Genomic DNA, 49,666 nt, shown 5'->3' with positions numbered 1-49,666 from the left:
CATCGCCGCCTACATCCGCTGGCGCAACACACGAGCCCACCCCAAGACCGGCTTCGCCACCGACTCACCCATCCGCACCTGGACCCATTACCCAACCAAGGTTGCGTGACGCAGCACTAGCTCACACAGCGGCAACGCCGAGTCCGTGTGCCAGATCCGTGAGGGCTCGGCCGAGCGGCAGGTCCACCAGCGCGGTGGCGTGGGCGTCGCCCCGGGTCTCGCCGCGGTTGATGATGTGGACCGGCTTGCCCGCGCGGGCGGCGCGGCGGACAAAGCGCAGCCCCGACATGACCGCCAATGACGACCCGAGCACGAGCAGCGCCCGAGCGTCGTCTATGAACCCGTAGCACTGGTCCACCCGCGGCTTCGGCACGTTCTCGCCGAAGAACACGACATCGGGCTTCAGCACCCCGTGGCCGCAGTCCGCGCAGCCCACGACGTGAAAGGCGCGCACCGCGTCCTCGGGCAGGTCGACATCACCGTCGGGGTTGACCCCGGTCGCCACGCCGTCGAAGCCGGGGTTGGCCGCGCGCAGCCTGCGGTCGAGGTCCTCGCGCGGGCTGACGCGGCGGCAGCCCAGGCAGAGCACCCGGTCCAGGCCGCCGTGCAGCTCCACCGCGTCCAGCGTGCCCGCGGCCCGGTGCAGGCCGTCGACGTTCTGCGTGATGACCGCGGAGAGGTGGCCGTGGGCCCGCAGCGCCGCCACCGCGCGGTGGCCCGCGTTCGGCCGCGCCCGGGCGATCGCGCGCCAGCCGACGTGGCTGCGGGCCCAGTACCGGCGACGGGCCTCGACGCAGCCGGTGAACTCCTCGTAGGTCATCGGCGGGTTCTTGCGCAGCGTGCCGGACGCGCCCCGATAGTCCGGAATGCCCGACTCGGTGGACAGCCCGGCGCCGCTGAGCACCACCACACCCCGCCCGGCGAGGGTCGCGGCCACCTCGTCCAGGCTGGTCGTCCTGGGCAGCGCCGCACCAGTGGCCGTCCAGCTCAGAACCGGGCGCGTACGCATGCCACCGATATTACGTGCAAACCGGGATCTGGGCCCGCGACCTGCCCGGAAAGTCCACTGTGGACATCATGCAGTGTCCACAGTGTCATTCCGCGATCCGTTCTTGGCCGCAGCGCGTAGTTGCGTGATTACCGTGCGACCCTCCTGTCCGATGATCCTCCCGCGTCCGGCGGCGATCCCGCGACGGAGGTCCCCGAAGGGATCAAGCCCGGGGGCTCGGGGACCGGGCGTGGGCGACCGGTAGCATCCGCCCGCACCTCGATCGAGGTCCTGGGGTTCTACCGAGTTTGGACTTGATATGAGCATCGATTCGTCCGCGCCGTCGGACGCTCCCAAGAAGTCGGGGATCGTCAAGCGCGTTCTCGGCGCGATCGTCGGCCTTCTCGTGGTCGCGGGCGCGTTCTACGCCTTCAACTACTTCACCAGCGACGCCGCGCAGGCCAAGGCGGGTGACTGCGTCAGCGTGACCGGCACGGCCGCGAAGCCGGAGTTCGCCACCGTCGCCTGCGACGCGCCCGAGGCGAACTACACCGTGGGCAAGACCCTGTCGTCCACTTCGGAAAGCTGTGGCGACAACTACGACGAGTACACCGAGACCGCGAGCCGCGGCCCGGACAGCAAGGTGTGCCTGCTGCCGAACCTCGTCGAGGGCCAGTGCCACGACTTCCAGTCCGGCGGCATGGGCTACCCGGCGGTCGACTGCTCGACCTCCGGCGCGATCAAGGTGACCAAGGTGGTCAAGGAGTCCGACGCCGACTGCGGCGAGGCGAACCCGCTGTCCTATCCCGAGCTCAAGGTCACGTTCTGCCTCGCCGAGGCGAGCGCCTGACCCACGGCGCCACGAAAGAGGGGTCCGGGACGCAACCGTCCCGGACCCTCTTTCGTGCTCGGGTCTTTCGTGCTCGGGCCGGTTTGCCGGGTGCGATCGCGGGCATCCGGTGGGTGAGGCGGGACGACGGTTGGAGGAGCGATGCCGGAGGTTCGGGAGACCCGGGTGGCCCGGTTGACGTGTGCCGCCGTGGGACTGGCGCTGCTGGTGATCGGGATCGTCGGCTTCGCCCAGAGCGGGCTCGGCGGTTGGGGCAACACTCCCGCGGGGACGGTGGAGGGGACCGCGGGCGGGCTCGGCGGCTCGACGCTGCTCAACGTCGTGCACATGATCCTGGGCGCGCTGGCGCTGTTCGCGGCCCTGCGCAACGGGGTCCGCCTGGCCGCGCTCTTCGGCATCCTGGCCTTCACCGGCCTGCTCGCCTACGACATCGTCGCCCTGATCGCCAACGACGCGGGCGACCCCCTCGGTCCCCGGTGGCCCGCGCTGCTGGTGCACGGGATCGCGCTGGCGGTCTCGCTGCTCCTGACCCGGCTCGCGCGGCAGAGCTCCCAGGACTTCAGCGCCCAGCCGGACCAGGGGCGCTAGCCGGTTCCCTGGCCAGCACGAGCAGGGCGAGCACGGCCAGCAGCCCGCCGACCAGGGCGACGCTACGCACCCCGAAGTGCGGCAGCAGCAGGCCGCCGATGAGCGCGCCGCCGCCGATGCCGACGTTGAACGCCGCCGAGCTGGCCGCCGCGGCCACCTCGGTGCTGCCCGGCGCGACCTGCAGCATCCGGCTCTGCAGCGCGGTGACCATGAACCCCATGCCGAACCCGGACAGCGCCAGCATGGCCACAACCGCCGCCTTGCCCGTACCGAAGGCGTACATGCCGAGCAGGGACACCGGCTGCAGGGCCACGGCGGCCAGCATCGTCACGCGCGGCCAGCGGTCGATCACCGCGCCGGAGAGGGCGGTGCCGATCGCCGACACGGTCCCGCTGACGAAGAGCACCAGGCTGACCGACGTGGCCGCGAAACCGCTGACGGTGGTGAGAAACGCGGTCACATAGGTGAACGCGGTGAACACGCCCGCGACGACCAGCGCGACGGTCACGATGACGATCCAGAACCGGCGGGCGTCCGGCGCGGTCCCGACGGAGGCGTGGTTGTCCTCGTGCCGCTGGTTGGGCAGCACCAGGGCGATGGTCGCCAGCGCGAGCAGGCCGACCGCGCTGGCCGCCAGGAACGCGGTGCGCCACCCGGCCAGCTGCCCCAGCCAGGTGCCCAACGGCACGCCGAGCACGATGGCCACCGACGGGCCCGCGAACAGCCCGGCGATCACCTTGCCGCGCACGCGCGCGGGGAACAGCCCGGCGGCGGTGGCCGTCACCACCGACCAGAACACCGCGTGCACCAGCGCGATGGCCACCCGGGAGCCCAGCAGCACCCAATAGTCGCCCGCCACGGTGGACACCAGGCAGGCGATGACGAACACGGTCAGCAGCGCGGTGAGCAGCGGGCGCCGGGGCACCCGGTGCAGCCAGCGGGTCAGCGGCACCGAGGCGACCGCCACGACCGCGGCGTAACCGGTGACCAGCAGGCCGACCGCGGACAGCGACACCCCCAGGTCCTCGGCGATCAGCGGCAGCAGGCCGATCGGCAGGTTCTCCGTGACGACGAGGGTGAACAGCGCCAGCCCCAGCGCGGCGACGGCCGCCACCGCCGCCACCCCGCCGCCCGCTGTCGCCGTCTCCCGCCCGCGTCCACGCACGATGGGGAACGCTCCCACTAGGCTGGCCCGCAGGCAAACGGATTGGAGCGGGCATGGCGACGGTGCTGGTCACGGGCTCGACGGACGGCATCGGCCGGGAAACCGCGACGCGGCTGAGCGAGGCAGGGCACCAGGTCGTGCTGCACGCGCGCGACGAGTCCCGGGCGGCGGACCTGCCGCGAGGTGCCGAGGTCGTCATCGGCGACCTGGCCTCGCTCGCGCAGACTCACACGCTGGCCCGGGCGGGCCGGTTCGACGTGGTGGTCCACAACGCGGGCCTCGGCGGCGGGGTGGCCGAGCGCACCGTCACCGAGGACGGGCTGGAGCTGCTGTTCCAGGTCAACGTCCTGGCCCCGTACCTGCTCACCGCCCTGATGCCGCGCCCGCGCAGGCTGGTCTACCTGACCTCCGGCCTGGAGTCGCAGGGCGAGGCCCACCTCGACGACCTGCACCGCGAACGCCGCCCGTGGGACGGGATGCGGGCCTACTCCGACTCCAAGCTCCTCGACGTGGTCCTGGCCTTCGCCGTGGCCCGCCGCTGGCCGGACGTGCTGAGCAACGCCGTCGACCCCGGCTGGATCAAGACCAAGCTGGGCGGCCCCAACGCGACCGACGAGCTGCCCGAGGGCGCGGACACCCAGGTGTGGCTGGCCACCGCCGACGAGCCCGCCGCCACGGTCACCGGGCGCTACTTCAAGCACCGCCGGGAACTGCGCGCCAATCCCGCCGCCTACGACGTGGAGGTCCAGGAAGCGCTGCTCACCGCGTGCGCGGACCTCACCGGGGTGGCATTGCCCCGGTGAGGCCCGAAGGGGTCGACCGCTGAAGCTGGACAGCGTCGACCATGGCTGAACCACGCGTGGACGGCCCGCTAAGCCGTGGTGGGCCGTCCACGCGACATCAGCGCTTGGCGAGGCGGTACGCGCGGATCACGGTCAGCTCGGTGGTCTCCCCCGGCTCGCCCGCCGCCTTCAGCCGCAAGGACACCGGCGTCGCCCGGTCAGGGTGGCGCAGGGCCAGGAGCGACTTCCCCACCACCGTGACCGGCCGCCACGTCCGTCCGTCGTCATAGGACACCTCCGCCGCCAGCGACCGCGGGCGCGACTTGGTGCCGTCGGAGCGCTCCAGCGCGACCGGTACCAGGTGCGCGCCGCCCGCGGGCGCGGTGCCGTCCGGGCGCAGGTTCGCGTCCAGCCTGATCGTGGACAGGGGCGTCGTGGTGGTGTCGGCGCCCGGCAGCCGGAACGTCCACGCCGCGTCGACCCGGGTGCTGGTCGGGAAGTCGCGCTCGACGGTCGCGGTCAGGCGCGCCGCGCAGGGCTCGGACGGGCCGGGGAAGACGCCGAAGCCCGCGTCGGCCCACTCCCCCAGCGAGGTCCCGTCGCAGAACAGCTCGGTGCGCGCGGCGGTGTGGTCGGAGTAGCCCGCGTTGCCCGACCCGTCGCCTGCCATCGCGACGTCGACGATGACCTCGTCGCCGTACCGGAACAGGCCACCGCCACCGGCGACCGTGGGGGCGAAGACCGGGTTGTTCAACCGCAGCGCGTGCCCGCTGCCCGCGGTGAACTTCTTCGCGGGGCTGATCAACAGCGCCTCCGAGTCCATGCCCGATTCCGACCCGTACTGCAGCAGACCGCTCCGCCACAGTCCAGGCGAGAAGTACTCGGTGGCCGTCATCGGCAGCGGGGCGCGGTCGGTGAACAGGGTCAGCGGCAGGAAGCCCGTGGGCGCGACGGCGTCGACGAGCCGCTCACCCCAGCGGCCCGGGGCGATGCTGTCGACCCGCGTCCGGGCCCGCGCGAGCTCCGCGAGCGGCACCACCCGTTCGATGCCGGTGAAGATGGTGCCGGTCCGGAAATCGGCCAGGTAGTAGTCCGCCCCGTCCCGCGCCGAGTGTGCGCCGACACCGGCGACCAGCGTGTCCGCGGGCAGGGACGGACCGACGTGCTTGGTGTACAGGTCCTCCCCTTCCCCCGCCATGGCGATCGAGAAGAGCCCGGTCTCCCCGCCCAGCTCGATGGAGTAGCCCGCCGTCACCGTCTTGCGCTCGGCGGCGGGGTCGGCCGGGGTGAACCGGATGGGCCTGGTCTCGCGGGCGTCGAAGACGACCTCGGTGGGGCCGGTGACCGACAGCGCGGGGAACACCAGCAGGTCGCGGCGGTTCTCGCCCGGCTGGGTCGAATCGGTCAGGTAGTCACCCGCGGGCAGCCTGGTGGTGATCTCGCCGTCGGTGTCGTAGAGGTAGCGCACCAGGGTGGTGGACTTGCCGAAGATGAAGGCGTCGAACCCGCTGGAGGGCCTGCCCTCGGGGTCGAGGGCCCGGAAGGTCACGTCGTAGCTCTCCACCTCGCGCTCGATCATGACCGGCGTCCGCGCGACCGCCGAACCGCCGGTGGCCACCACCGTGCCCGGGTACACGCCGTCCTGGTCGGTGACCCGCGGGTCGGCCGTGACCGACACCTCGGCCGTGCCGCCCGCGGGCACGGTGACCTGGGCGGGGCTGACGGTGAACATGCCCGCGTGCCCCTCGGCGGTGATGTCGAGCCGGACGTCGGCCGCGCCGTCGTTGCGGTAGGCCAGCGTCTTGGTCACCGGGGCGGCGTCGTCGTGCGGCCACCGCTGGGTGCCGAGGCTGAGCGCGGTCGGCTCGCTGGTCACGGTCTGGGCCAGGGCGCGCGGCACGTCGACCCGGCCGGAGCCCTGCTCGACCGCCGTCGCGCCCGCGGTCGGCTTGGCCGAGGCGGTCAGCAGCGCCTTGAGCCGCGCGCCCGACAGGTCCGGGTGCCTCTGGGCGAGCAGCGCCGCCGCGCCCGCGACGTGGGGGGCGGCCATCGAGGTGCCCGATGCCCGGGTGTAGCCCGGCTCGGCGGGCTCGAACGGCGGCGCCGCGGTGGACTGCGCGGCGACGATCCCCACGCCCGGGGCGGTGATGTCGGGTTTGATCCCCTCGCCGTCGGGCAGCGGCCCGCGGCTGGAGAACGGGGCGATCTGGTCGGCGCGGTCGACGGCGCCGACGGTGAGCGCGGCCTCGGCGGAACCGGGCGAGCCCACGCTGCCCTGGCCGGGGCCGCTGTTGCCCGCGGAGATCACGAACAGGGTGCCGTGCTCGGCCGACAGGGTGTTGACCGCCATCTCCAGCGGGTCCAGACCAGGGCTGTCGCCGCCGCCCAGGCTCATGTTGACGATGTCGGCGCCCTGCTCGGCCGCCCAGCGCATCCCCTCGAGAATCCACGACTCCCGGCCGAAGCCGAAGCTGTTGAGCACCTTGCCGTCGAGAATCCGCGCGCCCGGGGCCACCCCTCGGTACTTGGCCCCGGTGCCCGCGATCGTGGACGCGACGTGGGTCCCGTGGCCGTACTCGTCGACCGCGGTCTCGTCGTCGCTGAAGTTGCGCTCGGCGGCCTCGCGGCTCGCCAGGTCCGGGTGGGTCTGGTCGACGCCGGTGTCCAGCACCGCCACGGTCACCCCGGCCCCGGTGATCCCGGCCGCCCAGGCCTGGGGGGCGCCGATCTGCCCCGCGCTGTGGTCGATCGTGGCCTTGCGGATGCCGTCCAGCCACACCTTCCCACTGCTCGCGAGGATCTGCGGCCAGACGGTGTCGAGGCGGGCCTTCTCGGCGGCCACGCCCCGCAGCCCCAGGCCGGGCAGCTCGCTGGTCGTCGCCATCCCCGGCGTCGGGGCGGTGACGATGAGCGGGATGCTGTCGTGCTCGTGGTCGCCGGCCTCGACCAGGCCGGTGACGTCGAAGAGCCTGCGGTCGAGCCTGCCCGCCGCGAGGTCCGGGAGGGCGTCGGACGGGGTGACGTGCAGGTGCCCGGCCGCCTTGCGGACGCTGAAGCCGATCCCCTCCCGGCCCGGCGCCGGGCGGACGAACGGGGTCTCGCCCCGCATGACGACCTGGTCGCCGGTGATGAGCGTGACCGCGGTCTCGGCCGCGGGCGGTGCGGCACTCCCTTGGACGGCACTCCCCTGGACGGCGCTCCCCCGAGCGGCCATCGATTGGGCGGCCACCGGTAGGGCGGTCGAGACCACCAATACGCAAGCCAATGCCAACGGAATGACTTGTCTGTGTTGTCGCACGACGTCCTCCCTCGCGTCGAACGGAACAATCATGACCGCGGCGACGGTAGGACGATCGGGTTGTTCAGTGTCGAACGGTGGACGCTGAACAACGTTCTCTGAACAATGGCCCGCGGGGGAGGCACCATGCCGCGAAGCGAACGCCCGCTCGGCTCCGAGGACACCGCGCTGCTGCGCTTCGCCGCCGACCTGCGCCGATTACGCGAGCGGGCGGGCAAGCCGACGTACCGCGAGCTGGGCAGGCAGGCCAACTACTCGGCCGCGGCGCTGTCGGAGGCCGCGGGCGGGCGCAGGCTGCCCAGCCGGGCGGTGACCCTGGCGTTCGTCCGCGCCTGCGGCGGCGATACCGGTGAATGGGACGCCCGGTGGCGCTCAATCGCCGCCGATGACGCACCGGGACCGGGCGGCGGCCATTCTCCATATGTCGGCCTCGGCGCGTACCAAATTGCCGACGCCGACCGTTTCTTCGGTCGGGAGGCGGTCACCGAAACGCTGATCGGCATGCTCGCCACGCGCCGGTTCGTCGGCGTTTTCGGCCCATCGGGGTCCGGCAAGTCCTCGGTGCTGCGCGCGGGCCTGGCGGCTTCCGCGCCCGGTCGGGCGCTGGTCCTCACCCCCGGTTCCCACCCGGTGCTGGAGTGCGCCCTGCGGCTCGCCGAGCTGACCGGCGGGTCGGCCGCGGCGCTGCGGGACGAGCTGGCCGCCGACCCGGCGAACCTGCACCTGCTGATCCGGCAGTCGACGCCGGACCGGGACCTCCTGCTGGTGGTCGACCAGTTCGAGGAGGTCTTCACGCTGTGCCCGCCCGCGGAGCGGGACTGGCTCATCCAGGCGCTGACCATCGCCGCGACGGCCCGGCCGAGCCGCGCGCGGGTGGTGATCGGCGTCCGCGCCGACTTCCACGGGCACTGCGGGCGGCACCCGGAGCTGGCCGCCGCCCTGCGCGGCGGCCGGTTCCCGCTCGGCCCGCTGTCGCCGGACGAGCTGCGCAGGGCGATCACCGAGCCCGCCGCCCAGTCCGGCGCGGTCGTCGAGGCCGCGCTGCTGACCCGGCTGGTCTCCGACGTCGCGGGCGGGCAGGCCGCCCTGCCGCTGGTGTCGCACGCGATGGCCCAGACCTGGCGCAGGCGGCGCGGGCTCACCCTGTCGCTGGCGGGCTACGAGCGCGCGGGCGGCGTCGAGCACGCCACCGCCCGCAGGGCCGAGGAGGTCCACGGCGCGCTCACCCGCCCCGACCAGCACGCGGCGCGGCTGCTCTTCCTGCGCCTGGTCACCCCCGGGGAGAACACCGAGGACACCCCGCGCCGCGTGCCGCGCCGCGAGCTGGACACCATCGACTCCCTGGTGGACCGCCTGGCCGCGGCCCGCCTGGTCACCCTCGACCACGACAGCGTCGAGCTGGCCCACGACGGGCTGATCCGCTCGTGGCCGCGGCTGCGCGACTGGCTGGCCGAGGACCGCGAGACGCTGCGGGTGCACCGCAGGCTGACCGCCGCGACCGACGTCTGGGAGGCGCACGGCCGCGACGCCGACTCGCTGTACCGCGGCGTGCACCTGGACGAGGCCGCGGAACTGGGCAACCGGCTCACGGCCAGGGAGCGCGACTTCCTGGCGGCGGGTGTCGCCGCGCAGGGCGCGCGCCGGGCGGCCGACCACGGACGCGCGCGCAGGCTCCGGCAGTTCGCGGCGAGCCTCGTGGTCCTCGTGCTGGTGCTCGCGGGCACCGGCACCTACGCTGTCCTCGCCCAGCGCGCGGCCACCGCCGAGCGCAACACCGCGCTGGCCCTGCGCGCGGCGGGCGCGGCGACCGCCCTGGCGCAGAGCAGCCCGCGGAGCGCGGTCTCGCTGGCCCTGGCGGCCTACCGGGTCTCCCCCAGCGCCGAGGCGGTCAACGCGCTGCGGGTGGCGCGCGCCGCGGCCGGGATCACCGAGCCGGTCACCGGTTTCCGCGACCCGGACATGCCCTGGGACCACGACCCGCGCGGCCGCGTCGCCATCTCCCAGGACTGGGCGACCTCGTCGATGCGACTGTGGACGATCGATCAGGACAAGGCCACGCCCAAGGCGTCGCTGGCGGGCAACGCCACCGCGATCCGGTTCAGCCCGGACGGACGGGTCGTGCTGCTGACCGAGGGCGAGCGCCGCACCCGGGTCGTGGACGTCACCGACCCCGGCCACCCCCGGGTGATCGCCACCGTGGACCGCGGGCTGCACGTGCAGAGCATGAGCGGTTCCGGGAAGGTCCTGGCGGGGCTGGGCTCGGTCACCCGGGCGGGCGGCGGGAACCAGGCGGCCTGGCCGCTGCGGAGCACCGCGATGCTGTGGCGGATCACCGCGTCCGGCGGGCTCGTCGAGATCCCGCTGCCGGTCGACCGGGTGGACAGCATCGACCTGCGCCCGGACGGCCGGATCATGGCCGTCGTCCGCCGCGACGACCACACCACCCGCAGCGACGTGGAGATCTGGCGGGTCGACGGCGGCGCGCCGCGCAGGCTGGCGGTCGCCCTGAGCGCCGAGGGCGACCTGGCCACCCACTTCAGCCCCGACGGCCGCTTCCTCGCCGTCGTGAACCGCTCCAGCGACAGCGTCCGCATCCTGGAGCTGACCGACCTCCACGAGCCCAAGCCGTGGGCCGACATGGGCTATGTCCGCGGCCACGTCGCGACCACCGAGTACGCCGTCGACAGCCAGACCCTGGTGATCGGCAGGCTGGACTCCGTCCACCTCTGGGACACCGCCACGCGCGGCGAGCCCCAGCCGGTGGTGTCGATCAGCGGCTACGGCTACCCCCTGACCCGCCCCCGCTACCACCCGGGCACCAAGGAGCTGTTCCTCACCGCCCCCGACGGCGCCCTCTGGCGCTTCGACCTCGACGACACCCGCCTGCTGCGCGAGGCGTGCGAGCGCGCCGAGCTCGCCGACGTGGACTGGGCACTGCACTTCCCCGGGCTGGAGGAACTGCCGCTGTGCCCCAGACCCGGCGGGTGACGCGCCGGGGTCAGCCTCGCGGCTGATGGCTCGTCCCTCCTGAAGGCGAGCCGCCCTGTGCCAGAGTGGGCCGCGTGCCGGACATCAAGAGGTCGCTGACGCGGCAGTCACTCGTGGTGGCCTGCGTGAGCGTGGCCACCGACGTGGGGCTGTTCCTGGTGCTGGGCGTGCCGCTGAGCTGTGGCTGGCAGGTGTGGCTGGTGCTGGGCGGGCTGATCGCGGCCGACGCGGCGCTGGCTCTGCCCGCGCGGCACTCCGGGCTCGTCGTGCTCGGGCACGCGGTGCTCGTCATCGGGGCGGTGCTGCTGCTGGCCGGGTGGGACGGCATGAAGGTGCCCAACAACTCCGGCATGCTGATCGCCGGGTTCCAGGCGGGCGCGTGGCTGCGGACTCCGCGCGCCCTGCTCGCCCTGGGCACGATGACGGGCGCGATGCTCACCTCCGACCTGCTGGCGGGCCGCTACGACGGGGACTGGCGGGTGCTCGTGTTCGCCGGGATCATCCCCAACACCCTGCTGCCGTGGCTGGTCGGGCGCTACACCACCGCCCGGCGCGCCTACCTCGCCGACCTGGAGGCGGAGGCGGAGCTGCGCCGCCGCGACGAGCGGGTGGCCATCCAGCGCGCGGTGGCCGAGGAGCGCGGCGCCCTCGCCCGGGACCTGCACGACGTGATCTCCCACCACGTGAGCGCGATCAGCATGCACGCGGGCGCGGCCCGGCTGGCCGGGGTGGCCGAGGGCCCGGCGCGGCGGTCGCTGGCGGAGGTGGAGTCGGCCAGCCGATCGGCGATGGCGGACCTGCGGCGGATGCTGGACCTCCTGCACGGCCAGGACAGCGGGGCGCGCCAGCCGGGACTGGGCAGCGTGGACGACCTGCTCGACGGGGTCCGCGCCGCGGGCGTGCCCGTGCGGATGGCGGTGCGCGGCACCCCGGTCGCGGTGCCCGGGTCGCTGGACGTCGCGCTGTACCGGATCGTGCAGGAGGCGCTGACCAACGCGCTGCGCCACGGGGACGGCGACGTGGAGGTCGAGGTGGCCTACCGCGACGACGGGCTGACCATGGCCGTGGCCAACGGGACCGGGCCGGGGTCGACCCGCAAGGCCGGGCCGCACCTGGGCCTCAAGGGCATCCGCGAGCGGGTGGCGATGTTCGGCGGCGAGGTCTCCTACGGCGTCGACGGCGGCCGGTGGCGGACCGTGGTCAGCTTTTCCCTGGAACGCCAGTGACAGTGGAGCGCCAGGGGCATCCGATGGCAGAAACAGTGGAGCGCCAGGGATATTGGAGTGGCAGTGACACCTGACCGACAGGCAGCGGACGACGTGGCCCTGCGCGTCCTGCTCGCCGACGACCACGCGATGTTCCGCTCCGGCGTGCGGGCGGTGCTCGACACCCAGCCGGACCTGGAATGCGTGGCCGAGGTCGGCGACGGCGGGGCCGCGGTGGCCGAGGTCGTGCGGCTGCGCCCGGACGTCGCGCTGCTCGACGTCCGCATGCCCCGCCTGGACGGGATCGCCGCCACCACGGCAATCCTGGCCGCGGGCGGCCACACCCGCGTCCTCGTGCTGACCACCTACGACCTCGACGACTACGTCTACCGGGCGCTGCGCGCGGGGGCCAGCGGCTTCCTCCTCAAGGCCACGCCGCCGGAGGAGCTGGTCTCGGCCATCAGGATCGCCGCCCGCGGCGACGCGCTGATCGACCCCGCGGTCACCCGCAGGCTGCTCACCCGGTTCACCGCGAGCGTCGAGCCCCCGGCCCGGCTGCCCGAGCTGGAGCGCCTGACGTCGCGGGAGCGGGAGGTCCTGCTGCTCATCGCCGACGCGCGCAGCAACGCCGAGATCGCCGCGGCGCTGTGCGTCGGGGAGGAGACGGTCAAGACGCACGTGTCCAGGGTGCTGGCGAAACTGGGGCTGCGCGACCGGGTGCACGCCGTGGCCTATGCCTACCGGCACGACTTGGTCCAACGCCAGTAAGGGTCGGGGTCCCCCGCGCAGGGGATGCCGCGTCCCCCGGTTTCCGGACGATCCCGGCGGCGCCGGTCACTACCGTTTTCCCGTATGGGGGGAAAAACGACGAGGGTGTCGGCCGTTGTCGCGTGCGCGGTCATCGCCGCTCTGCTGGGTTTCGGCGGGTCGGCACGGGCCGACGGCCCACCCGGCGCCGACGACCTGCACATCGCGCAGACCCTCGGCGAGCGCGAGCTGACCGTGGTCATCCGCCGCGCCGAGCCGGTCCCCGGGCCGCTGCGGGTCGAGGTGGTCACCCACGCGGGAACGCCGCCGGGCAGCGTGGTCCTGCGGGCCTCGGCGACGGGCGCCCGCGTTCCCGGGGACGACAGCGCCCCGAGCGAGGCGACCCTGGCGCTGGGCGAGCGGCCCGGGTCCCATCCCGCGACGCTGCGGGTGGACCGGACCGGGCCGTGGGAGCTGGCCATCGACGACGGCGAGCGGGTGGCCCGGATTCCGTTCACCGTGGCCGAGCGCGTCGTCGCCGCGTGGGAGAAGGCGGCCTACGGCGGGTTCCTGGCGGCGGGTGCGCTGCTGCTCGTCGCGGTGGTCGTCGCCGCGCGGGCCCGGCGGGGCTGGGTCGCGCTGCTGCCCGCGGGCGGGGTCATCGCGGCGCTCGCGGTCGGGGTGACCGGGGCCGTGCTGTCGTCGGGCATCCCGCCGCCGGTGCCTCCCGGGCAGCTGAGCGACCCCGTCCCCGGCGCGGCGGAACCGCGACTATCCACTGTGGATTACTCGCGCCCGCCGATGAACCTGTTGGTACGGGCGCAGAACGCTCGGATCGGACAGCCGACGGACATCGGCCTGAGCTTCACCGACGCCGCCACCGGCAGGCCCGCCGACGACCTCCTGGTGCGCGACAACGCGCTGGCGCACCTCATCGTCGTCGGCCCCTCGGGGCGGCTCTGGCACCTGCACCCCATCCGCACCGCGCCCGGCGAGTACGCGGCCCGGTTCCTGCCGGGGGAGGCGGGCGAGTACGCCGTCGCCGCCGAGGTGGCCCGGCGCGGCGGCGGCGTCCAGCTGCTGCGCTCCGCGCTGCGGATCGGCGCGGGGAACACCGCGCGGGCAGACGTGCCGGGACCGGGCACGCGCCAGGTCGCGGGCACGCCGGTCGAGGTCGAGGTGACCGGGCTCAGGGCGGGCGCCACCAGCAGCGTCACCGCACGGGTCGGCGAGCGCGCGGACTTGCAGCCGTGGCTGGGCATGCTCGGCCACCTGGTCATCGTCGGCCCGCTGTCCGAAGGGACCACCATGGCGACCGCGCCGGTGTGGGCGCACGCGCACGCGATGCTCCCGGGCCCCGGCACCCCGGACGAGACCGTCGCCGCCTACGGGCCGGACATCTCGTTCACCTACCGCTTCCCGCTGCCCGGCCGGTACCGGCTGTGGGTGCAGGCCGAGCGGGACTACTCGGTGCTGACCGTGCCCGTCGAGGTCGAGGTGTCCCGGTGAGCGCGCGGTGGGCGGGTGCGGTCGCTGGGGTGGTCGCCGTCGCGCTGCTGGTGTGGCTGCTGTGGCCCGCTGCCGACGCCCCCACCGTGCTGCGCGCGGACAGCGGCGCCCACGTCGTGCGGCTCTCGATGGGCGTCCCGCGACTGGGCGCGAACTCGGTGCGCCTGGACGTCACCGAGCACGGGCGGCCCGCCGACCTGGCGGCGGTGACCGTCGAACCGGTCATGACGCGGATGGGCCACGCGCTCGCCCCGGTGCCCGCGGTCCCGGAGGACAGCGGGTACCGGGTGGCCGACCTGCCGCTGACGATGGGCGGGCAGTGGGTCCTCACCGTGACCCTGCACACCGCCGATGGTCCGCGGCACGTCGATTTCCCCTTGCTGGTCAACGGATAGAGGACTTGTCATGCGACTCACCGAGTCCGCCCCGCCCGACGGGGCCACCACCTCCGCCCGCGGCGGGCTGCCCGCGGTGCTCCTGCTCGCCGCCACGCTGCTGTCGCTGGTCGGCACCACGTGGGACATCGAGTGGCACGACGACGTCGGGCCGGACACCTTCTTCACCGTGCCCCACCTGCTGCTGTACGCGGGAGCGGCGATCGCCGGGCTGGTCAGCCTGACCGTCGTGCTCGCCACCACCGCCGCGCAGCGCGCGGGCCGCCCGGTCGACCCGGCCGTCGGCGGACGCGCCGTCCGGGTCTTCGGCGGCGTGTTCACCGCGCCGCTCGGGTACGTCGTCTCGGGCGTCGGCTCGGCGCTGTTCCTCATGTACGGCCTGTGGGACCTGTGGTGGCACGGCCTCTACGGGTTCGACGCGGTGATCGACTCCCCGCCGCACATCGGGCTGCTGCTCGCCAACATGATCGCCACGATCGGTCTGGTGATGGTGTTCGCCGCGGGCCGCGCGCACCGCTGGATGGCGCTGGGCACGTTGGCGGCCATGGCGATCCTGCTGACGGCGAGCACGGTCACCGTGCTCGGCCTCGGCCAGCTCCCCGGACCGGTGCGCTGGATCGACGCGGGCAACGCCTTCCTCGGGGTGCTGCTGGTGATGATGGCCGCGGGCTTCCTCGGCCGGTTCGGCGCGCTGGTGATGGCGGGCGCGGTCGCGGTGCTGCAGCTGGCGTTCTGGTGGTTCGCCCCGTGGGCGGCGCGCGCGTACGCCGACGCGGTCGGGCTGGCGGTCCGCGACTTCGCCGACCCCCTGCCCGTGACCCCGTCGCTGGTGCCGTTCTGCCTGCTGCCCGTGGCCGCCGTGGTGGCACTGCTCGTGCGGCGCGGCGGCCCGTCGGTGCTGCTCGCGGGCGCCGTCGCGGGCGTGATCGTCGCCGCGTGCGCGCCGTTGCAGCGGATGTGGCTCAACGGGTCCTCGATGCCCGGGACGACGACGGTCATCACCACCTGCGTCGCGGGCGCCGTGCTCGGCCTTCTCGGCGGCCACCTGGGCCGGCGCTTCGGGCGCATGCTCGGGCTGCTCGCCCCGACCTCTGGAGAGCGGTAGACATGCGTATCCCCAAAACGGCCCTGGCGCTGCTGGCCGCCTGCGGCTTCCTCGTCGTGGGTGCGGCGCCGGCCGTGGCCTATCCCCCGGTGGAGACCGTGCACACCGAGCGGGTGCAGGCGGGCCCGTACGAGGTGACCGTCGGCTTCAGCGTGTGGCCCCTGCGGTCCATGCGGTCCCTGGACTTCAGTTCGCCCCCGAGGGCGGCATCGAGGGCAAGTCCGGGACGCTGACCCAGATCAGCCCCGCGGGCCGCACCTACCGGCCGCAGCCGCTGGCCCGGCACCCCCGCGCCCGCGACGTCTGGGGCCTGGACATCTACGCCCTGCAGCAGGAGGGCACCTGGACGTTCCGGTTCACCATCGACGGCCCCCAGGGCCAAGGCATCGGTGAACTCCCCAACCTCACCGTGCTCGAACAGCCCGGCCCCCCAATGGCCCTGAGCTGGGCGATCAGCACCCTGCCCCTGATCGGCCTGGTGGCCTTCCTGTCCATCGCCTGGCGCCGCACCCGCGGCACGCTGACCGGTTAGGCCAGAAAGGGAGCGCGGTTCATTCATGGCGGGAAAACCACGGATGAACCGCGCTCAGTGAATGCTGTTGTCAGCTCGTCTTGAACGAGGACAACCGGTTGTTCCAGCCGATGTTGCCCAGGTTGATCGAATGGTCGAGGTAGCCCGTGCTGGCGGGTCCGTAATTGATGCCGTCGTAGAGCTTCATGTCGCACTGGTTGCGGGTGACGAACGACGACGCCCGGTTGTTCCAACCGTAGGTGCGCAGATCGGGCTGCACTCCCTCGACATCGCCGGTCGTCACCGAGCAGGTGGGGTCGGCGCTGCCGAGCTCGATCGCCGCGCCACCGTATCCGGTCCCGTCATAGAGGATGACGTGCACGGTCCACAGCGCGGTCCGTGGCTGGGCGGTGTCGGCCACGGCCTTGCTGACGTGACAGGACACCGTGCCGGTGTCGAGGTCGCCGACGCAGTACTGGGCCGTTCCCGGCGCCGCGACCGCGAGCGAGGGAACCAGGACCGCGCCCAAGGCGGCCAAAGCAGTCACCACCCCGACCCGGATGGCATGGATTTTTCTCATGAAGAACTCCCCACTCACGTCTCACATTTGACGTTCCCCAGCGACGCCGATCCCCCAGGTCGGCGATGAACGCACCTGCCACGCTAACTTGCCGCACAAGGCATTTCCATCACCCGATCAGGTGCCATTTATGACATTTCTTCAACCACCGCGAAAACGCGTCTGCCATTCCTGATCATTAGCGCGTTCCCCGAAGATCTTTCCGAGCACAGCTTCTCGACCGCGTCGGGCGACAGCGCCCGCTCCTGGATGTCCCGGACTGCCGTCAGCCGAGGATCACGGGGAGTTCGACCAGGCCGCGGTTGCGGAAGGAGGGGAGCCACCGCAGGTCCTCGGCTGGGACGGCCAGTCGGCAGCCGCGTTCCAGCAGTGTCGAGACGGCGATGGCGGCTTCGATCTGGCTCAGCCGGGAGCCGAAGCTGCGGTGGATTCCGTGCCCGTAGCTCAGGTGTGGGTTCGGGTCCCGGTCCAGGCGCAGGGTTTCCGGGTCGGTGAACACCGTCTCGTCGTGGTTGGCCGAGGCGATGCCCAGCAGGACGGTGTCGCCCGCCGGGATGCCGACGCCCGCGATGTCCAGGTCGCACAGGGGGAAGCGGCGGATGGCGAACTGCAGCGGCTGGTCGTAGCGGGTCAGTTCCTCGACCGCGCGCGGCAGCGAGGTGATGGCGGCGTCCGGGTTGGTCAGCAGGGCGCGCATGCCGTTGCCGATGAGGTTGACCAGGTTCTCATAGCCCGCCCACAGCGTCAGGAACGCCATCGACACCAGTTCGGCCTCGGACAGGCCGTCGTCGTCGTCGCGGGCGCTGATCAGCCCGGAGAGCAGGTCCTCCGCCGGGTCCGCGCGCTTGCGGGCGATGAGGTCGAGCAGGTAGCGGTGCATCCCCACCACGGCGTCGCGCGCGGCGGTGGGCTCGGCGGGGTTCGGGGCCAGCAGGACGCTCGTCCAGGCGCGGAACTGGGCGCGGTCGGCGGCCGGGACGCCGAGCAGGTCGCCGATGACGGTCTGCGGCAGCGGGGCGGCGAAGGCGGCGATCAGGTCGACCGGGCCGGTCACCGCGGCCAGGAGTTCCTCGGCGGCGGCCCGCACGCGCGGGGCCAGCGCCTCCACCCGGTGCGGGGTGAACTCGCGGGCGACCAGGGCGCGCAGGCGGGTGTGGTCGGGCGGGTCGAGGTTGAGCAGGTTGGCGTCCAGGGCGGGCGGCAGGGTGAAGCCCCGGTACCCGTCGGCGGCGTTCGCCCGGTTCAGCGACAGCCGGGGGTCGGCCAGGCAGGCGCGGACGTCGGCGTACCGGGTGACCAGCCACGCCTTGGCGCCGTCCGGTGTGGACACCTGGTGCACGCCGCCGCCGGCGCGCAGCCGGGCGTAGGTCGGGTACGGGTCGGCGTGGAAGTCCGGGCCGAACAGGTCGTTCACCGCTGCTCCAGGGTCGGGTACGCGCGGGAGACGCGCACCAGCCAGTCGATGTCCGACGGGGCGGGCTCCCCCGCCGCCGAACGGGGGGCGCCCACCCTGGCGTGGGCCAGCGCGGCGGCGATCGCCGCGGCCTCGGCGCGGGCGCGCCGCTCGTCGGTGAGGTCCGCCTGGGGCGCGCCGGGGTCGTGGTAGGGCCGCAGCCAGCGCAGGCCGTCCATGATCTCCACCACGCGCCGGTGCAGGCGGAAGTCCAGGTCGCGGACCGCGACGCGACCGGCGCTCGGGTCCAGCGCCAGGTCGGGGTTGGCCGCGCACAGCGCCGACCACAGTGGATACAGGTCGCGGTGGCGGCGGTGATCCCGCAGCCAGTCGCGCAGGGCGCTGATCTGCGGACCCCACCCCGGCACGCTGAACCCGACCAGCGTGAGGATTCCGCCCAGCCCCGCGCCCAGCCGCGCCACCACCTCCCACCGGTTCGGGTCCAGGCCGAGCGGGGCGGCCAGGATGGTGGCGTACCGGGCGACGACGTAGGCCAGCCCGCCCACCGCGCCGACCGCCGCGAGCCGCAGCCCGCGGCGCAGCCACCGGCCCTCGACGGCGCGGGCGTAGCGCAGGCAGCGGATCACCAGGAGGTACTGGGCGACGGCGAACGCGCTGACGTAGAGCAGCAGGTAGATGGCATAGCGCCAGTTGCCCGCGTACCGGATGACCGCGGTCGTGGTGTCCTCAGTGCTCAGATCGGCCATCGCGAACAGGACCGCCATCGCGCAGAAGACCGCGACGAAGGCGTAGGTCCGCAGGCGCACCCGCGGGCGCGCCTCCTCCGGCGTGCGGTCCCAATAGGTCAGCGCGGCCAGCTGGCTCGCCGCCACCCCGATGACCGCGCCCTGCGACAGCAGCAGCGCCAGGTTCGGCACCCCGCTGACCCGCCCGACCAGCCCCCACACCCTCGGGTCGCTGATGGTGAACGTCAGCCCCATGAACAGGTAGAACATCCCGACCGCCGCCGCGGCGGGCCCGCGCCCGCCGACCAGCGCCGGGATCTTGAACAGCAGGCTCACCCAGGCGACACCCGCGCAGAGCGGGTACAGGACGGCGTTCACCGCGACTCGGGGTGCGCCGAGTGGTTGAGCGAGTCGGCGATGCGCGCGGCCACGCCGTCCACCGGCGACGGCGCGCGCAGGATCTCGGCCAGCAGGTAGGCCATGACCTCGGCCTGCCGCTCCTGCTCGTCGCTGTAGGTCGTGCGGGCGAGCATGTCCCGCACCAGGCGCGGGTCGAGGTCGGGGAAGAACACCGCGGCGGTGTCCTCGTCGAAGTGGTCGGTGCCCTGGTGGTGGCAGACCATGTGCCCGATCTCGTGCAGGATGATGTGCTCCTGGTGGGCCCTGGTGGTCTCGGCGTCGTAGAAGACCCAGTCCGTGTCGCCGGTGGCCACCCACATCCCGCACGGCTGCGCGGATGTCATCGCCACCGGCACCAGGCGCAGGGGCCGCCCGCGCGCGGCGGACAGGTGCTCGCACAGCCCGGCCAGGTCGGCGCGGGCGGGCAGGTCCAGCCCGGCGAGCATGCCCGCGCACTCGCGCCGGACTCGGCGCAGGTCGGGCTTCCTGCCGCGCGCCACCGCTATTCCTGGGTCGCGTCGGTGACCGGCGGCAGCCCCTGCTGGCGGCGTGCCTGGTCGAGCATCGCCGTGATGAGGTCGAGGTTCGCCTGCGGCAGGCCGACGGCGCGCTGGGCGATCCCGACGACGCCGCGCTGGCGCAGCATCTCCAGCTGTTCCAGCTGCCTGCGGACGCGCTCGCCGAGGCCGTCCTCGTCGTCGAAGAAGTAGCTCGGGTTCACCCCGAAGAACTTGGCCAGCGCGACCAGCAGGTCCGTCGACGGGCTGGTGCGCTTGCCGGTGCGCAGCATCGAGAGGTACGCCCCGCTGACCCGCAGGTCCGGGTTGTCCTTCTTGACCTCGGCGGCGACCTCGGCGTTCGACCACTGCCTGCCCTGGGGACGACTGATCTTGAACAGCCGGTCCAGCCTTGCCGTCAGCGGCGTGGGGGCGCCGTCCGACATGTGCTTCCCCCAGTTGTGTCTCGTGGCCACGAACCGGATCAGTGTCCCAGGGTGACCGTGCGTTGACAACAGGCCCTCCACCGCGGCTACGATGGCGGGAGCGGGTTAACTGTCAGTTATCGCGCGATGCTGACAGGCCCGGCTGGGGGTGTGCCGTGTGGCGGGACGACAGTCCCGTCACACGGGGCCCGCCCGCGCGGTGCCGGTCAGAGGGCCAGCCAAAGGGCCGGTCAGAGGGCCGGTCAGAGGGCCGAAAAAAGAGTTCCGCGCTCGACCGGCCTGGGGGTCGCCGGGAGCGCGGAACTCATTTCCGATCATACCGCCTACACCACAGGCGCGCGCAACGATCTCATCGGCCTGATCGGTCCAGCGGTGGTTGGCCCTGCGGTGGGCGGTTTAGCGGAAGACGAGCGGGGACACCGGCGTGCCCGATCGGTTGGGCACGGGCTGGCCGCCCTGGCTCTCGGCCGCCGGGTGGCTGAACACCACGGGGGCGATGGCGGGGGCCTTGTCGGCCCGCTCGGGTCGTGAGTTTGTCATGTGTGGTTGATTCCCTTAGGTGAAAGTGGTTGTGCCTCAGACGACGCGGACCGAGGTGGCCTGTGGCCCCTTGCGGCCCTCGCCGACCTCGAATTCGACCCGTTGGTCGTCAGCGAGGCCCGAGGGGTTGTAGTCCTGGATCTGGGAGTGGTGCACGAACAAGTCGGTCCCGCCGCCCTCGGGGGTGATGAAGCCGAACCCCTTGGCGCCGTTGAACCATTTCACGGTTCCCTGTGACATCTCGTGCTCCCTCATCGGGTGACTGTCTGTCCACGCTGGATCGTCTCGGTCACGAAGCCCGCCACCTCGGCGGGCTGGGGGACCGGGTCGCCGCCGAGGCGGGCCAGGACAATGGTGGGTTCCGTGGGATCGGTCTCGACGGAGATGATCCAGCCCTGCCGCTCGTTCCAGATCAGCATGAGGTCGCGGTCGGGGTGCGCGCTCCCCCGACGGGCGAGGGCGAGGTACGCGGTGGCCGTGTCGGTCACCTCGCAGCTCGTGCCCTCGGGCGGGACGCCGACCGCCTCGGCGACGGCCCGCACGTACTCGTCCAGCGCGAGCGCCATGGTGTGGTCGGCGGGTCCGGAGTCCTGCTCGGGCAGGTCGAGCATCGACATCAGCGCGCGCCGATCCTTGCGGTCCAGGGCGTGGCTGGCCACCGTTCGGGTGGCGCGGACTCGTTGGATGGACTCCGCGTGAACCGCCTCGGCCCGACCGCGGGCGAAGGCGCCTGACACGTGGTGCGGCCTGCCCTGTTTGGGCTGGGTCATTCGGTCTCCGATTCCTGCATCGGGTCGCACTGCCCGGGCCTGTGGTGACCCGGGCTGCGCGACCGACGGACGACGTGGCGGAGCTACGCTCGACGGACCCAAGTGGACGTCATCGGGGTGGCCTCCCGGGTGGACAGGGAGGATCTGCCGAGACTGTTCGCAGGCCGTGGCGGCCATGAGGGTGTGAGGCGAGCGGTTGGCCCGGCTGCACGCCGGTGCTCCCGTCCCGACCGGAGAACTCCCGACCGGACTGATCGGGAACCGCGGCCCGCTGAGTGCGGACTGCCGTTGACCCGACCATGCGAACTGTACCGCACCACCGCCCCGGCGCGGGGGACAAGCGGCAAACGCCCTGGTCACGCGGCGGGTCCGGCGTCACGGGCAGCTCATCACCCGTTCGGGCACCCATGCCGTACAGTAAGTGCCATCAGGAACGATACGCATGCCGGTGGCGGAGACCCGGCCTTCGCTCCCACGCTCGCGGTCCTGTCGACCGCCTCCTCCGCGCCACTGATCGCGCGACCTCCCGGTTTCCCCATGTGTCCGACTCTCGCGGACGACGAAGGCGGTTCCGGCATACACCACTTGAGGCCCACCCCATGACGTCAACGATTTCCCCCGAGCGCAGCCGCCCGCCCGCCAAGCCGCTGCTGGCCGCGAAGGCGGGCCGCGCGGAGCTGGTGACGATCAGGCTCTTCCTGATCATCCCCTTCCTGGCCCTGGTCGCGGCGGTGCCGCTGGTGTGGGGATGGGGCATCGGCTGGACCGACATCGCCGTCGCCGCCGCGTTCTACACCGTGTCCACTTTGGGCGTGACCGTCGGCTACCACCGGTACTTCACCCACGGCGCCTTCAAGGCGAACCGGGCGCTGCGCATCGCGCTGGCCGTCGCCGGTGGACTGGCCGCGCAGGGTTCGGTCATCACCTGGGTCGCCGACCACCGCCGCCACCACGCCTTCTCCGACAAGGAGGGCGACCCGCACTCGCCGTGGCTCTTCGGCACCGGCCCGGTCGCCCTCGTCCGCGGCTTCTGGCACGCGCACATGGGCTGGCTCTTCGGCCGCGACCGCACCAACGTCGACCGCTTCGCCCCCGACCTGGCCGCCGACCCCGACCTGCGCGCCGTGGACCGCCTGTTCCCGCTGTGGGTCGCGCTGAGCGTGGGACTGCCCGCCGTCCTCGGCGGCCTCATCACCATGTCCTGGTCGGGCGCGCTGACCGGGTTCCTCTGGGCCGGACTGGCCAGGGTCGCCTTCCAGCACCACGTCACGTGGTCGGTGAACTCGGTCTGCCACATGATCGGCGACCGGCCCTTCGCCAGCCGCGACCGCTCGGCCAACTTCTGGCCGCTGGCGATCCTGTCGATGGGCGAGTCCTGGCACAACCTGCACCACGCCGACCCCACCTCGGCCCGGCACGGCGTGCGCCGCGGTCAGATCGACATCTCCGCCCGCGTCATCTGGGTCTTCGAGAAGCTCGGCTGGGCGACGGATGTGCGCTGGCCCAGCCCGCAGCGCCTGGCCAGGCTGGCCGTGCCCGCGAACAGCTAGTCCCCCGGCACCCACCCCGCACGCGGAAGGCAGGCGACTTCGATGATCACTGTCAAGCAGGCCAACCGGCCCCCAGGCGAGGGGCGGGTGCTGATCAAGTCGGAACGGCTGACCCTGCGCCCGTGGCGCGGCGACGACGATGCGGCGGCGTGGGCGATCTACGGCCACGCCGAGGTAGCCGGGTGGCTCAGCCCTGACCTCGAGCCGGTGCCCGACCTGGCCGCCATGCGGCTGCTGCTCGGGCGCTGGATCGCCGAGGAGCCCCTGCCCGCGCCCACCGGGCGCTGGGCCATCGAGCGCGACTCCGACGGGCAGGTCATCGGCGGGGCGCTGCTGCTGCCGCTGCCGCCGGGTGATGAGGACCTGCGGATCGCCTGGCACCTGCGGCCCGACGCGTGGGGCAAGGACTACTCCGGCGAGTGCGCGTTCGCGCTGGCGTCGTGGGCGTTCAGCCAGGACGTCGACGAGGTCTTCGCCGTCGTGCGGCCGGACAACACGCACGCGGCCACCGCCGCCCGGCGCAACGGCATGCACTGGGTCGGCGAGACCGGCAAGTACTTCGGCCGGGAGACGCAGGTGTTCCGCCTGCGGCCCGCCGACCTCGACCGCTTCGCCCCCGAGGGCCACCACCCACCGAATTGCGTCGAGGCGTGAGCACCCGCCTGCTGCGCGTCGGGTGCGCCTTCGAGTACACCGCCGAGGTCCCCACCCCGGCGGTGTTCCACGTCCAGCCCGACGACGGCGTCCTGAGCGAGCGCTGGGCCATCGAGCCCGCCGCGCCGTCGCGGCGCTATCGGGACATCTACCAGAACCAGTGCCTGCGGACCGTGCTGCCCGAGGGCAGCTCGTCGGTGCGCTTCGACGCGCTCGTCGAGGTGCCCGACGCGCCGGAGGACGTCGACGAGGGCGCCGTCGAGCTGCCCGCGGACAAGCTGCCCGACGAGGTCCTGCACTACACGCTGCCCAGCCGCTACTGCCTGCCCGACGTGCTCGGCGACGAGGCGTGGTCGCGCTTCGGCGGCCTCCAGCCCGGCTACCAGCGGGTGCGGACGATCTGCGCGTACGTCCACGAGCACCTGAGCTTCGGCTACGGCAGCTCCACCGCGCTGTCCACGGCGGTGGACGTCAACACCGCGGGCGCGGGCGTGTGCCGGGACTACGCGCACCTGGCGATCTCGTTCTGCCGCGCGCTCAACATCCCGGCCCGCTACGTCTTCGGCTACCTGCCCTCCCTCGGCGCCGCGCCCGCCGACGAGGTGCCGGACTTCGCCGCGTGGATGGAGGTCTGGCTCGGCGACCGCTGGTGGACCTTCGACCCGCGCAACAACACCCGGCGCACCGGCCGGGTCGTCATCGGCCACGGCCGCGACGCCGCCGACGTGGCGATGGTGACCACCTTCGGCGGCCCGGTGCTGGACTCCATGACCGTCCACGCCGAGGAAGCCCCCGACCCGAAATGGCCGAAGGGCTGAACCTGCGGTTTTGCCGGGCCGTGCCGGGGGGAAGCCCCTACTGGATATGTCACCCGGCACGAAAGCAGGTTTCCCCATGACGTCACTGGCCTCCCGAACACCCGGAGTCGACCACGGCAGCGACTTCGCCCGGCTGACCCGCGAGGTCAAGCAGGCCGGGTTGCTGGAGCGCCGACGCGGCTACTACTTCCTCCGGATGGCGGTCAACTTCCTGCTGCTGGCCGCGGGTGGGGTGGCGTTCGTCCTGCTGGGTGAGTCCTGGTGGCAGCTGCTGGTCGCGGCGTACCTGGCCCTGGTGTTCACCCAGCTCGCCTTCATCGGCCACGACGCGGGCCACCGGCAGATCTTCCGCTCGCGCCGCGCCAACGACCTGGTCGGCCACCTCCACGGCGCCATCACCGGGATCAGCTTCCAGTGGTGGGTGGGCAAGCACACCAAGCACCACGCCAACCCCAACCACGAGGACCACGACCCGGACATCGCGATCCCGGCCCTGGCCTTCAGCCGCGAGCAGGCGGGCGCCAAGCGCGGGCTGTTCCGGTGGATCAGCAAGCACCAGGCGCCGCTGTTCTTCCCGCTGCTGCTGACCGAGGCGGTCATCCTGCGGATCTCCGGCCTGCGGGCCGTGTGGAAGCGCGAGGTCAAGCACCCGGTGGTCGAGGCGGCGCTGCTGACCATCCCCCTGGCCGCCTACTTGGCCGCGCTGTTCCTCGTGCTCACCCCCGCGCAGGCCGTGCTGTTCATCGTCGTCCACCAGGGCCTCTTGGGCGTCTACCTGGGCTGCTCCTTCGCGCCGAACCACAAGGGCATGCCGATCATCAGCGGTGACCAGCGGCTCGACCACCTGCGCAAGCAGGTGCTGACCTCGCGCGACATCATCGGCGGCCGGTGGGTCGACGGCCTGCTCGGCGGCCTCAACTACCAGATCGAGCACCACCTGTTCCCGCACATGCCCCGGCCCAACCTGCGCCGCGCGCAGCCGATCGTCGAGGCGTTCTGCGACCGGCACGCCATCCCGTACAGCAAGGCCGGGCTGGTCGACTCCTACGCGCAGGTCCTGCGCCACCTGCACGACGCGGGCACGCCCCTCCGCCAGCCGGGCTGACCTACTTCACCGCGCAGCCGATGCCGTTGAGGCTGAAGGCGGTGGGCGCGGTGTTGGCACCGGTCCAGCTCGCCAGGAACCCGAAGCCGACCGACCTGCCGACCGGCAGCAGCGCGTTCCACCCGGCGTGGGCCACCGAGACCTCCGCGCCGTTCTGGGTGTGCCTGCCGTTCCAGAGCTGCGTGACGCGCTGGCCGCTCGGGAAGCTCCACGCCAGCGTCCACGTGGCCAGGTCGGCACTGCCCCGGTTGGTGATCCGCACCTCCGCCTGGAAGCCGCCCGGCCACTGGTGGGCGGTGTAGGCGACCTCGCAGCCCGCCGGAACCGCGGTCGTGGTGGTGGTTGTAGTCGTGCTGGTGGTCGTGGTGGCCGGGTCGTCGATCCGGCTCGGGTCGACCACGCCCCAGTACGCGCTCTTGGCCTGCAGCCGGGTGTCGAAGAGCAGCGGCGCGTCCTTGCGGGTCACCGGGAAGGTGTCGAGCCAGGTGGCGTCGTCGGCCAGGCCCCACAGGGTGACCGAGCTGATCTTGTCCGAGTGTCGCTTGTAGACCTCGAACAGGTCGCGGTACCGGTACGCCTGCTTGAGCAGCCGGTCGGCGGGCGGGGTCGGGAAGGACTCGCCGCCGCTGGTGTAGATGGAGACGTCCATCTCGGTGATCTGCTGGTCGATGCCCAGTGGCGCGAACTTCAGCAGCATCGCCTCGGTCTCCGCCGTCGAGGGCCAGTCCACGTTGACGTGCGTCTGGTGGCCCACCGCGTCCACCGGCACGCCCTCGGCGCGCAGCTGGGCGATGAGGTCGTGGAGCCGGTCGCGCTTGGCGGGGACGTTGGTGTTGTAGTCGTTGATCACCAACTGGGCCTCGGGCGCGACCTCGCGGGCGACGCGGAACGCGGTGCGGATGTAGTCCAGGCCGGTGATCTCGTACCACCGGCTGCGGCGCAGGCCGTCCGGCTGGGTCTCGTCGATCACCTCGTTGACCACGTCCCAGACCGGGATGTCCTGGCCGTAGTGGCCCATCACGGCGCGGATGTGGGTGTCCAGCCTGGCCAGCAGCAGCGCCTTGTCCTCCGGCGTCGCGGTCAGGTCGTTGCCCTCGGCGTCGGTGAACACCCACGCCGGGGTCTGGTTGTGCCAGACCAGGGTGTGGCCGCGCACCGCGACGCCGTTGGCGCGGGCCCAGCTGACGAGCTGGTCGGCGGCGGTGAAGCGGAAGTCGCCCTCGGCGGGCTGGGTCGCGCTCCACTTGAGGTCGTTGCCCGGGGTCACGGTGCTGAAGTGCCTGGCGAGCAGCTGTCCGTGGTTGCCCAGGAGCTGCGCCTGCTCGATCGCCGCGCCGATGGCGAAGTGCTCGGCGAGGACGTCCTTGACCGCGGGGATGTCGGTCTGGACCGGCGGGAGCGGGGTGTGCGACAGGGTGAAGTCGTCGATGTGGAAGGACACGGTCGCCGCGCTGGTCTCGACGTAGACGGACAGGAAGTCGACGTCGGTGGCCAGGGTGTACCGGCCACGGAGGTTGGTCCAGCCGTCGGCGGTGACGGCGGTGTCGCCGACGATCTGGTCGTAGGACGGGGTTCCCGCCGTGCGCCGCTCGGCGGAGACCCGGGCCTGGGTGGCGGTGTCGCCCGCGGGGAGGCGCACCCAGACGGAGACGTCGTAGCGGGTGCCCTTCTCGACGGTGTCGAGGACGTTGAGCACCGGGCCCTGCCAGCTCTGGGTGCGGCCGGTGACCACGAGGCTGTGGTCGCCGGTGTGGGCCACGGCGCCGCTCACCGCGACGGTCTCGCTCCCCCGGGCCGCCCAGCCCTGCGTGGTGCCGTCCTCGAACGTGCTGGCGACGACCTCGACGGGGTCGTCGGCGGCGTTCGCGGCGAGCACCGGCACCAGGGTGGCGGCGACGGTGGCCACCGCGAGGCCGACAGCCCACCTCGCGCGGGTCCGGATCGCGGGCATCGGGATGTCCTTTCGCCGCTCGGAACGTCACCACATGGCAACTGGGAGCGCTCCCAGGTTCGGACTGTAGGGCTCGGCGCGAACGGCTCGCAGCCGCCGTTCGGAGCAACCGGCACGTCACCCAGTACGCCACCGCCCGGTACGTCAACTCATGTTGATGAGCCAGCGGCGGTAGTCGGCGTAGTGGGCGCGGAGTTCGCCGCCCGGCCAGTCCGGGGGAAGCAGGTCCGGGGGGAGCACCGGGTCGGTCAGCAGGTGGCGCACGGACATGGCGACGGCGGCGAAGCGGGTGGCCGGGTCGTCGGTGCCCGCGGCGGCCAGGAGGGCGCGGGCGCGGGCGGACCACGCCGGGAGGTCCCACAGCCTGCCTGCCAGGTCTCGGGGGTCGCGGTCGGGGTCGGCGCTCAGGCGCAGGGCGGCCTCGCCCACCGCGTCCGGCCAGGGCCGGGGCAGGTTGTGGGGGCGCAGCCAGACGCCCTCGCGGAGTTCGGCCATCCGCAGGGCCGACAGCTCGGCGCGCAGGGCGGCGCGGTCGGCGGGGTCGCGGCCGGTGGCGGTGATGACCGCGGTCTCCCACCGCCCGTCCCACGGCGTGGTCTCCGGATCGATGGCGGCGTCCTGGCGGCGCTGGCGGGCCAGCAGCCGGGGCGCCAGCGCGTAGGCGGCGCCGTCGCGGAGCAGGTCCCCCGCGGCCACCATGCGCGACAGGGCGGCGCGGGCGGCGGACTCGGCGACGCCGACCAGGCCTACGGCGGCCACCAGCTCCCGGGCCGTCATCGCGGGCGGGTGCGCGCCGAGCAGCATGCTCAGCAGCGCGGAGCGGGCCGACACCGGCCGCACGAGGGGTTCAGCCACGAGCCGGATATTACATACTTGCCACGGTCGCAGAAGATTCGTAATGTCTGGGAGATGGCCCCGACACTCGCCACCCAGCCGGACGCGGTCACCAACCAGGCGCCTCCCCTGGCCCCCTATGACGCCTCGGCCGACGCCGCCCTGCTCGAAGGGCTGCGCCGGGAGGGCGCGGGCTGGGCCGAGGACGACGTCCGGCGCCTCGGGCGGCTCGCGGGCGGCGACGAGGCGCAGACGTGGGCGGAGCAGGCCAACCGGTACCCGCCGGAGCTGCGCACCCACGACCGCTACGGCAACCGGGTCGACGAGGTCGACTTCCACCCCAGCTGGCACAGCCTGATGCGGGTCGCGGTCGCCGAGGGCGGGGCGGGCTCGGCGTGGGCGGAGCGCCGCCCCGGCGCGCACGTCGCCCGAATCGCGGGGTCGCTGGTGTGGGGGCACACCGAGGCCGGGCACGGCTGCCCGGTGTCGATGACCTACGCCGTGGTCCCCGCGCTGCGCCACCAACCGGACCTGGCCGCGGTGTACGAGCCGCTGCTGGCCAGCCGCGTCTACGAGCCCGGCCTGCGCGTGCCGACGACCAAGCGCGGGCTGCTGGCCGGGATGGGGATGACCGAGCGGCAGGGCGGCTCCGACGTCCGCACCAACACCACGGTCGCCACCCCGACCGCCGAGCCGGGCGTGCACACCCTGCGCGGGCACAAGTGGTTCACCTCCGCGCCGATGTGCGACCTGTTCCTGGTCCTCGCCCAGGCGCCCGGCGGGCTGTCCTGCTTCCTGGTGCCGCGCGTGCTGCCTGACGGCACCCGCAACCCGTTCCGCATCCAGCGGCTCAAGGACAAGCTGGGAAACCGCTCCAACGCCTCCTCGGAGCCCGAGTTCGACGACACGGTCGCCTGGCTGGTCGGCGAGGAGGGTCGGGGCGTCAAGACCATCATCGAGATGGTCAACTACACCCGCCTGGACTGCGTCGCGGGCACCGCGACCCTCATGCGCAAAGCGCTGGTCGAGGCCGGGCACCACACGCGCCACCGCGCCGCGTTCGGGGCGGCGCTGATCGAGCAGCCGCTGATGCGCAACGTGCTGGCCGACCTGGCGGTGGAGTCCGAGGCGGCGACCACGCTGGCGCTGCGGCTGGCGGGGGCCGCCGACCGCGCGCTGCGCGGTGACGAGTCCGAGCGGGCCTTCCGCCGGATCGCCACCGCGGTGGGCAAGTACTGGGTGACCAAGCGCGGCCCGGCCTTCACCGCCGAGGCGCTGGAATGCCTGGGCGGCAACGGCTACGTCGAGGAGTCCGGGATGCCTAGGCTGTACCGCGAGGCGCCGCTGCTGTCCATTTGGGAGGGTTCGGGCAACGTCAACGCGCTCGACGTGCTGCGCGCGCTCGGGCGCGACCCGTCCACCGTCGAGGCGCTGACGGCGGAGCTGGCGCTGGCGCGGGGCGCGGACGCCCGGCTGGACGCCGCGATCGGGCGGCTGGGCCGGGAGCTGGGCGACCTCGGCGACATCGAGCTGCGGGCGCGGCGGGTGGTGGAGCTGATGGCGCTGACGCTGCAGGGGTCGCTGCTGGTGCGCCACGCTCCCCCGGCGGTCGCCGACGCGTTCTGCGCGACCCGGCTCGGCGGGGACTGGGGCCACGCGTTCGGCACGCTGCCCGCCACCGCCGACGTGGGCGCGGTCATCGACCGCGCGCTCCCGGTGTGACATGGCCGTCCGCCTGCGACGCGATGGCCCCGTCACGATCATCACCCTCGACCGCCCGGAGGTGCGCAACGCCGTCGACGCCGAGCACGCGGCGGCGCTGACCGCGGCGTTCGAGTCCTTCGACGCCGATCCCGCGCAGTCGGTCGCGGTCCTCCACGGCGCGGGCGGGACGTTCTGCGCGGGCGCGGACCTCAAGGCCGTCGCCGAGGGGCGGGTGGCCGTCGGCGCGCCCGGCGAAGGCCCGGCGGGCATGGGCCCGACCCGGCTGGCGCTGGGCAAGCCGGTCATCGCCGCCGTCGACGGGCACGCCGTCGCCGGGGGCCTGGAACTGGCCGTCTGGGCCGACCTGCGGATCGCCGACCCGGGCGCGGTGTTCGGGGTGTTCTGCAGGCGCTGGGGCGTGCCGCTCATCGACGGCGGCACGGTGCGGCTGCCCCGGCTCATCGGCCAGTCCCACGCCCTGGACATGATCCTCACCGGCAGGCCGGTGGACGCGGCCGAGGCGCTGCGGATGGGCCTGGCCAACCGGGTCAGCGCGCCCGGCGCCGCCCTGCTTGAGGCGGTCGAGCTGGCCAGGCGGCTGGCCGCGTTCCCGCAGACCTGCCTGCGCCACGACCGGATGTCGGTGTACGAACAGGACGGTCTGCCCGTTCCCGAGGCGATCGCGAACGAGTGGCGCCACGGGCTGTCCTCGCTGGCCGCCGACACCGTGGCGGGCGCGGCCCGCTTCGCCACGGGCTCGGGCAGGCACGGCGCTTTCACCGAATAGCGCGCACGAGAAACCCGCGCGCCGGAGGAAGGGGGGCTCCGGCGCGCGGGTGGCAGTGGTGGGTCACTCGGCGCTGACCAATCAGCGTCGACTGGTTGGCTGATTGGTCGCGCTGACTGGTCGGCGCTGATTACTCGGCGATGACCAAGACCGACGCGACCCTCGGCATGGCGCGCATGCCGTCGTTGTCGTCGTCATCGTCGCCGTCGTCATCGTCACCGCACGCGGCCAGCAGTGGCAGCAGGGCGAAAGTGGCGATGACGGCGAGCAGACGCGGGGACCGGCGGGACGGATCGGCAGCCATGGTCAACCTTCCTGGAGAGTGATCAGTCAAGAAGTGACGTACCCCGCCTGGGCGTGATCCATGTGCGCCCATCGAAGGATTCTCTGAGAGTGAACACGGCCAGGGTCAGCCGAATTGGACGGTGCGCTGTGCCGTGTAGAAGCGCTGGGCCTCTTTGCCCTGTTCACGGCCGCCGTAGCCGGAGTTCTTCTCGCCGCCGAAGGGGAGGTGGTAGTCGACGCCGGTGGTCGGGCTGTTGACCTTGACCATGCCCGAGGCGCACTCGGCCACCGCGGACATCGCGGCGGCGAGGTCGTTGGTGTAGAGCGCGGTGACCAGGCCGTACCGGGTGGCGTTGGCCCATTGGACGGCGGTGGCGGCGTCTGGCGCGGAGGTGAGGGCGCAGATCGGGCCGAAGACCTCGGTGGTGTTCAGCGGCGCGTCCGCGGGCAGGTCCGCGACGACGGTGGGAACGGCGTACCAGCCCTCCCCCGGCACCTGCCTCGTGCTGAGGACCCGCCCGGTCGCGGACGCCTCCTGGACGCGCTGGCGGGCTTCCGCGCTGATCACCGGGCCGATGGCCACGCCGTCCTCGGCCGGGTCGCCCAGCCGCAGCGCGGCGACGCGGTCCAGCAGGGCCTCGGTGAACGGGCCCGGGTCGCCCACGACGATGATCCGCTTGGTGGCGGTGCACTTCTGGCCCGCGTAGCCCATCGCGGCGGCGGCGATGTGCGTGGCGGCGCGGGCGAGGTCGGCGTCGGGCAGGACGATCGCGGCGGAGAGGCCGCCCATCTCGCACTGGGCGGGGATGCCCCGGGCGGCGGCGGCGCGGGCGACTTGGCGGCCCACGGCGGTGGAACCGGTGAAGGAGACCAGGTCCGCCGCGTCCACCAGCGCGGCGCCGACGTCGGCGAGTCCCGGGTGGACGCTGAGCAGGCCGTCGGGCAGCAGCGGGGTGAACAGCTCGGCCAGGAGCAGGGCGCAGGCGGTGGCGGCGGGGGCGGGCTTGACCAGTGCCGCGTTGCCGAAGGCCAGGGCGGGGGCGGCCTTCCACACCGGGATGGCCAGCGGGAAGTTCCACGGGGTGATCAGGGCGGCGACCCCGCGCGGCCCGCGCACCGTGAAGTCGAGCCCGCCCGGGTAGGTCTCGCCGACGGGGTCGAGGCACTGCTGGGCGTAGTAGCGCAGGATGGCCGCCGTCCTGGCGACCTCGCCGCGCGCCTCGGCGACCGGCTTGCCGACCTCGCGCACCACCAGCGCGGCCAGCTCGTCCCCGCGCGCGGTGACCGCCTCGGACATGGCGGTCAGCGCCGCGGCGCGGGTGGCGGCGGGCGCGCGGGACCAGTCGTGCTGGGCGGCGCGGGCCTTCGCCGCCGCGGCGGCGATGTCGGCCGGATCGGTCGCCGCGACGTCGATGACGGTGTCGGCGGGGCGCTGGGGGGAGGTGGACAGCACGCGGGTCACAGGGTGAACCCCTTCGGGAACGGGTCGGTGGGGTCGAGCAGGTACTGGCCCATGCCGGTGATCCAGGCGCGGCCGGTCACCGTCGGGACCACCGCGGGGCGGCCCGCGACGGTGGTCTCCTCGACCAGTCGGCCGATGAACCGGGTGCCGAGCAGGGACTCGTTGACGAAGTCGGTGTCCATGGCCAGCGCGCCGCGGGCGTGCAGCTGGGCCATCCGGGCGGCGGTGCCGGTGCCGCAGGGCGAGCGGTCGAACCAGCCGGGGTGGATGACCATGGCGTTGCGGGCGTCGCTGCCCGCGCCGCCGGGCGCGACGAGCTGCACGTGGTGGCAGCCGGAGATGGCCGGGTCGGCGGGGTGCGTGGGGCGGTCCCGCTCGTTGATGGCGTCCATGATGGCCAGGCCCGCGGCCAGCATCCGGTCCTTCTCCCGCTTGTCGAAGGCGATGCCGAGGTCCCCGATGTCGAGGATGGCGTAGAAGTTGCCGCCGTAGGCCAGGTCGTAGCGGACCTCGCCGAGGCCGGGCACCGCCACGGCGGCGTCCTGGCGGAACGCGAACGACGGCACGCTGCGGATGGTCACCGACCGCGCCCGGCCGTCGGTGACCGCGACCTCGGCGACGACCAGTCCGGCCGGGGTGTCCAGCCGGACCCTCGTCACCGGCTCGGTGACCTCCACCATGCCCGTCTCCACCAGGACGGTGGCCACGCCGATGGTGCCATGCCCGCACATCGGCAGGCAGCCGGAGACCTCGATGTAGAGCACGCCCCAGTCCGCGTCCGGCCGGGTCGGCGGCTGCAGGATGGCGCCGCTCATCGCCGCGTGCCCGCGCGGCTCGTTGACCAGCAGCTGGCGGACGTGGTCGAGGTTGTCGACGAAGTGCACGCGGCGCTCGGCCATGGTGGCCCCGGGGATCACGCCCATGCCGCCGGTGATCACCCGGGTCGGCATGCCCTCGGTGTGGGAGTCGATGGCGGCGAAGTAGCGCACCTCATGCTCCTTGGGTCAGGTGGTCGATGGCCCTGCGCATGTCCGCGTCCAACCGCGACCGCTGCTCGGCGTTCAGCGGGCCGCGCGGCGGGCGGCAGGGGCCGCCGTAGCGCCCGACCATGTCCATGCCGTGCTTGATGGCCTGGACGAACTCGGTGCGCGAGTCCCAGCGGAACGCGGCCACCAGCTGCTCGTAGAGCACGCGCGCCTCGGCCAGGTCTCCCTGCCCGGCCAGGGAGAACAGCCGGGCCGACTCGGCGGGGAAGACGTTGGGGAAGCCCGCGAACCAGCCGGTGGCGCCCATCAGCAGGGCCTCCAGCACCACGTCGTCGGCGCCCGCGACGACGGCGAGGTCCGGGGCCAGCTCCCGGATCTCCAGCACGCGGCGGACGTCGCCGGAGAACTCCTTCACCGCGACGACGTTCGGGATCTGGGCGAGTTCGGCCAGTATCGCCGGGGTGATGTCCACTTTGGTGTCGATCGGGTTGTTGTAGACCATGACCGGCAGTCCCACGGCGGCGACCTGCTCGTAGTGGGCGATCACCTCGGCCTGGTTGGCCCGGTACATCGTCGGCGGCAGGCAGAGCACGCCGTGGGCGCCGTCGGCGGCGGCCCGCTCGGCCCACTCGCGGGCCTGGTGCGAGCCGGGGCCGTGCACGCCGACCACGACGACGCCGTCGCCGCCCACCGCGTCGACGGCGGCGCGGGCGACGGCGCGGCGCTCGGCGTCGGTGAGCGCGGAGTACTCGCCGAGGGAGCCGTTCGGGCCGACGCCCCGGCAGCCGTTGTCGATCAGCCAGCGGCAGTGCTCGGCGTAGCGGTCGAGGTCGACCCGCAGCCCGGCCGGGGCGCCGCGGTCCTCGGTGAAGGGCAGGGCGGTGGCGACGATGACGCCGTCGAGTCTCTCCTGGCTCATTGCCTCTCCTCGTGGGGTGGGGTGGCCAGCTCGCCGAGCCGGATGGGCGTGGCGATCGGCCGCCGGGCGAAGGCGTCGGCGGGCAGCCCGGCCAGCGCGGTGACGGCGGGGCCGCAGACCCGGCCCTGGCACCGGCCGAGCCCGGCGCGGCTGACCAGCCTGAGCGCGCGGACCCCGTGCCCGCTCGCCGCGCGCAGGTCGCGGTACGGGACTTCCTCGCAGCGGCAGACCAGGGTGTCGTCGGTGAGCCAGTCCCGCCAGCCGGGCTGGACCGGGTAGGCGCGGGCGAGCGCGTCGGCGAAGCGGCGGGCCCGTCGGACCCGGCGCAGCGCGCGGTGCGGGACGGGAAGGTCCGCGCTCCCCCGACCGGCGCGGCCAGGCTCGGCGCCTGCGGGATTGCTGGTGGGATTACTGGCGGGACCGGCGCCGATGTACCGCGCGGCGGCGATGCCCGCGACGGCGCCCTCGCACGCGGCCAGGTCCGCGCCGCCGATGCCGGTCAGCTCCCCCGCGGCGAACACGCCGGGGACCGAGGTCGCCTGCGCGAGGTCGACGCGCACGAACCCGTCGCGCAGCGCGCAGTGCGCGGCGAGTTCCAGCTGCGGGACGAAGCCGTGGCCGACGCACACCGCGTCCACCTCGACGCGGCGCTCGGTACCGGGCCGGACGCGCCACTGGTGGTCGAGCCGGGCGGTGGTGACCGCCTCGACCCGGTCGCGGCCGTGCGCGGCGATGACCGCCGTCCTCAGCCGGTACGGCACGCGGTTGCAGGCCAGGACCGCGAGGTACCCGGCCAGTTCCCCGGTCTTGCCCAGCCCGGCGAGCAGCCCGGGGGACCAGCGCGGCCGGTTCGCCTCCAGCACGCCCGCCACCCGCGCGCCGACGCCGAGCAGCGCCTGGGCGACCGGCAGCAGGAAGGGCCCGGTGCCCGCGACCACGACCCGGCTCCCGACGGCCACCCGCTGGCCCTTCGCCAGCGCCTGGGCCGCGCCCGCGCTGTAGACGCCGGGCAGGTCCCAGCCGGGGAAGGGCAGGACGCGGTCGTGGGCGCCGGTGGCGAGCACGAGCGCGTCGGCGTCGACGGTCCCGCGCACGCGGCCGGGGCCGTCCGCCGGGCCGGTGAGCAGGTGCAGCCGCCTCGGCGGCTCCAGCGCCCAGACGGCGGTGTTCGCCCGGAACTCGACGGCCGGGGGCAGGGGCTGGTCGTCAGCCGGGCTGAGCGAGTCCTGCCGGTGGTACTGCCCGCCCGGTTTCGCGGCGGCGTCGATCAGCAGGACGTCGGCGCCCGCGCCCGCCGCCGCCCGGGCCGCGGCCAGCCCGGCGGGACCCGCGCCGACGACCACGACCCTCACGACACGCCGTCCACTCGAATCCGGTCGCCGTCGGCGAGGAGCCGCTGGCAGGCCCGCACGTCCGGGACGTCGTTGACCACGACCAGGCAGTCGTGGCACACGCCGATCCCGCAGAACACCCCGCGCGGCCTGCCGCCCGAGCGCGTGGTGCGCCAGGCGACGCGGCCCAGGCGCAGGAGCAGCCCGGCCACGCTCTGCCCCGGCGTCGCGGTCACCCAGGCGCCGTCCACTTCGACGTTCACGTGGCCACCACCGCCGGTCGGTCGACGCGGAAGGGCCGCGGATCGACCACGGGCTCGCGGCCCAGGTGCAGGTCGGCCAGGAGCCTGCCGGTGGCGGCGGCCAGGCCGATGCCCGCGCCCTCGTGGCCGGTGGCGTGCCACAGGCCGGGCAGGCGCGGGTCCTCGCCGATGACCGGCAGGTGGTCGGGGGCGTACGGGCGGAACCCGCCGTAGGCGCGCATGGCCGCGACGGTGGCGAGGAACGGGAACAGGGCGACGGCCTTGCGGGCCAGCTCGGCGAGCACGGGCACTCCGATGGCCTCGTCGAAGCCCACCCGCTGGCGGCTCGATCCGATCAGGACGGTGCCCGCCTTGGTGGACTCCACGACAGTGGAGGTCTGCAGGTCGGCGTCCGCGCTGGCGACCGCGCCCACGTAGTCGGCGTCGTACACCTTGTGCCGCACCGAGCGCGGCAGCGGCGCGGTCACCAGGATCAGGCCCCGGCGGGGCAGGACGGTGATCGGCGCGCCCGCGCGGGCGGCGAACTCGCCGGACCACGGGCCGCAGGCGTTGATGACGGCGGCGCAGGCGAGGGTCCCCCGGTCGGTGCGCACGCCGGTGACCGCGCCCGCGCTGGTGCTCACCCCGAGGGCGGTGTGGTTCGCGCGGACCGCGCCGCCGCGCGCGCGGACCGCGTCCAGCAGGGCCGCGGTGGCCAGGACGGGCTGGAGCTGGGCGTCCTGCGGGTAGTGCACGGCGGCGGTGACCTGGGGGGTCAGCAGCGGCTCCCGGTCCCGGGCCTCGGCGCCGCTCAGGTCTTCGGCCTCGACGCCCGCGGCCCGCTGGGCGGCGGCGAACCCGGCCAGGGCCGAGGGCTCCGCGGTGGTCACGACCAGGCCGCCCTTGGGCTCCCACTCGGCGTCGGCGCCGAGACGGGCGAGCAGGTCCGGCCAGAGCCGCCGGGACGCGGTGGCGAGGTCGAGTTCGGGGCCGGGCGCCTTGTCCGACAGCAGCACGTTGCCCTCGCCCGCCGCGGTGGTCCCGCAGGCGGGCGCGCCGCGGTCGATGACGGTGACCCGCAGCCCGGCCGCGCTCAGCGCCTCGGCGCACGCCGCGCCGATCACGCCCGCGCCGACCACCACGACATCCGGATGTGTCATGCCCACCACCGTTCATTGAAATGAACGATCGCCAGGCTAGGCGGCGGGCTGGGGGGCGGTCAACCCCCGCAGGACCCGTTGGGGGGCGTGGCGTCGGCCGGGTACTCCAGCAGCAGCACCGAGGCCACCGGGCCGCCGACCGTCTCGTACACGTGCGGGCTCTGCGCCGGGAAGCAGACGTAGTCCCCCGGGCCGAGTTCATAGGGGTCATCCGGCGGGCCGACGCGCAGGGTCCCGGAGATCACCAGCACGTGCTCGCGACCGGGGTGCCCGGCCGAGCGCTGCACCTGGCCGGGGCGCACGCGCTGGTCGTAGACCTCCACGACGGTGTCGGTCAGGTCCAGGCGCCGCAGCATCCGCAGGTCGACGGCGTTGCTGCTGAGCACGTCGAGGTCGGCGGAGCGCACCAGCACCACGTCCGGGTCGGTCCGCTCGGTGAGCAGGTCCGACACCGGCACGCCAAGAGCGTTCGACAAACTGAACACCGTCTCGATGGTCGGGTTGCCCGCGCCGGTCTCCAGCTGCGACAGCGTGCCCTTGGCGATGTCCGAGCGCCGGGCCAGCTCCGACAGCGACAGCCCCGCCCGCTCGCGCAGCACCCGCAGGTTCGCCGCCAGCACCTGTCCCGCCTGACCCCGATCCACCGTCGACCCTCCTCCCACCCGCGGCGAGGCTACCGCTGTCTGGAGTCTTGCCCGCCGGTCCCCGGGCGGCGAGTGTTGGCGGGTGCGGGTGACGTTCAGCGGTGCCGGTTCCGGGAGCGGGCCGGTCTCCTGGGGACAGCGCGAGGTGTGGGGCGCGGGCCAGGCTGGCCGGGCCATCACCCTCGGCGGGACCACCGGGCTGGCCGAGGGGACCACGGTCGCCGACGTCGCCGACGTGCTCGGCTACGTGCTCACGACCCACCCGTCCCTGCGGACGCGGTTCGAGACCACCGACGGCGCGCTGACCGGCCAGGAGGTGGCGGACGCCGGCGAGGTCGACCTGGCCGTCATCGACACCGACGGTGACGACCCCGAGACCACCGCGAGCGCGCTGGCGCGCCAGTACGACGTCGAGGGCTTCGACCCGGCCGAGGACCTGCCCGTGCGGATGGCCGTGGTGCGGCACCGGGGCAGGCCCACGCACGTCGTGGCCGTCTACAACCACCTGGCCCTCGACGCGTCCGGGTTGGACGCGCTCCTGTCCGACCTGGCGACCCGGCGCGGCGAGACCGGCACGACGCCGCTGGCCCAAGCCCGCTGGCAGTCCTCCCCCGCTGGCCGCGCGGCCAGCGACCGCGCGCTGCGGCACTGGGCCGCCCTGCTCCGCGAGATCCCGGCCCGCCGGTTCACCACGCACACGCCGGGCTACCGGCGCGCCGTCCTGTCCTCCCCGGCCGCCGACGCCGCGAGCCGGATCGTCGCGGCCCGGCTGGGCGCCGACTCCGGCTCGGTCCTGCTCGCCGCGTTCAGCGTCGCGGTCGCGCGGATGACCGGGCAGCCGCGAACGGTCCCGCGAGTGGTGGTGGGCAACCGGTTCCGCGGCGACCTGGCCTCCTCGGTCAGCGCGGTGAGCCAGTTCGGCCTGTGCGCGGTCGACACGGCCGCCGCGTTCCCCGAGGTCGTCTCCCGCGCGTGGCGCGCCTCGCTGTTCGCCTACAAGACCGCCTACCACGACCCGGTCCACCGCCGGGAGCTGATCGCCAGGACGAGCCGCGAGCGCGGCCGCCAGGTCCACCTCGACTGCCTCTACAACGACCGCCGCCGCGACCGGACCAGCCTGCCCTCCACAGTGGACCTCCGGGCGCTCGCCGAGCGCGGCGGGCTCCGGTGGGCGGACTGGCCCTTCGACCCGCCCGACGCCGAGTCCCTCTACCTCCACATCGATGACGGGCTCGACCTCACCCTCTGCGGCAGCCTCCCGGCCGATGACATGGAGACCTGCCTGCGCACGATCGAGCACCTGCTCATCGAGGCGGCCGGCCCGGGTGCTTCACCACCGTCCTGATCGCGGCCACCAGCTGCTCCCGGGTCGGCTGCAGGGCGGTGTCCAGCTCGGGGGCGGCGCCGACGATGGCGCCGTCGGGGCGGGTCACGCGCTTGGGCGGGGCGGTGAGGGGGAACTCCTCCGCGGCGGTGGCCAGGATCTCCGCGCCCAGGCCGCAGAAGCGGTTCGAGTCGTCGATGACGACCAGGCGGCCGGTGCGAGCGACGGACTCGGCCAGGCCGGACCAGTCGAAGGGGTACAGGGAGCGGGGGTCGAAGACCTCGACGGAGACCTCGTCGGCCAGCAGGTCGGCCACGGCGATGGCGTCGTGGACCAGGTGGCCGATGGCGACGACGGTGACGTCGGCGCCCGCGCGGTGGATTCGGCCGCTGCCCAGCGGGATCGGGGCCAGGTCGGCGTAGTCGACGTCCTCGCGGACGCCGAGCGAGGCGAGCGGGCCGAAGAACACCACCGGGTCGTCGTCGCGGATGGCGGTGGTCAGCAGGCCGTAGGCGTCGGTGGGGGTGGCGGGCAGGACCGTCTTGACGCCCATGTGGGCGAACATGCTGTAGGGCTGGTCGGAGTGCTGCGCGCCCCAGCCTGCGCGCCAGCCCGCCGCGGGCATCAGGTAGGTGACCGGGACACTGCGCTGGCCGCCGCTCATCAGCAGGAACTTGTTGGCCTGGTTGGTGATCTGCTCGAACACCAGCAGCAGCAGGAACGGGATCTGGAACTCGACGACCGGGCGGCGACCGGCCAGCGCGGCGCCGGTGGCGAAGTTGGTGAAGCCCTGCTCGGACAGCGGCATCTCCAGCACCCGGTCGGGGCCGAAGCGGTCGAGGAAGCCCGCGGTGACGTTGGTGAGGGCGAAGTTCATGTCCTCGCCGAGCACGAACACCGACTCGTCGCGGGCCATCTCGTCGCCGAGGGCCCGGTTGAGGGCCTTGAGGTAGGACAGCTTGGGCATCGGGTCCTCCTCACACCACGCCCGCGCGCGGGCGCAGGCCGGTGGCGTACATGTGGTCCATGGCGTCCAGCGGGCTGGGCTTGGGGCTCTCCACGGCGAAGCGGACCGCGGCGTCCAGCTCGGCCTCGACCTCCGCGTCGATCCGGCTCCGCTGCGCCGGGTCGACGCGCGCGGCCTGGATGTCGAGCGGGTCGCGCTCCTTCCAGGCGGCGACCTCGGCCGGGTCGCGGTATCTCAGGCGGGTCTTCAGCTCGAAGGTGTGGTGGCCGTGGTAGCGGTAGGTGCGCATCTCCAGCAGGGACGGCCCCTCCCCCGCGCGGGCCCGCGCGACGGCCGCCGACACGGCCTCCTGCACCACCTCGGCGTCCTGGCCGTCCACAGAGGATGACGGGATGCCGAACGCCTCACCCCGCCCGGTGATGGTGCCCGCGACGGCGGCGCCCACCGGCAGGGTGGTGGCGTAGCGGTTGTTCTCGCAGATGTAGACCACCGGCAGCCGCCACAGCCCGGCCAGGTTGAACCCCTCCAGCAGCGCGCCCTGGCTGACCGCGCCGTCGCCGAAGAAGCTCAGCACCACCGCCCCCGACCCGCGCAGCGCCCACGCCACGCCCGCGGCGATGGCCGCGCCGTGCCCGACGGTCCCGGTGGCGTTGTAGACGTTCGCCGAGAAGTCCGACGGGTGGAAGGAGCCGCCGCGCCCGGCGTCGACGCCGGTGACCCGGCCCGCCATCTCGGCCAGCACCCTGGCCGGGTCGCAGCCCTTGGCCAGCAGGTGGCCGTGGCCGCGGTGGCTGGAGAACACCACGTCGTCGGGTCCCAGGCAGGCGCAGGCCCCGGCCGAGACCGCCTCCTGCCCGATGCACGGGTGGATGCCGCTGACGATCTCCCCGGAGGCCACCAGGTCGATGGCGCGCTCCTCGAAGCGGCGGATGAACCGGATCACCCGGTACAGCGCCGTGCTGTCAGCCACGGCCCTCACCTCCCATCGCGGCGACCACATCCGCCCCGTGGCGCCAGATCAGCGCCATCGCCAGCCGTTCCAGTCCGAACGCGACACACGCGGTGTGGCCCGCCGCGCCGTCGGCGGTGAAGCCGAAGACGTCGCCGAAGTGCTCCTTGTGGTAGTTGGCCGAGGCCACCGCCTGCACCACCCCGTCGGCCACCGGCACCCGGAACTCCAGCTTGAGCTCCTGCTGGCGCTGCGCGGCCTGGTAGAACTTCTTGGTCGGCCCGAAGAACGGGTCGTCGGCCACCTCGACGGACGGGTCCAGCCCGAGGCCGGTGAGCCAGTCGGTGACGCGGTTGAGCCAGGCGGCCCGCCACTTCAGGCAGTGCTCCTCATCGCCCGCGGTCACCAACTCCAGCATCCGGAACGACCGGAGCCTGCCCGGCTCGCTGGTCGCCTCCTGCCGGAAGCAGGTCGCCTCGACGCCCACCTTCACCGGCACCGCCAGGTCCGTCCCGGCGATGGTGGCGTACACGGGGTAGCAGGCGGCGGGCAGCAGGACCAGGTCGCCGATGCGCTGGTCGGTGTGCCACTGCCCGCCCTCCACGGCCAGCGGTGACAGGCGCGCCCATTCTCGCGGGGTGCCCTGGAAGCCGTGCACGGTGCCGAGCAGCTGCGGGAAGGTCCGCGCGTAGCCCGCCCGCTCGATGGTGGACCGCGCGATCACCGGCGGGATCGCCAGCCGGTGGAATCCCTCGTCCTCGGCCAGGCCCGCCACCCCGGCCCTGATCAGCCCGACGACCCGCTCGAACTCCGCCGGGTAGAGGTACACACCGGGGGCTCCAGTAGGAATCGGCGCTGGGGGGATCGCTGTTGGGGGGATCTGTGGCTCGCTCACGGCATCTCCTCTGGCCAGCGGTGCTCGCGCACGTGGAAGTCTTCGGGGCCCGCGAGCGCGACGGCGGCGGCGTAGCCCGGCGGGGCGGGCACATCGCGGACCCGGTATCGGCCCTCCGGCCGGTGGACGACCGGGTCGAGCACCGGGACGGCCAGCCCGGGGAACAGCCGGCCGCCCGCGGCCTTGACGCAGGCTTCCTTGCGGGCGAACAGCCGGGTGTAGCGCTCCCGGTCGTCCCCGACGTGGCGCGCCTCGGCCGCGGGGAAGAACCGCCGCGCCACCCGGGCCGGGTCGGCGACGCTGAGCTCCTGCAGGTCGACGCCCACCGCGTGGCTGGGCGTGCACGCTACGAGCGCCCGGCCCGCCGAGCGCGACAGGCTCACCCGGACCCGGCCCACCTCGGGCTTGCCGTGCCTGCCGACGCGCCAGCGCACCTCGGCGGGCTCGACCCCGAGCGCCCGGGCGGCGACAGCGCGGGCGACGCCGTGGGCGGCGACGAATTCCGCCCGGCGCGCCGGGTCGAGGGCGGCGGCCCGGCGGCGCTCCTCGGCGTCCAGGGTGTCGTCCAGCGAGGAAATCGCCGGGTCCGCCAGCCACGGTTCGACCAGCCAGATGTCCACCACCCGCGTACCCATGGGGGCCATCACGCCACCTCCAGGAACGACACGCACAGGTAGCCGAGGGACGGCTCGTAGTCCGCCACCGCGACCGGACCGGTGCGCGTCGACTGGGACAGCTCCCACCACGGCCCGGTATAGGGCTGCCCTGCCTCGGCCACCACCGCGTGCCCCGGCACGTGCCCGGCCAGGGCGGCGCCCGCGATGACCGCCGGGTGCCCGGCCAGCGCCGCCCCCACGGCCTCCGGCGTCGCCTGGGTGTGCTGGCGGACCTCCACGGCCTGCTCGGATGCCTCCAGCCGCAGGACGACGGCGGTGTGCCGGTCCGGGACCGGGGCGGGCACCCGGGGCTCGTAGTGCAGCGCGGACTGCTCGACGACGACCAGCAGCGCCCGCGCCGGGGCGTACGCCTGGATCAGGCGCAGCGCGGTGAACGGCGCCGCCCGGCCCTGGTCGCACACCGCGAACGCCATCGGCCGCCCGGGGCAGCGGTCGCTGAGGTAGCACGCCGTGGCCCGGCCGAGGCGCAGGTCGTGCATGGCGTAGGCGAGCACCAGCAGGTCCACCGGCTCGTCCGGCCCGACCACCGAGGGCAGCAGCGCCTCGGCCATCTCGCCGAAGGAGTGCCCCGCGCCCTCGGCGGGCAGGTCCTCGCGCAGCGGGTTGCCGTACGGGCGCGTCAAGTCGGCCAGGAACGGCCGCAGCGCCGGGTCGAGGGCGCTCGGCGAGGTCTCGGCGAACACCCGGCCGACCGCGGCGGCCAGCCTCACTCGTCGGCCACCGTGTGGGTGGCGATGTAGTCGGCGAGCGTGCCGACGGACTCCAGGTCGGACTGGTCGATCTCCTCGACGTCGATCTGGATGTCCAGGCGGTCCTCCAGCTCCAGCAGCAGCTCCAGGGTGCCTGCCGAGCTCAGGCCCAGCTCGGCGAACAGCTTCGTGTCCGGCGTCGGCGGGGGCAGCTCGCGCTTGAGCACCCCCGGCAGCAGGGCGCCGATGCCCGCCATCACCTGAGCGCGCAGGTCGGACTCCGTCGTCTGCATGTGACCGTCCCTTCCATACCGAAACCCGAGAAGCCGTCAGTGCTGGAACACCATGGCGGAGAAGGTGGCGCCGAGGCCCGCGGCGCCGATCAGGTACGGCTCGCCCGGGTGCAGCAGGCCGCGCTCCAGCGCGGTGCGGTAGTTGAGGAACGGGTCGGCGGCGAAGCAGTGGCCGGTGACCGGCACGTTGTCCAGCACCACCCGCTCGACCGGGTAGCCGATCAGCTTGCACACCCGGCGCCAGGACACCGCGTTCACGTTGTGCGGCAGCAGGACCGGAATGTCCTCAAGGGACAGACCGGCCTGCGACACCGCGGACAGCAGCACGCCCGCGAGCAGTTCGGGGTACTCCTTCTGGAACCGCAGCGCCAGCTCGCGGTCGATCGCGGGCCTGCCGTCGAAGTCGCCGCGCGTGTCCACCGCGTAGGACAGCAGCCGGTCGCGGGCCCCGTGCGCGCTGACCAGGGCCGCGCCCGACGCCTCGCCGAAGACCGCGGTCTCGGGCACCAGCCGGGCGTCCGGGGTGAAGGTCTTCTCCCCCGCCAGCACGAGGCCGAGCGCGTCCGGGTCGGGATCGGCCGCGAGCAGCCTGCCCACCGCGTCGATGGCGAGCAGCCCGCCCGCGCAGGCGTGGTGGGTGATGGTGAAGGCCAGCGCGTGGCCGAGGCCGATCTTGTGGCACAGCTCGTGCAGCGGGTTCTCGGGGTAGGGCACGGAGACCGGCATGCTGCGGGCGTGGACGACGTAGCGGACGCGGTGCTCGCGGCCGCGCAGCTCGGCCAGCCCGGCGGTCGCGGCGAGCAGCAGGTCCAGCGGGGAGCCGCCGGGGTCGAGGCGCACCTCGGCGAGGCCGTGGAAGCGGCGGAACAGCCGCACCTGCCGGTCGGTCAGGCCCAGTGGCAGGTCCTCCAGCGGCACGGCCAGCGGGGGCACGTGCGCGGCCACCGCCGAGAGCGCGGTCATGCCAGGACACCGGTGCGCGCGGCCGGGTCGAGCGCCGCCTCCACCAGGACCGCCTCGATCTCCGTGGCCAGCCCCACCAGGGCCTTCGGCGCGGCCCGGTGGGTGTCGACGGTCAGGGTGAACCGCAGCGCGTCGGCATCGTCGTCGACGTTGAGGTACAGCAGCGGGCTGTCGACGTCGGTCCACGAGACCCACTCGTGCCGCGCGCGGGCCCGCGCGGCGGTGATCTCCTCGGGGCCCGCGGTGTCGGTGAAGACCTCGGTGCGGCCGGGCGGGCGGCGGTCGTTGAAGTAGCTGTCGAGTTCGACGCCGTCGGGCAGGTCGGCCTTGACGGCCTTGACCATCGCCGCGCGCCGGTTCGGGTCGTAGTAGGCGTACTTGTAGGTGATCATGGTGGCCCGCTTGGCCCGCCGGACCGCCTCGTCGAAGGGCAGGTCGGCGACGTCGACCATGAGCGGGCAGGTCTGGGCCAGCGTGCACACCGAGTTCACCAGGGACTGGCGGAACCGGTTGTTGACCGCCATCTGCAGCACGACCGGGTTGGGGCCGATCGTGCGGGCCAGCGCCACCGCGTAGCCCGCCAGCAGGACCGGGGAGGTGTCGATGCCGACGCGGGTGGCGATCACCCGCGTCGCCAGCAGCGAGGCGGGCGAGGTGAACCTGAGCGAGCCCCACCGGGGCTCGCGCTTGTCGTCGGACTCGCCGTCGACGCAGCGGGGCGACGCCGTGCGCAGGACGCGTTCCCAGTAGCGCAGGACCGCCTCGGTCTGGCGGTCGGCCGCGGGCGTGCTCTCCTTCGCGGCCAGCTCCAGCGGCTGCATGGCGGCGGGCGGGCCGGTCGCGTCCATATTGGACAGGTCGGCGACGAGCGCGTCCAGGCCGTGCGCGTCGATGGCGAGGTGGCTGTAGACCGCGACGGAGTGGGTGGGCGCGCCGTCGGCGACCACGACCGCCATCCGGACCGGCCACTCCCCCGCCGGGTCGAACGAGGTGCCCTGGTACTCCCGCTTGACCCGCTCGGCGACCTCGGCCGGGTCCTCCCCGGCCGCGTCGATGACCGCCAGCCCGATCTCGCCGGAGTCGTGGACCTGTTGGCGGGGCTCGCCCGCGGGGTCGTCGAACAGCAGTCGGGTGCGCAGCGACTGGTGGCGGCCCATGACGTGGCGCAGCACCGCGACCGCGTGCTCCAGCGTCGTGCCGGGCGCGAGCGGCACGATCCCGGCGAGGGTGGGCGGGGTGCCGGTCAGGGCGACCACGCGCCACACCGTGCGCTGGCCCCAGGTCAGCGGGCCGACCCCGCTGCCCGCTCCGGTGAAATCGACGAGGATCGTGTCCACCATGCGCTCTCCCCGCCGGACAAATGCGTTGCCTGTCGCATTCTTGGCAGCCCCGACTGGTCATGTCAACGGCGAGGGGGAAGATGCCGGTGCGGCCATTCGGCGGTGATGGGAAAATAGATGGTGACTGCGCTCGGCAGGCGCGGTAGGTTGCCGACGAGTCACTTATGAAAGGGCTCGCCGTGACACTATTCGAGCGGACCCGATGAGCCGCTTCCTGTTCGTCGTCCCGCCGCTGGCCGGACACGTCAACCCGGCCCTGGGCGTGGCCCAGGCGCTGGACGGGCACGACGTGGCCTGGTGCGGCCCCGAGCTGCACCTGCGACCGCTGCTGGGCCAGGACGCCACGGTGTACCCGACAGGCTCGCGCCTGTTCCGCCCGCAGGCCGGGCACGGGCCGGCCGCGGTCAAGACCGTGTGGGAGCGGTTCATCGTGCCCTTCACCCGGTTCAGCCTGCCCGCCGTCGAGCGGGCGGTGCGCGACTTCCGCCCCGACGTCCTGGTGGTCGACCAGCAGTGCCCCGCGGGCGCCATCGTCGCGCACCGCCACGGCCTGCCCTGGGCGACGCTGGCCGCCACCACGATGGAGCTGGGCGCCCCGCTGCCGGAGCTGGAACCCTGGTTCACCGCCCACCTGAGCGCGCTGTGGACCGGCGCCGGGATGCCCGAGTCCGAGTTCGTCGACCTGCGCTTCTCCCCGTACCTGGTCATCGCCGCGACCAGCCGCGCGCTGACCGGCCCGATGCCGCTGCCCGAGCACTTCGCCCTCCTCGGGCCGCTGCTCGCCGACCGCCCCGGCCAGCCGGACTTCCCCTGGGAGTGGCTGTCGGAGGACCAGGACCACGTGCTGGTCTCGGTCGGCACGCTGGCCGACGACGTCGCGGGCGGCTTCCTGCACGCCGCGCTGGACGCGCTGGCCCCGCTGGGGGGCAGGCTCAAGGCCGTCATCGCCGCCCAGCCGGACGCGCTGCCGACGCCGCCGCCGCACGTGCTGGTCACGCCCCGCGTGCCGCTGCTGCACCTGCTGCCGCACCTCGACGCCGTCCTCACCCACGGCGGCCTCAACACGGTGTGCGAGTCGCTGGCGCACGGCGTGCCCCTCGTCGTCGCCCCCATCCGCCACGACCAGCCGATCAACGCCGCCCACGTCGTCGCGGCCGGGGCGGGGGTGCGGGTCGACTTCACCACCGCCGACGCCGGCGAGCTGCGCGCGGCCCTGACCACCGTCCTGGACGAGCCGTCCTACGGCGCGGCCGCGCGCCGCGTCCGCGACGACTTCGCCGCCGCCGGTGGCGCGCGCGCCGCCGCGGCACACCTGGGCCGACTGGCCGCCGCCCCGGCGTGGGCCGCGGCCCGCGAGAGCAGGAGCACGACATGATCGAGACGACCGACCTGCGCAAGACGTTCACCGTGGGCAAGGGCCGCAAGGCGCGCACGGTCGACGCGGTGCGCGGGGTCGACCTGTCGGTGGCCGAGGGCGAGATCTTCGGCTTCCTCGGCCCCAACGGCGCGGGCAAGACCACCACGCTGCGGATGCTCTGCACGCTGCTGGAACCCGACAGCGGCCACGCCGTCATCGCCGGTGCCGACCTGCTCCGCGACGCCGCGGGGGTGCGCACCCGGGTCGGCTACGTCGCCCAGGGCGGCACCACGACCGACGGGGTCTCCCCCCGCGAGGAGCTGGTCCTGCAGGCCAGGATGTACGGCATCCACAAGGCCGAGGCGATCACCCGCACCGAGGCCGCGCTGCGCGCCTTCGAGCTGGCCGACTTCGCCGACCGCCCCTGCCGCACCCTCTCGGGCGGGCAGCGCAGGCGGGTGGACATCGCCATGGGCATCATCCACCGGCCCAGGGTGATGTTCCTGGACGAGCCCACCACCGGCCTGGACCCGCAGTCCCGCGCGCACCTCTGGGACGAGGTGCGCAGGCTGCGCGACGAGGGCATGACCGTCTTCCTGACCACGCACTACCTCGACGAGGCCGACGCGCTCTGCGACCGGATCGCGATCATCGACCACGGCGAGATCGTCGCGGGCGGCACCTCGGCGGAGCTGAAGCACCAGGTGGCGGGCGACGTGGTGACCGTCGGGCTCAACGGCTCGGCCCCGCGCGCCGCCGCGCTCCTCGGCGGGCGCCCCTACGTGCGCAAGCTGGAGGTCAGCGGGGACGGGCTGCGCCTCTACGTCGACGACGGCGTCACCGCGATGCCGCAGATCCTGCGCGCCCTCGACGGCGAGGACATCGTCTTCGACGGCCTGGAGCTGCACCGCCCGAGCCTCGACGACGTGTTCCTCACCAAGACCGGCCGCTCGCTGCGCGAGAAGTAGTCAGGAGACCCCATGAAGCTCGCCCGCGACACCTGGCTGGTCTACCAGCGGCAGCTGCTGCTGGTGGCGCGCACCCCGTCGCGCCTGGTCATCGGGTTCGTCCAGCCGATCGCCTACCTGCTGCTGTTCGCCCCGCTGCTCAAGGCCGCGCTGGCCCCGGTCGGCGCGACCACCATGGCCGACGCCTACCGCGTCTACGTCCCCGGGCTGCTGGTCATCCTGGTCCTGCTCAGCGGCTTCTTCGCCGGGTTCGGCCTGCTCGGGGAGCTGAAGGCGGGGGTGATCGAGCGCTCGCGGGTCACCCCGATGAGCCGCTTCGCGCTCATCCTCGGCCGGGCGCTGTCGGAGGTCACCACGCTGATGGGCCAGGCGGTGGTGATCACGGTGGTGGCGATCCCGATGGGCCTGAGCGTGCACCCCGGCTGGCTGCTGGTGGCCTACGCGATCCTGGCCGTGATGGCGCTGATGTCCTGCGCGGTGTCCTACGGCCTCGCCCTGCTCGTGCCGAACCCCGCCGCGCTCGGCCCGATGATCAACAGCGTGTCGCAGCCGCTCGCCCTGCTCTCCGGGGTGCTGCTGCCGCTGACCCTGGCCCCGCAGTGGCTGGTGTCGATCGCCCAGTGGAACCCGATCTACTGGACGACCAACGGCACCCGCGCGCTGTTCACCGGCTCGCCCGGGGACGCGGTGGTGTGGCAGGGGACGCTGATAATCGTCGTGCTCGCCGTCGCGGCGGTCGTGTGGTCGTCGCGGCTATTCGCGAGGCAGGTCCGGTGAATGCGCGCGGGAATTGCCCGACCGGGCTCCGGTCGGGCAATTCCCGCGTATTCAGTCCGCGATGGCCTCCACATAGATGGTCTCGTCATTGCGAATTGTCTGGTCGAGCGCGGCGACGTCTGATCTCGCGCCTTCCCGATACGCGCGCGTGGTGATGGCCCCGGCGCGGAACCCGGCTTCGGTCAGGGCGTGGGCCAGCTCGTCGGCGTCGTAGATCCAGCGGTGGCCGTAGAGGTAGAAGATCTGGTTGAGCATGAACGCCCGGCGCTCGGGCATCGGCGGGGCGACATCGCCCAGCGCCATCCGCACGCGGCGGCGGTGCTTGGCGTAGAACCGGCTGTCCTCGGCGTAGCCCGCGATGTAGGCGGCCAGGTCGGGCGTGGTCAGCCGGAGCAGGCCGCCGGGGGCGAGCACCCTGCGCACCTCGCGCAGCCAGCCGATGCCCTCGGCCAGGTTCACGTGCTCCACGAGGTGCTCGGCGTAGACCCAGTCCAGCGCGCCGTCGGCGATGGGCAGCGGCGCGCAGACGTTCA

At 73.6% G+C, this 49,666-nt stretch carries 50 protein-coding genes (1 of these 50 only partly in view); 20 read left to right on the top strand and 30 right to left on the bottom strand.

The window, feature by feature from the left end:
- Positions 1-121: 121 nt before the first annotated feature.
- A complete protein-coding gene (locus ACTG9Q_RS26025; protein ID WP_455575523.1) occupies positions 122-1,009 on the bottom strand; it encodes an NAD-dependent protein deacetylase in 888 nt (295 codons plus the stop codon).
- A 298-nt stretch (positions 1,010-1,307) separates the two neighbouring features.
- On the opposite strand from ACTG9Q_RS26025, the gene ACTG9Q_RS26020 reads away from it, so the two are divergent.
- Together ACTG9Q_RS26020 and ACTG9Q_RS26015 are read left to right on the top strand one after the other, a co-directional pair.
- Complete coding sequence (locus tag ACTG9Q_RS26020) at positions 1,308-1,838, top strand: LppU/SCO3897 family protein (protein ID WP_455575522.1); 531 nt, start codon at positions 1,308-1,310, stop codon at positions 1,836-1,838.
- Positions 1,839-1,979: 141 nt separating this feature from the next.
- Complete coding sequence (locus tag ACTG9Q_RS26015) at positions 1,980-2,426, top strand: DUF4383 domain-containing protein (RefSeq protein ID WP_455575521.1); 447 nt, start codon at positions 1,980-1,982, stop codon at positions 2,424-2,426.
- Here ACTG9Q_RS26015 and ACTG9Q_RS26010 read toward each other — a convergent pair.
- Positions 2,398-3,591: an MFS transporter gene (locus ACTG9Q_RS26010; RefSeq protein ID WP_455575520.1), complete on the bottom strand. Its 1,194-nt coding sequence runs from the start codon at positions 3,589-3,591 to the stop codon at positions 2,398-2,400. The genes ACTG9Q_RS26015 and ACTG9Q_RS26010 overlap by 29 nt on opposite strands.
- Before the next feature lie 53 nt (positions 3,592-3,644).
- On the opposite strand from ACTG9Q_RS26010, the gene ACTG9Q_RS26005 reads away from it, so the two are divergent.
- Positions 3,645-4,394 (top strand): SDR family NAD(P)-dependent oxidoreductase, encoded by a 750-nt coding sequence (locus tag ACTG9Q_RS26005; protein WP_455575519.1) that lies wholly within the window; start codon positions 3,645-3,647, stop codon positions 4,392-4,394.
- A 97-nt stretch (positions 4,395-4,491) separates the two neighbouring features.
- On the opposite strand, the gene ACTG9Q_RS26000 is transcribed toward ACTG9Q_RS26005, so the two are convergent.
- The gene (locus ACTG9Q_RS26000) at positions 4,492-7,602 is read right to left on the bottom strand and encodes a S8 family serine peptidase (RefSeq protein WP_455575518.1); all 3,111 of its coding nucleotides are present in this window, start codon (positions 7,600-7,602) and stop codon (positions 4,492-4,494) included.
- A gap of 195 nt (positions 7,603-7,797) precedes the next feature.
- Here ACTG9Q_RS26000 and ACTG9Q_RS25995 point away from each other — a divergent pair, with 195 nt between their 5' ends.
- From ACTG9Q_RS25995 to ACTG9Q_RS25965, 7 genes are all read left to right on the top strand, one after another.
- The gene (locus ACTG9Q_RS25995) at positions 7,798-10,659 is read left to right on the top strand and encodes an nSTAND1 domain-containing NTPase (RefSeq protein WP_455575517.1); all 2,862 of its coding nucleotides are present in this window, start codon (positions 7,798-7,800) and stop codon (positions 10,657-10,659) included.
- Between the two features lie 74 nt (positions 10,660-10,733).
- Complete coding sequence (locus tag ACTG9Q_RS25990; protein ID WP_455575516.1) at positions 10,734-11,885, top strand: sensor histidine kinase; 1,152 nt, start codon at positions 10,734-10,736, stop codon at positions 11,883-11,885.
- Positions 11,886-11,948: 63 nt separating this feature from the next.
- The gene (locus tag ACTG9Q_RS25985; RefSeq protein ID WP_455575515.1) at positions 11,949-12,632 is read left to right on the top strand and encodes a response regulator; all 684 of its coding nucleotides are present in this window, start codon (positions 11,949-11,951) and stop codon (positions 12,630-12,632) included.
- Positions 12,633-12,737: 105 nt separating this feature from the next.
- On the top strand, positions 12,738-14,120 hold the full coding sequence (locus ACTG9Q_RS25980) for a hypothetical protein (RefSeq protein ID WP_455575514.1): 1,383 nt from the start codon (positions 12,738-12,740) through the stop codon (positions 14,118-14,120).
- Positions 14,117-14,515 carry a FixH family protein gene (locus tag ACTG9Q_RS25975; protein WP_455575513.1) on the top strand — a complete coding sequence of 133 codons (399 nt, stop codon included), beginning with the start codon at positions 14,117-14,119 and terminating at the stop codon, positions 14,513-14,515. Before ACTG9Q_RS25980 ends, ACTG9Q_RS25975 begins: the two co-directional genes overlap by 4 nt.
- A gap of 10 nt (positions 14,516-14,525) precedes the next feature.
- Complete coding sequence (locus tag ACTG9Q_RS25970; RefSeq protein WP_455575512.1) at positions 14,526-15,620, top strand: hypothetical protein; 1,095 nt, start codon at positions 14,526-14,528, stop codon at positions 15,618-15,620.
- A 154-nt stretch (positions 15,621-15,774) separates the two neighbouring features.
- Positions 15,775-16,152, top strand: a complete 378-nt coding sequence (locus ACTG9Q_RS25965) for a hypothetical protein (protein ID WP_455575511.1) — start codon at positions 15,775-15,777, stop codon at positions 16,150-16,152.
- Positions 16,153-16,222: 70 nt separating this feature from the next.
- Here the strand turns inward: ACTG9Q_RS25965 and ACTG9Q_RS25960 are convergent, their stop codons facing one another.
- From ACTG9Q_RS25960 to ACTG9Q_RS25925, 8 genes are all read right to left on the bottom strand, one after another.
- Positions 16,223-16,711 (bottom strand): peptidase inhibitor family I36 protein, encoded by a 489-nt coding sequence (locus tag ACTG9Q_RS25960; protein WP_455575510.1) that lies wholly within the window; start codon positions 16,709-16,711, stop codon positions 16,223-16,225.
- A gap of 265 nt (positions 16,712-16,976) precedes the next feature.
- Positions 16,977-18,125, bottom strand: a complete 1,149-nt coding sequence (locus tag ACTG9Q_RS25955; protein ID WP_455575509.1) for a cytochrome P450 family protein — start codon at positions 18,123-18,125, stop codon at positions 16,977-16,979.
- Positions 18,122-19,228, bottom strand: a complete 1,107-nt coding sequence (locus ACTG9Q_RS25950) for an MAB_1171c family putative transporter (protein WP_455575508.1) — start codon at positions 19,226-19,228, stop codon at positions 18,122-18,124. Before ACTG9Q_RS25950 ends, ACTG9Q_RS25955 begins: the two co-directional genes overlap by 4 nt.
- Positions 19,225-19,749: a hypothetical protein gene (locus ACTG9Q_RS25945; RefSeq protein WP_455575507.1), complete on the bottom strand. Its 525-nt coding sequence runs from the start codon at positions 19,747-19,749 to the stop codon at positions 19,225-19,227. The genes ACTG9Q_RS25950 and ACTG9Q_RS25945 overlap by 4 nt, the downstream gene beginning before the upstream one ends.
- Positions 19,750-19,751: 2 nt before the next feature.
- Positions 19,752-20,192, bottom strand: a complete 441-nt coding sequence (locus tag ACTG9Q_RS25940; protein WP_455575506.1) for a helix-turn-helix domain-containing protein — start codon at positions 20,190-20,192, stop codon at positions 19,752-19,754.
- Positions 20,193-20,588: 396 nt separating this feature from the next.
- The gene (locus tag ACTG9Q_RS25935) at positions 20,589-20,732 is read right to left on the bottom strand and encodes a hypothetical protein (protein WP_455575505.1); all 144 of its coding nucleotides are present in this window, start codon (positions 20,730-20,732) and stop codon (positions 20,589-20,591) included.
- A gap of 36 nt (positions 20,733-20,768) precedes the next feature.
- Positions 20,769-20,972 carry a cold-shock protein gene (locus ACTG9Q_RS25930; RefSeq protein WP_455575504.1) on the bottom strand — a complete coding sequence of 68 codons (204 nt, stop codon included), beginning with the start codon at positions 20,970-20,972 and terminating at the stop codon, positions 20,769-20,771.
- Between the two features lie 11 nt (positions 20,973-20,983).
- On the bottom strand, positions 20,984-21,502 hold the full coding sequence (locus tag ACTG9Q_RS25925) for a DUF6292 family protein (protein WP_455575503.1): 519 nt from the start codon (positions 21,500-21,502) through the stop codon (positions 20,984-20,986).
- Positions 21,503-22,101: 599 nt separating this feature from the next.
- Here ACTG9Q_RS25925 and ACTG9Q_RS25920 point away from each other — a divergent pair.
- From ACTG9Q_RS25920 to ACTG9Q_RS25905, 4 genes are all read left to right on the top strand, one after another.
- On the top strand, positions 22,102-23,052 hold the full coding sequence (locus ACTG9Q_RS25920) for an acyl-CoA desaturase (protein WP_455575502.1): 951 nt from the start codon (positions 22,102-22,104) through the stop codon (positions 23,050-23,052).
- 42 nt (positions 23,053-23,094) lie between these two features.
- Positions 23,095-23,706, top strand: coding sequence for a GNAT family N-acetyltransferase (locus ACTG9Q_RS25915; protein ID WP_455575501.1), 612 nt, complete (start codon positions 23,095-23,097; stop codon positions 23,704-23,706).
- Complete coding sequence (locus ACTG9Q_RS25910; protein ID WP_455575500.1) at positions 23,703-24,524, top strand: transglutaminase-like domain-containing protein; 822 nt, start codon at positions 23,703-23,705, stop codon at positions 24,522-24,524. The genes ACTG9Q_RS25915 and ACTG9Q_RS25910 overlap by 4 nt, the downstream gene beginning before the upstream one ends.
- A gap of 76 nt (positions 24,525-24,600) precedes the next feature.
- Positions 24,601-25,629, top strand: coding sequence for a fatty acid desaturase family protein (locus ACTG9Q_RS25905; RefSeq protein WP_455575499.1), 1,029 nt, complete (start codon positions 24,601-24,603; stop codon positions 25,627-25,629).
- Between the two features lies 1 nt (position 25,630).
- Here ACTG9Q_RS25905 and ACTG9Q_RS25900 read toward each other — a convergent pair whose 3' ends face one another.
- Together ACTG9Q_RS25900 and ACTG9Q_RS25895 are read right to left on the bottom strand one after the other, a co-directional pair.
- On the bottom strand, positions 25,631-27,580 hold the full coding sequence (locus tag ACTG9Q_RS25900; protein WP_455575498.1) for an endo-1,4-beta-xylanase: 1,950 nt from the start codon (positions 27,578-27,580) through the stop codon (positions 25,631-25,633).
- A 144-nt stretch (positions 27,581-27,724) separates the two neighbouring features.
- Positions 27,725-28,435, bottom strand: a complete 711-nt coding sequence (locus ACTG9Q_RS25895) for a PaaX family transcriptional regulator C-terminal domain-containing protein (protein ID WP_455575497.1) — start codon at positions 28,433-28,435, stop codon at positions 27,725-27,727.
- 54 nt (positions 28,436-28,489) lie between these two features.
- Between ACTG9Q_RS25895 and ACTG9Q_RS25890 the strand changes: the two genes are divergently transcribed.
- Both ACTG9Q_RS25890 and ACTG9Q_RS25885 read left to right on the top strand, forming a co-directional pair.
- The gene (locus ACTG9Q_RS25890) at positions 28,490-30,136 is read left to right on the top strand and encodes an acyl-CoA dehydrogenase family protein (protein WP_455575496.1); all 1,647 of its coding nucleotides are present in this window, start codon (positions 28,490-28,492) and stop codon (positions 30,134-30,136) included.
- A 1-nt stretch (position 30,137) separates the two neighbouring features.
- Complete coding sequence (locus ACTG9Q_RS25885; protein ID WP_455575495.1) at positions 30,138-30,905, top strand: crotonase/enoyl-CoA hydratase family protein; 768 nt, start codon at positions 30,138-30,140, stop codon at positions 30,903-30,905.
- 130 nt (positions 30,906-31,035) lie between these two features.
- Here ACTG9Q_RS25885 and ACTG9Q_RS25880 read toward each other — a convergent pair whose 3' ends face one another.
- The 8 genes from ACTG9Q_RS25880 to ACTG9Q_RS25845 form a co-directional block, all read right to left on the bottom strand.
- Positions 31,036-31,209, bottom strand: a complete 174-nt coding sequence (locus ACTG9Q_RS25880; protein ID WP_455575494.1) for a hypothetical protein — start codon at positions 31,207-31,209, stop codon at positions 31,036-31,038.
- 105 nt (positions 31,210-31,314) lie between these two features.
- Entirely contained in the window at positions 31,315-32,652 is a 1,338-nt protein-coding gene (locus ACTG9Q_RS25875) for an aldehyde dehydrogenase family protein (RefSeq protein ID WP_455575493.1), read from the bottom strand.
- Positions 32,649-33,641 (bottom strand): proline racemase family protein, encoded by a 993-nt coding sequence (locus tag ACTG9Q_RS25870; protein ID WP_455575492.1) that lies wholly within the window; start codon positions 33,639-33,641, stop codon positions 32,649-32,651. The genes ACTG9Q_RS25875 and ACTG9Q_RS25870 overlap by 4 nt, the downstream gene beginning before the upstream one ends.
- Position 33,642: 1 nt before the next feature.
- The gene (locus ACTG9Q_RS25865; protein WP_455575491.1) at positions 33,643-34,557 is read right to left on the bottom strand and encodes a dihydrodipicolinate synthase family protein; all 915 of its coding nucleotides are present in this window, start codon (positions 34,555-34,557) and stop codon (positions 33,643-33,645) included.
- Entirely contained in the window at positions 34,554-35,909 is a 1,356-nt protein-coding gene (locus ACTG9Q_RS25860) for an FAD-dependent oxidoreductase (RefSeq protein ID WP_455575490.1), read from the bottom strand. Before ACTG9Q_RS25860 ends, ACTG9Q_RS25865 begins: the two co-directional genes overlap by 4 nt.
- Positions 35,906-36,151, bottom strand: a complete 246-nt coding sequence (locus ACTG9Q_RS25855; protein ID WP_455575489.1) for a (2Fe-2S)-binding protein — start codon at positions 36,149-36,151, stop codon at positions 35,906-35,908. The genes ACTG9Q_RS25860 and ACTG9Q_RS25855 overlap by 4 nt, the downstream gene beginning before the upstream one ends.
- Positions 36,148-37,290 (bottom strand): NAD(P)/FAD-dependent oxidoreductase, encoded by a 1,143-nt coding sequence (locus tag ACTG9Q_RS25850; protein WP_455575488.1) that lies wholly within the window; start codon positions 37,288-37,290, stop codon positions 36,148-36,150. Before ACTG9Q_RS25850 ends, ACTG9Q_RS25855 begins: the two co-directional genes overlap by 4 nt.
- Positions 37,291-37,349: 59 nt before the next feature.
- Positions 37,350-37,934: a helix-turn-helix domain-containing protein gene (locus ACTG9Q_RS25845; RefSeq protein WP_455575487.1), complete on the bottom strand. Its 585-nt coding sequence runs from the start codon at positions 37,932-37,934 to the stop codon at positions 37,350-37,352.
- Between the two features lie 82 nt (positions 37,935-38,016).
- On the opposite strand from ACTG9Q_RS25845, the gene ACTG9Q_RS25840 reads away from it, so the two are divergent.
- A complete protein-coding gene (locus ACTG9Q_RS25840; protein WP_455575486.1) occupies positions 38,017-39,279 on the top strand; it encodes a condensation domain-containing protein in 1,263 nt (420 codons plus the stop codon).
- On the opposite strand, the gene ACTG9Q_RS25835 is transcribed toward ACTG9Q_RS25840, so the two are convergent.
- The 8 genes from ACTG9Q_RS25835 to ACTG9Q_RS25800 all read right to left on the bottom strand — a co-directional run bounded on the left by ACTG9Q_RS25835 (position 39,239) and on the right by ACTG9Q_RS25800 (position 46,031).
- On the bottom strand, positions 39,239-40,225 hold the full coding sequence (locus tag ACTG9Q_RS25835; protein ID WP_455575485.1) for an alpha-ketoacid dehydrogenase subunit beta: 987 nt from the start codon (positions 40,223-40,225) through the stop codon (positions 39,239-39,241). The genes ACTG9Q_RS25840 and ACTG9Q_RS25835 overlap by 41 nt on opposite strands.
- A 10-nt stretch (positions 40,226-40,235) precedes the next feature.
- The gene (locus ACTG9Q_RS25830) at positions 40,236-41,195 is read right to left on the bottom strand and encodes a thiamine pyrophosphate-dependent dehydrogenase E1 component subunit alpha (RefSeq protein ID WP_455575484.1); all 960 of its coding nucleotides are present in this window, start codon (positions 41,193-41,195) and stop codon (positions 40,236-40,238) included.
- Entirely contained in the window at positions 41,188-42,003 is an 816-nt protein-coding gene (locus ACTG9Q_RS25825; RefSeq protein WP_455575483.1) for a hypothetical protein, read from the bottom strand. The genes ACTG9Q_RS25830 and ACTG9Q_RS25825 overlap by 8 nt, the downstream gene beginning before the upstream one ends.
- Before the next feature lie 62 nt (positions 42,004-42,065).
- Complete coding sequence (locus ACTG9Q_RS25820; protein ID WP_455575482.1) at positions 42,066-42,713, bottom strand: 4'-phosphopantetheinyl transferase family protein; 648 nt, start codon at positions 42,711-42,713, stop codon at positions 42,066-42,068.
- Positions 42,713-43,456, bottom strand: coding sequence for a hypothetical protein (locus tag ACTG9Q_RS25815; RefSeq protein WP_455575481.1), 744 nt, complete (start codon positions 43,454-43,456; stop codon positions 42,713-42,715). The genes ACTG9Q_RS25820 and ACTG9Q_RS25815 overlap by 1 nt, the downstream gene beginning before the upstream one ends.
- Positions 43,453-43,728 carry a phosphopantetheine-binding protein gene (locus ACTG9Q_RS25810; protein ID WP_455575480.1) on the bottom strand — a complete coding sequence of 92 codons (276 nt, stop codon included), beginning with the start codon at positions 43,726-43,728 and terminating at the stop codon, positions 43,453-43,455. Before ACTG9Q_RS25810 ends, ACTG9Q_RS25815 begins: the two co-directional genes overlap by 4 nt.
- Before the next feature lie 36 nt (positions 43,729-43,764).
- Positions 43,765-44,691, bottom strand: a complete 927-nt coding sequence (locus ACTG9Q_RS25805) for a 3-oxoacyl-[acyl-carrier-protein] synthase III C-terminal domain-containing protein (protein WP_455575479.1) — start codon at positions 44,689-44,691, stop codon at positions 43,765-43,767.
- Complete coding sequence (locus ACTG9Q_RS25800) at positions 44,688-46,031, bottom strand: condensation domain-containing protein (RefSeq protein WP_455575478.1); 1,344 nt, start codon at positions 46,029-46,031, stop codon at positions 44,688-44,690. The genes ACTG9Q_RS25805 and ACTG9Q_RS25800 overlap by 4 nt, the downstream gene beginning before the upstream one ends.
- A gap of 202 nt (positions 46,032-46,233) precedes the next feature.
- Here ACTG9Q_RS25800 and ACTG9Q_RS25795 point away from each other — a divergent pair, with 202 nt between their 5' ends.
- The 3 genes from ACTG9Q_RS25795 to ACTG9Q_RS25785 are packed head-to-tail and all read left to right on the top strand — an operon-like array spanning position 46,234 to position 49,133.
- A complete protein-coding gene (locus tag ACTG9Q_RS25795; RefSeq protein WP_455575477.1) occupies positions 46,234-47,406 on the top strand; it encodes a glycosyltransferase in 1,173 nt (390 codons plus the stop codon).
- The gene (locus tag ACTG9Q_RS25790; RefSeq protein WP_455575476.1) at positions 47,403-48,356 is read left to right on the top strand and encodes an ATP-binding cassette domain-containing protein; all 954 of its coding nucleotides are present in this window, start codon (positions 47,403-47,405) and stop codon (positions 48,354-48,356) included. Before ACTG9Q_RS25795 ends, ACTG9Q_RS25790 begins: the two co-directional genes overlap by 4 nt.
- A gap of 12 nt (positions 48,357-48,368) precedes the next feature.
- Entirely contained in the window at positions 48,369-49,133 is a 765-nt protein-coding gene (locus ACTG9Q_RS25785) for an ABC transporter permease (RefSeq protein WP_455575475.1), read from the top strand.
- 51 nt (positions 49,134-49,184) lie between these two features.
- Here the strand turns inward: ACTG9Q_RS25785 and ACTG9Q_RS25780 are convergent, their stop codons facing one another.
- Positions 49,185-49,666, bottom strand: partial view of a class I SAM-dependent methyltransferase gene (locus ACTG9Q_RS25780; RefSeq protein ID WP_455575474.1) — the 3' portion only. It continues 280 nt past the right edge of the window; 482 of the gene's 762 nt are visible here — the last part of the coding sequence; its start codon lies off the right edge, out of view; it ends in the stop codon at positions 49,185-49,187.

The sequence above is a fragment of the Actinokineospora lacus genome (genome assembly GCF_053813445.1).
This window is presented reverse-complemented; position numbering and strand designations above follow the sequence as displayed.

Bases quoted from the DNA above. Each gene is read 5' to 3' on its own strand.
- ACTG9Q_RS26025 (WP_455575523.1), bottom strand. From the start codon at position 1,009: ATGCGTACGCGCCCGGTTCTGAGCTGGACGGCCACTGGTGCGGCGCTG.
- ACTG9Q_RS26020 (WP_455575522.1), top strand. From the start codon at position 1,308: ATGAGCATCGATTCGTCCGCGCCGTCGGACGCTCCCAAGAAGTCGGGG.
- ACTG9Q_RS26015 (WP_455575521.1), top strand. From the start codon at position 1,980: ATGCCGGAGGTTCGGGAGACCCGGGTGGCCCGGTTGACGTGTGCCGCC.
- ACTG9Q_RS26005 (WP_455575519.1), top strand. From the start codon at position 3,645: ATGGCGACGGTGCTGGTCACGGGCTCGACGGACGGCATCGGCCGGGAA.
- ACTG9Q_RS25995 (WP_455575517.1), top strand. From the start codon at position 7,798: ATGCCGCGAAGCGAACGCCCGCTCGGCTCCGAGGACACCGCGCTGCTG.
- ACTG9Q_RS25970 (WP_455575512.1), top strand. From the start codon at position 14,526: ATGCGACTCACCGAGTCCGCCCCGCCCGACGGGGCCACCACCTCCGCC.
- ACTG9Q_RS25960 (WP_455575510.1), bottom strand. From the start codon at position 16,711: ATGAGAAAAATCCATGCCATCCGGGTCGGGGTGGTGACTGCTTTGGCC.
- ACTG9Q_RS25940 (WP_455575506.1), bottom strand. From the start codon at position 20,192: ATGTCGGACGGCGCCCCCACGCCGCTGACGGCAAGGCTGGACCGGCTG.
- ACTG9Q_RS25935 (WP_455575505.1), bottom strand. From the start codon at position 20,732: ATGACAAACTCACGACCCGAGCGGGCCGACAAGGCCCCCGCCATCGCC.
- ACTG9Q_RS25930 (WP_455575504.1), bottom strand. From the start codon at position 20,972: ATGTCACAGGGAACCGTGAAATGGTTCAACGGCGCCAAGGGGTTCGGC.
- ACTG9Q_RS25925 (WP_455575503.1), bottom strand. From the start codon at position 21,502: ATGACCCAGCCCAAACAGGGCAGGCCGCACCACGTGTCAGGCGCCTTC.
- ACTG9Q_RS25920 (WP_455575502.1), top strand. From the start codon at position 22,102: ATGACGTCAACGATTTCCCCCGAGCGCAGCCGCCCGCCCGCCAAGCCG.
- ACTG9Q_RS25915 (WP_455575501.1), top strand. From the start codon at position 23,095: ATGATCACTGTCAAGCAGGCCAACCGGCCCCCAGGCGAGGGGCGGGTG.
- ACTG9Q_RS25905 (WP_455575499.1), top strand. From the start codon at position 24,601: ATGACGTCACTGGCCTCCCGAACACCCGGAGTCGACCACGGCAGCGAC.
- ACTG9Q_RS25900 (WP_455575498.1), bottom strand. From the start codon at position 27,580: ATGCCCGCGATCCGGACCCGCGCGAGGTGGGCTGTCGGCCTCGCGGTG.
- ACTG9Q_RS25890 (WP_455575496.1), top strand. From the start codon at position 28,490: ATGGCCCCGACACTCGCCACCCAGCCGGACGCGGTCACCAACCAGGCG.
- ACTG9Q_RS25885 (WP_455575495.1), top strand. From the start codon at position 30,138: ATGGCCGTCCGCCTGCGACGCGATGGCCCCGTCACGATCATCACCCTC.
- ACTG9Q_RS25880 (WP_455575494.1), bottom strand. From the start codon at position 31,209: ATGGCTGCCGATCCGTCCCGCCGGTCCCCGCGTCTGCTCGCCGTCATC.
- ACTG9Q_RS25865 (WP_455575491.1), bottom strand. From the start codon at position 34,557: ATGAGCCAGGAGAGACTCGACGGCGTCATCGTCGCCACCGCCCTGCCC.
- ACTG9Q_RS25850 (WP_455575488.1), bottom strand. From the start codon at position 37,290: ATGACACATCCGGATGTCGTGGTGGTCGGCGCGGGCGTGATCGGCGCG.
- ACTG9Q_RS25835 (WP_455575485.1), bottom strand. From the start codon at position 40,225: ATGCCCAAGCTGTCCTACCTCAAGGCCCTCAACCGGGCCCTCGGCGAC.
- ACTG9Q_RS25820 (WP_455575482.1), bottom strand. From the start codon at position 42,713: ATGGCCCCCATGGGTACGCGGGTGGTGGACATCTGGCTGGTCGAACCG.
- ACTG9Q_RS25810 (WP_455575480.1), bottom strand. From the start codon at position 43,728: ATGCAGACGACGGAGTCCGACCTGCGCGCTCAGGTGATGGCGGGCATC.
- ACTG9Q_RS25805 (WP_455575479.1), bottom strand. From the start codon at position 44,691: ATGACCGCGCTCTCGGCGGTGGCCGCGCACGTGCCCCCGCTGGCCGTG.
- ACTG9Q_RS25800 (WP_455575478.1), bottom strand. From the start codon at position 46,031: ATGGTGGACACGATCCTCGTCGATTTCACCGGAGCGGGCAGCGGGGTC.
- ACTG9Q_RS25795 (WP_455575477.1), top strand. From the start codon at position 46,234: ATGAGCCGCTTCCTGTTCGTCGTCCCGCCGCTGGCCGGACACGTCAAC.
- ACTG9Q_RS25790 (WP_455575476.1), top strand. From the start codon at position 47,403: ATGATCGAGACGACCGACCTGCGCAAGACGTTCACCGTGGGCAAGGGC.
- ACTG9Q_RS25785 (WP_455575475.1), top strand. From the start codon at position 48,369: ATGAAGCTCGCCCGCGACACCTGGCTGGTCTACCAGCGGCAGCTGCTG.